The sequence below is a fragment of the Thermodesulforhabdaceae bacterium genome (genome assembly GCA_037482015.1).
In the GTDB taxonomy this organism is placed as follows: domain Bacteria; phylum Desulfobacterota; class Syntrophobacteria; order Syntrophobacterales; family Thermodesulforhabdaceae; genus JAOACS01.
This window is the reverse complement of record JBBFKT010000001.1, coordinates 459,525-517,195: the sequence shown is the minus strand read 5'-3', so window position 1 is coordinate 517,195 and position 57,671 is coordinate 459,525. Positions and strand designations below refer to the sequence as shown.

Annotated in this window: 51 protein-coding genes (3 of these 51 running past the window's edge); 25 read left to right on the top strand and 26 right to left on the bottom strand. The window is 43.9% G+C overall.

Annotated features, from left to right (window positions below):
- The 3 genes in view from WHS38_02330 to ftsH are tightly spaced (each overlapping or abutting the next) and all read right to left on the bottom strand, a layout consistent with a single transcriptional unit that may run on beyond the window.
- On the bottom strand, nucleotides 1–2,151 hold the 5' portion of the coding sequence (locus WHS38_02330) for an efflux RND transporter permease subunit (GenBank protein MEJ5299807.1). The gene continues 1,119 nt to the left of window position 1, outside the view; the window shows 2,151 of its 3,270 coding nt (coding positions 1–2,151); it begins with the start codon at nucleotides 2,149–2,151; its stop codon lies beyond the left edge, outside the window.
- Nucleotides 2,148–3,344 (bottom strand): efflux RND transporter periplasmic adaptor subunit, encoded by a 1,197-nt coding sequence (locus WHS38_02325; GenBank protein ID MEJ5299806.1) that lies wholly within the window; start codon nucleotides 3,342–3,344, stop codon nucleotides 2,148–2,150. Before WHS38_02325 ends, WHS38_02330 begins: the two co-directional genes overlap by 4 nt.
- On the bottom strand, nucleotides 3,319–5,283 hold the full coding sequence (gene ftsH, locus WHS38_02320) for an ATP-dependent zinc metalloprotease FtsH (GenBank protein MEJ5299805.1): 1,965 nt from the start codon (nucleotides 5,281–5,283) through the stop codon (nucleotides 3,319–3,321). The genes WHS38_02325 and ftsH overlap by 26 nt, the downstream gene beginning before the upstream one ends.
- 95 nt (nucleotides 5,284–5,378) lie before the next feature.
- On the opposite strand from ftsH, the gene WHS38_02315 reads away from it, so the two are divergent.
- On the top strand, nucleotides 5,379–6,131 hold the full coding sequence (locus tag WHS38_02315; protein ID MEJ5299804.1) for a VacJ family lipoprotein: 753 nt from the start codon (nucleotides 5,379–5,381) through the stop codon (nucleotides 6,129–6,131).
- Between the two features lie 37 nt (nucleotides 6,132–6,168).
- Here WHS38_02315 and cobA read toward each other — a convergent pair whose 3' ends face one another.
- The 8 genes from cobA to WHS38_02275 form a co-directional block, all read right to left on the bottom strand.
- Nucleotides 6,169–7,698 (bottom strand): uroporphyrinogen-III C-methyltransferase, encoded by a 1,530-nt coding sequence (gene cobA, locus WHS38_02310; GenBank protein MEJ5299803.1) that lies wholly within the window; start codon nucleotides 7,696–7,698, stop codon nucleotides 6,169–6,171.
- Nucleotides 7,695–8,633 (bottom strand): hydroxymethylbilane synthase, encoded by a 939-nt coding sequence (gene hemC, locus WHS38_02305; GenBank protein ID MEJ5299802.1) that lies wholly within the window; start codon nucleotides 8,631–8,633, stop codon nucleotides 7,695–7,697. The genes cobA and hemC overlap by 4 nt, the downstream gene beginning before the upstream one ends.
- A 10-nt stretch (nucleotides 8,634–8,643) precedes the next feature.
- Complete coding sequence (locus WHS38_02300) at nucleotides 8,644–8,880, bottom strand: zinc ribbon domain-containing protein (protein MEJ5299801.1); 237 nt, start codon at nucleotides 8,878–8,880, stop codon at nucleotides 8,644–8,646.
- 89 nt (nucleotides 8,881–8,969) lie between these two features.
- Nucleotides 8,970–9,350: a cyclophilin-like fold protein gene (locus tag WHS38_02295; protein ID MEJ5299800.1), complete on the bottom strand. Its 381-nt coding sequence runs from the start codon at nucleotides 9,348–9,350 to the stop codon at nucleotides 8,970–8,972.
- 12 nt (nucleotides 9,351–9,362) lie between these two features.
- Complete coding sequence (locus tag WHS38_02290; protein ID MEJ5299799.1) at nucleotides 9,363–10,313, bottom strand: hypothetical protein; 951 nt, start codon at nucleotides 10,311–10,313, stop codon at nucleotides 9,363–9,365.
- Between the two features lie 2 nt (nucleotides 10,314–10,315).
- On the bottom strand, nucleotides 10,316–10,906 hold the full coding sequence (locus WHS38_02285; GenBank protein ID MEJ5299798.1) for an SIS domain-containing protein: 591 nt from the start codon (nucleotides 10,904–10,906) through the stop codon (nucleotides 10,316–10,318).
- 21 nt (nucleotides 10,907–10,927) lie between these two features.
- Nucleotides 10,928–11,914: an aminotransferase class IV gene (locus WHS38_02280; GenBank protein MEJ5299797.1), complete on the bottom strand. Its 987-nt coding sequence runs from the start codon at nucleotides 11,912–11,914 to the stop codon at nucleotides 10,928–10,930.
- Nucleotides 11,915–12,073: 159 nt separating this feature from the next.
- Complete coding sequence (locus WHS38_02275) at nucleotides 12,074–12,643, bottom strand: hypothetical protein (GenBank protein MEJ5299796.1); 570 nt, start codon at nucleotides 12,641–12,643, stop codon at nucleotides 12,074–12,076.
- Between the two features lie 710 nt (nucleotides 12,644–13,353).
- Here WHS38_02275 and WHS38_02270 point away from each other — a divergent pair.
- From WHS38_02270 to WHS38_02255, 4 genes are all read left to right on the top strand, one after another.
- A complete protein-coding gene (locus tag WHS38_02270; protein MEJ5299795.1) occupies nucleotides 13,354–15,069 on the top strand; it encodes a hydantoinase/oxoprolinase family protein in 1,716 nt (571 codons plus the stop codon).
- Between the two features lie 3 nt (nucleotides 15,070–15,072).
- Nucleotides 15,073–16,395, top strand: a complete 1,323-nt coding sequence (locus tag WHS38_02265) for a histone deacetylase (protein MEJ5299794.1) — start codon at nucleotides 15,073–15,075, stop codon at nucleotides 16,393–16,395.
- 27 nt (nucleotides 16,396–16,422) lie between these two features.
- Complete coding sequence (locus WHS38_02260) at nucleotides 16,423–16,692, top strand: TMEM165/GDT1 family protein (GenBank protein ID MEJ5299793.1); 270 nt, start codon at nucleotides 16,423–16,425, stop codon at nucleotides 16,690–16,692.
- Nucleotides 16,693–17,068: 376 nt separating this feature from the next.
- Complete coding sequence (locus WHS38_02255; protein MEJ5299792.1) at nucleotides 17,069–18,439, top strand: permease; 1,371 nt, start codon at nucleotides 17,069–17,071, stop codon at nucleotides 18,437–18,439.
- Between the two features lie 98 nt (nucleotides 18,440–18,537).
- Here the strand turns inward: WHS38_02255 and glyS are convergent, their stop codons facing one another.
- A complete protein-coding gene (gene glyS, locus WHS38_02250; protein ID MEJ5299791.1) occupies nucleotides 18,538–20,628 on the bottom strand; it encodes a glycine--tRNA ligase subunit beta in 2,091 nt (696 codons plus the stop codon).
- A 183-nt stretch (nucleotides 20,629–20,811) separates the two neighbouring features.
- Entirely contained in the window at nucleotides 20,812–21,684 is an 873-nt protein-coding gene (gene glyQ, locus WHS38_02245; protein ID MEJ5299790.1) for a glycine--tRNA ligase subunit alpha, read from the bottom strand.
- 335 nt (nucleotides 21,685–22,019) lie between these two features.
- On the opposite strand from glyQ, the gene WHS38_02240 reads away from it, so the two are divergent.
- From WHS38_02240 to rsmI, 3 genes are read left to right on the top strand one after another with little or no spacing between them, the layout of a single operon-like run.
- Nucleotides 22,020–23,312: a HEAT repeat domain-containing protein gene (locus WHS38_02240; GenBank protein ID MEJ5299789.1), complete on the top strand. Its 1,293-nt coding sequence runs from the start codon at nucleotides 22,020–22,022 to the stop codon at nucleotides 23,310–23,312.
- Nucleotides 23,305–23,685 (top strand): YraN family protein, encoded by a 381-nt coding sequence (locus WHS38_02235; protein MEJ5299788.1) that lies wholly within the window; start codon nucleotides 23,305–23,307, stop codon nucleotides 23,683–23,685. The genes WHS38_02240 and WHS38_02235 overlap by 8 nt, the downstream gene beginning before the upstream one ends.
- Complete coding sequence (gene rsmI / locus WHS38_02230; GenBank protein ID MEJ5299787.1) at nucleotides 23,682–24,608, top strand: 16S rRNA (cytidine(1402)-2'-O)-methyltransferase; 927 nt, start codon at nucleotides 23,682–23,684, stop codon at nucleotides 24,606–24,608. The genes WHS38_02235 and rsmI overlap by 4 nt, the downstream gene beginning before the upstream one ends.
- A 412-nt stretch (nucleotides 24,609–25,020) precedes the next feature.
- Here the strand turns inward: rsmI and pyrE are convergent, their stop codons facing one another.
- Genes pyrE through WHS38_02205 form a run of 5 tightly spaced genes read right to left on the bottom strand, consistent with a single transcriptional unit; the run spans nucleotide 25,021 to nucleotide 29,683 of the window.
- On the bottom strand, nucleotides 25,021–25,602 hold the full coding sequence (pyrE, locus tag WHS38_02225) for an orotate phosphoribosyltransferase (protein MEJ5299786.1): 582 nt from the start codon (nucleotides 25,600–25,602) through the stop codon (nucleotides 25,021–25,023).
- Between the two features lie 10 nt (nucleotides 25,603–25,612).
- Nucleotides 25,613–26,218, bottom strand: a complete 606-nt coding sequence (locus WHS38_02220; protein ID MEJ5299785.1) for a hypothetical protein — start codon at nucleotides 26,216–26,218, stop codon at nucleotides 25,613–25,615.
- Complete coding sequence (locus WHS38_02215; protein MEJ5299784.1) at nucleotides 26,196–27,674, bottom strand: sigma-54 dependent transcriptional regulator; 1,479 nt, start codon at nucleotides 27,672–27,674, stop codon at nucleotides 26,196–26,198. Before WHS38_02215 ends, WHS38_02220 begins: the two co-directional genes overlap by 23 nt.
- 12 nt (nucleotides 27,675–27,686) lie before the next feature.
- Nucleotides 27,687–29,177, bottom strand: coding sequence for an ATP-binding protein (locus tag WHS38_02210; protein ID MEJ5299783.1), 1,491 nt, complete (start codon nucleotides 29,175–29,177; stop codon nucleotides 27,687–27,689).
- Nucleotides 29,174–29,683, bottom strand: coding sequence for a hypothetical protein (locus WHS38_02205; GenBank protein ID MEJ5299782.1), 510 nt, complete (start codon nucleotides 29,681–29,683; stop codon nucleotides 29,174–29,176). The genes WHS38_02210 and WHS38_02205 overlap by 4 nt, the downstream gene beginning before the upstream one ends.
- A gap of 357 nt (nucleotides 29,684–30,040) precedes the next feature.
- On the opposite strand from WHS38_02205, the gene WHS38_02200 reads away from it, so the two are divergent.
- Nucleotides 30,041–31,177, top strand: coding sequence for a radical SAM protein (locus WHS38_02200; protein MEJ5299781.1), 1,137 nt, complete (start codon nucleotides 30,041–30,043; stop codon nucleotides 31,175–31,177).
- Between the two features lie 75 nt (nucleotides 31,178–31,252).
- Here WHS38_02200 and queF read toward each other — a convergent pair whose 3' ends face one another.
- The 6 genes from queF to WHS38_02170 form a co-directional block, all read right to left on the bottom strand.
- Nucleotides 31,253–31,711 (bottom strand): preQ(1) synthase, encoded by a 459-nt coding sequence (queF, locus tag WHS38_02195; GenBank protein MEJ5299780.1) that lies wholly within the window; start codon nucleotides 31,709–31,711, stop codon nucleotides 31,253–31,255.
- Nucleotides 31,712–32,610: 899 nt separating this feature from the next.
- Complete coding sequence (locus WHS38_02190) at nucleotides 32,611–33,222, bottom strand: class I SAM-dependent methyltransferase (GenBank protein MEJ5299779.1); 612 nt, start codon at nucleotides 33,220–33,222, stop codon at nucleotides 32,611–32,613.
- Nucleotides 33,223–33,247: 25 nt separating this feature from the next.
- The gene (locus WHS38_02185) at nucleotides 33,248–35,206 is read right to left on the bottom strand and encodes a TonB-dependent receptor plug domain-containing protein (GenBank protein ID MEJ5299778.1); all 1,959 of its coding nucleotides are present in this window, start codon (nucleotides 35,204–35,206) and stop codon (nucleotides 33,248–33,250) included.
- A gap of 210 nt (nucleotides 35,207–35,416) precedes the next feature.
- Nucleotides 35,417–37,486 carry an ATP-binding protein gene (locus WHS38_02180; GenBank protein MEJ5299777.1) on the bottom strand — a complete coding sequence of 690 codons (2,070 nt, stop codon included), beginning with the start codon at nucleotides 37,484–37,486 and terminating at the stop codon, nucleotides 35,417–35,419.
- Between the two features lie 107 nt (nucleotides 37,487–37,593).
- On the bottom strand, nucleotides 37,594–38,052 hold the full coding sequence (locus WHS38_02175) for a hypothetical protein (GenBank protein ID MEJ5299776.1): 459 nt from the start codon (nucleotides 38,050–38,052) through the stop codon (nucleotides 37,594–37,596).
- Entirely contained in the window at nucleotides 38,040–39,215 is a 1,176-nt protein-coding gene (locus tag WHS38_02170; protein ID MEJ5299775.1) for an ABC transporter substrate-binding protein, read from the bottom strand. Before WHS38_02170 ends, WHS38_02175 begins: the two co-directional genes overlap by 13 nt.
- A gap of 191 nt (nucleotides 39,216–39,406) precedes the next feature.
- Between WHS38_02170 and htpX the strand changes: the two genes are divergently transcribed.
- Nucleotides 39,407–40,261 carry a zinc metalloprotease HtpX gene (htpX, locus tag WHS38_02165; protein MEJ5299774.1) on the top strand — a complete coding sequence of 285 codons (855 nt, stop codon included), beginning with the start codon at nucleotides 39,407–39,409 and terminating at the stop codon, nucleotides 40,259–40,261.
- A 657-nt stretch (nucleotides 40,262–40,918) separates the two neighbouring features.
- Complete coding sequence (locus WHS38_02160; protein MEJ5299773.1) at nucleotides 40,919–42,124, top strand: hypothetical protein; 1,206 nt, start codon at nucleotides 40,919–40,921, stop codon at nucleotides 42,122–42,124.
- A gap of 83 nt (nucleotides 42,125–42,207) precedes the next feature.
- Here WHS38_02160 and WHS38_02155 read toward each other — a convergent pair whose 3' ends face one another.
- The gene (locus WHS38_02155) at nucleotides 42,208–42,375 is read right to left on the bottom strand and encodes a hypothetical protein (GenBank protein MEJ5299772.1); all 168 of its coding nucleotides are present in this window, start codon (nucleotides 42,373–42,375) and stop codon (nucleotides 42,208–42,210) included.
- A gap of 174 nt (nucleotides 42,376–42,549) precedes the next feature.
- Between WHS38_02155 and WHS38_02150 the strand changes: the two genes are divergently transcribed.
- The 7 genes from WHS38_02150 (at nucleotide 42,550) to WHS38_02120 (ending at nucleotide 48,505) form a co-directional block, all read left to right on the top strand.
- Entirely contained in the window at nucleotides 42,550–43,851 is a 1,302-nt protein-coding gene (locus tag WHS38_02150; GenBank protein ID MEJ5299771.1) for an adenylosuccinate synthase, read from the top strand.
- Between the two features lie 11 nt (nucleotides 43,852–43,862).
- The gene (locus WHS38_02145) at nucleotides 43,863–45,749 is read left to right on the top strand and encodes a GNAT family N-acetyltransferase (protein MEJ5299770.1); all 1,887 of its coding nucleotides are present in this window, start codon (nucleotides 43,863–43,865) and stop codon (nucleotides 45,747–45,749) included.
- Nucleotides 45,697–46,377 (top strand): hypothetical protein, encoded by a 681-nt coding sequence (locus WHS38_02140; GenBank protein ID MEJ5299769.1) that lies wholly within the window; start codon nucleotides 45,697–45,699, stop codon nucleotides 46,375–46,377. The genes WHS38_02145 and WHS38_02140 overlap by 53 nt, the downstream gene beginning before the upstream one ends.
- Nucleotides 46,378–46,446: 69 nt before the next feature.
- Nucleotides 46,447–47,115: a septum site-determining protein MinC gene (locus WHS38_02135; GenBank protein ID MEJ5299768.1), complete on the top strand. Its 669-nt coding sequence runs from the start codon at nucleotides 46,447–46,449 to the stop codon at nucleotides 47,113–47,115.
- Nucleotides 47,116–47,134: 19 nt separating this feature from the next.
- Nucleotides 47,135–47,932, top strand: a complete 798-nt coding sequence (gene minD / locus WHS38_02130; protein MEJ5299767.1) for a septum site-determining protein MinD — start codon at nucleotides 47,135–47,137, stop codon at nucleotides 47,930–47,932.
- 36 nt (nucleotides 47,933–47,968) lie between these two features.
- Nucleotides 47,969–48,253, top strand: a complete 285-nt coding sequence (gene minE, locus WHS38_02125; protein MEJ5299766.1) for a cell division topological specificity factor MinE — start codon at nucleotides 47,969–47,971, stop codon at nucleotides 48,251–48,253.
- A 12-nt stretch (nucleotides 48,254–48,265) separates the two neighbouring features.
- Nucleotides 48,266–48,505 (top strand): MoaD/ThiS family protein, encoded by a 240-nt coding sequence (locus tag WHS38_02120; GenBank protein MEJ5299765.1) that lies wholly within the window; start codon nucleotides 48,266–48,268, stop codon nucleotides 48,503–48,505.
- On the opposite strand, the gene WHS38_02115 is transcribed toward WHS38_02120, so the two are convergent.
- Nucleotides 48,502–49,347, bottom strand: coding sequence for a hypothetical protein (locus WHS38_02115; GenBank protein MEJ5299764.1), 846 nt, complete (start codon nucleotides 49,345–49,347; stop codon nucleotides 48,502–48,504). The genes WHS38_02120 and WHS38_02115 overlap by 4 nt on opposite strands.
- A 433-nt stretch (nucleotides 49,348–49,780) precedes the next feature.
- Between WHS38_02115 and lysS the strand changes: the two genes are divergently transcribed.
- On the top strand, nucleotides 49,781–51,274 hold the full coding sequence (lysS, locus tag WHS38_02110; protein ID MEJ5299763.1) for a lysine--tRNA ligase: 1,494 nt from the start codon (nucleotides 49,781–49,783) through the stop codon (nucleotides 51,272–51,274).
- Nucleotides 51,275–51,278: 4 nt separating this feature from the next.
- Nucleotides 51,279–52,535, top strand: coding sequence for a lipoprotein-releasing ABC transporter permease subunit (locus WHS38_02105; GenBank protein ID MEJ5299762.1), 1,257 nt, complete (start codon nucleotides 51,279–51,281; stop codon nucleotides 52,533–52,535).
- Complete coding sequence (locus WHS38_02100) at nucleotides 52,528–53,226, top strand: ABC transporter ATP-binding protein (protein ID MEJ5299761.1); 699 nt, start codon at nucleotides 52,528–52,530, stop codon at nucleotides 53,224–53,226. Before WHS38_02105 ends, WHS38_02100 begins: the two co-directional genes overlap by 8 nt.
- Before the next feature lie 64 nt (nucleotides 53,227–53,290).
- Nucleotides 53,291–55,927 (top strand): outer membrane protein assembly factor BamA, encoded by a 2,637-nt coding sequence (gene bamA, locus WHS38_02095; GenBank protein ID MEJ5299760.1) that lies wholly within the window; start codon nucleotides 53,291–53,293, stop codon nucleotides 55,925–55,927.
- A 96-nt stretch (nucleotides 55,928–56,023) separates the two neighbouring features.
- Nucleotides 56,024–56,602, top strand: a complete 579-nt coding sequence (locus WHS38_02090; protein ID MEJ5299759.1) for an OmpH family outer membrane protein — start codon at nucleotides 56,024–56,026, stop codon at nucleotides 56,600–56,602.
- 4 nt (nucleotides 56,603–56,606) lie between these two features.
- Nucleotides 56,607–57,671 carry the 5' portion of a UDP-3-O-(3-hydroxymyristoyl)glucosamine N-acyltransferase gene (lpxD, locus tag WHS38_02085; protein MEJ5299758.1) on the top strand. 9 nt of this gene lie beyond the right edge of the window, so only the first 1,065 of its 1,074 coding nucleotides appear in the window; its start codon is at nucleotides 56,607–56,609; its stop codon lies beyond the right edge, outside the window.
- On the top strand, nucleotides 57,664–57,671 hold the beginning of the coding sequence (fabZ, locus tag WHS38_02080) for a 3-hydroxyacyl-ACP dehydratase FabZ (GenBank protein ID MEJ5299757.1). It continues 439 nt past the right edge of the window; only the first 8 of its 447 coding nucleotides appear in the window; the start codon lies at nucleotides 57,664–57,666; its stop codon lies beyond the right edge, outside the window. The genes lpxD and fabZ overlap by 17 nt, the downstream gene beginning before the upstream one ends.

The following is a 57,671-nucleotide window of genomic DNA, read 5'->3' as shown; positions in this document are numbered from 1 at the left end:
GGCTATCACCGGAGGTCCCGGGGGCACTTCAACAATCTTTATATTAGCTCCGTAGCGCCTGGCAATTTCTGTAAGGTTATTTCGAATCCGAAGAGCGATAGCGTGACTTTGTTGAGCACGTCTCTTCTTTCCCACAAAGTTTACTCTTATGTCCGCCACATTTGACCCTTCGCGCAGGTAGTAATGCCTTACAAGACCGTTAAAATCTATCGGACTCGCAGTTCCAACATACCAGGTAACATCGGTCACTTCCTTAAGGCTCAGCAAATACCTGGAAAGTTCATAAGTTACAGCTTCAGTTCTTTCAAGAGAGGTTCCTTCAGGCATATCAACCACAACTTGGAGTTCGTTTTTATTGTCAAAGGGGAGCATCTTGAGAGGAACTCGTTTGCTCACAACAAGCCATCCACAAAAGGCAAACAGCAACAGAATAACACCTATAACAGCCATGCGAATCCTGGAATTTTCGATAACAGGGGTCATTACTCGATTATAAATCCGAAAAATAAGAGTTTCTTCTAGCACGAAGGGTTTTTCATGATGAACAGGGCGATCATAGACCTTTCCCAGCACATGAAGAGAAAGCCATGGGGTTATCGTAAAAGAGACCACAAGACTCATGAACATAGCCACAGGAACATTCACCGCCATAGGCGCCATATAAGGACCCATCATGCCCGTTATGAAAAACATGGGAAGAAAGGACATAATGACCGCAAAGGTTGCCCAGATGATTGGAGGCCTTACTTCAGAAACCGCCGTAATAACCGCCTGAAACGGCGGTTCCTTGCGGAGGACAAAATGGCGGTGAATATTTTCAACATCCACAATTGGATCGTCCACGACAAGTCCCAGGGAAAGTATGAGAGCAAAGAGCGTTACTCGATTTATGGTATAACCAAGAAACATGTTAATTAGAAGCGTAAGGCTGAAGGTTATGGGAACTGCAAAAGCTATAATCAATCCTTCACGCCACCCAATACTGTAAGCAAGTAGAAGAATCACGATAGCAATTGCAACCACAAGAGCTTCAACAAGCTCGTTAACCTTCTCATCTGCAGTTTTCCCGTAATTTCTCGTGATCCTTAGATGGACTCCCTCTGGAAAAACCTCCTTGGCGAACTTCTCCGCTTCCCTGATAATCTCTCTGGCTACGGTGACAGCATTAGTCCCCTTATGCTTTGCTACCGCCACGGTCACGGCTGGATAGTCAGTAAATCTTTCGACTCCTTCAGGTTCTCTCCGTTCCTTTACTTCCGATGCGGGATCTATCTTTGAGAATGCACTGGGACCGAAGGCAATCCTGGTGTAGATCTTTGGCTCATCAGGACCGTCTCTTATTTCGGCAACATTTTTCAGATAAACGGGCTTTCCATCGTGAACACCTACTATAAGATTCCCGACATCATCGGCAGAAGTGAGGAATTTTCCAGCCTCTACGTAGAAAGCTTCGTTTCCGATGGTTAATTCGCCCGAAGGCAAGACACCATTTGCAGCAGCTATAGCCGTTCGAATATCTTGAAGACATATGCCGTGGGCAGCCATTTTATAAGGATCAAGCGAAATCAGGATGCGGCGCGGGGATCCTCCGACAATGTAAGTTTTTCCTGCATTCTTTACTCCCTGTAGCCTTATCTCCAGCTCTTCTGCGAGCCGCCTCAGTTCATAATCGCTGTAGCGATCGCTATAGATAGTAAGATTCACAATGGGAACATCATCTATTTCCACGGGCTTTACCACCCAGCCTGTAACCCCTGGCGGTATTTGATCAATATTGGCGTAGATTTTATTGTAAAGCTTAACCCAGCTACGCTCCCGATCCTCCCCCACGTAAAAACGCACAGTAATCACAGCTCTAGAAGGAAAGCTCATAGAATAGACATACTCAACACCGTCTATTTGATAGAGCAGTTTTTCCAGCCGTGTGGAAACCTGCCTTTCAACCTCCGCCGCTGATGCGCCGGGCATATTTACGAACACATCCGCAATGGGCACAACAATCTGGGGATCTTCTTCACGAGGGGTAAAACTCAGAGCAATAAAACCGGCAACGAAACTTACTATAATCAACAAAACGGAAAGATTGCCTCGGAGAAAAGCTTCAACAATGCTGTTCATCCAGTGATGATGGTGGGAGCCGTTTTGAGTCATTGCACTACTACCTCTTCTCCGGCGATAAGCCCTGTAAGCACCTCTATAAAATCACCATGAATTCGTCCAACAGTTACAAATCTCCTTGATACAGAGCCATCCGGCTTCAATACGTGGACTATCCTGATCTGCCCAACTTCTTTTATAGCCTTTTTAGGAATCACTAAAGTCGAATAAGAACCGTAAGAAATGGTAAATCTTCCAAACAAGCCGTTAACAAGATCTTTTTCCGGCGGGAGGGCAATTTTAACAAGCACTGTTCTGGTCGATGACTCAGACTGGGGCACGATTTCCCGAACAACTCCCGGGATTGTCTTCTTGAGAGCGTCAATAGTCACGTCGAAGCGACTTCCCACAGAAACAAAAGGAAGAAGAGATTCCGCCACCCAGGCATGAAGTTCTGGCTGAGAAGGACTTTCGATGTAAAAAAGGGGCTGTCCAGGGGAAACCATTGTGCCCACCTCGACCATCTTTTTAACAACTTTGCCGCTGAAGGGAGCTCGAATAACGGCATAATCAAGCATGGTTCTCGCTTCGGCAAGACCGGCTTCCGCCTGCGATACCTGGGCTTCCATACGGGAAAGGTCTGCTTGAGCCGATTGCACTTGATTGAAAGCCCCAGAATATTGGGATTCAGCCGTAATAAACTGAGCTCTCATGTGTTCCAGCTGCTGAGCAGTGGCTGCTCCCTGTTTGTAAAGCTCTTGATATCTTCGGTAGTCAGCAGAGACGCGCTCTTTTTGAGCTTTTGCCGAAGACAGGTTTGCCTTTGCTGCTTCAAGCTGAGCCTTAGCCATCTCTACAGCTCTTTTAGCCGCTTGAAGATTTGATTCAGCCTGCTGAACCTTTGCTCTAAGGTCACGATCGTCGAGACGAGCAAGAACGGTAGGGGCGCCCGTTTCAATTCCCCGGACAGATGCTCCTTCCGAAACGAGGATTTCCTTAACCTGAGCCATGATGCGACTTGAAACCCAAGTATCCGCTTTAGTTCTTATCGTTCCAACCTGTTCGGCTTCGAAGGGATAAGCCACTTCCCTAACAGGCACCGTTTCCTGTGGCTTTGCTGCCGGCTCGGTAATTTTCGCCTCTCCGGGCTTTACCTTGCTAACGAAGGCACCAGAAAGCCACGCCATCATCAGGAGAAGCAGCGCCAGACTTCCAACGCCCTTAAACACTTCCTTCCTTTTGTTCATTGAGCTTCTCCTCGGTTTCCACCGTTTGCCAGAATGCTTTGAATTCCTGCGCAAATCGTTCTAAATCTTCCCCTTCCAAAACTTCTTTTTCTAGCAATTCGCGAGCCATACGATCGAGCCAACTGCGAGACTTTTGTAAAATATTTCGAGTTCGAGCGTGAATCTTCTCAATCAGTTCTTTCATTTCCTCGTCTATCATTTCAGCCGTGCGTTCGCTGAAGTCGCGTTCGGTAAGGAAAGGCGGAGCAGACTCCGTTTGAAGGAAAGGTGATCTTGCTTCGCGGCGAAAAGTAAGAGGTCCCAGTCGCTCACTCATTCCGTATTCAGTGATCATACGCTTTACAATGTCTGTTGCGCGCTGAAGATCATTCATCGCCCCTGTTGAGACGTCACCGAAGACCAGTTCCTCCGCCACACGTCCTCCGAGAAGGACGCTTATTCGGTCAATGAGTTCCTGTCGAGTCAGAAGGTATCGATCTTCGGTGGGCATCTGTTGAGTGTATCCAAGGGCTCCGATCCCTCTGGGAATGATAGAAACTTTATTCACCGGATCAGCATTAGGCACTGCCATTGCCACCAGAGCGTGCCCAGCTTCGTGGTAAGCTACTATCTCTTTTTCTCTCGGGTTAATTGCCCGGTTTTTCTTTTCAAGTCCGGCGATTATGCGATCGAGAGCTTCCTGAAAATCCTTCATATTCACGCAATCGGCGTCTCTTCTTGCAGCCATAAGAGCCGCTTCATTAACAAGATTCGCCAGATCTGCTCCGACAAATCCCGGGGTCATGGCAGCGATCTTTTTCAGATCAACATCATCGCAAAGCTTTATTTTTTTCGTATGAATGTTAAGAATTGCTTCTCGCCCCTTGATATCCGGACGATCTATTGCAATATGACGGTCGAAACGGCCGGGTCTCAAAAGAGCCGGATCGAGAATTTCAGGACGATTGGTGGCAGCCATGATAATGACACCCGATGAAGAATCAAATCCATCCATTTCTACGAGCAACTGGTTAAGGGTCTGTTCTCGTTCGTCATGACTTCCCAGAGGATTGATACCGCGGGCTTTCCCAAGAGCGTCCAGCTCATCGATAAAAATAATACAGGGGGCGTTGGCTTTCGCCTGAGCGAACAGATCGCGGACTCGAGCGGCTCCCACACCCACAAACATTTCCACAAAATCGGACCCACTCATACTGAAAAATGGCACGCTGGCTTCCCCCGCCACTGCTCGAGCAAGTAAAGTTTTTCCTGTTCCTGGAGCTCCAACCAACAAAACACCCTTTGGAATTTTAGCTCCAAGCCGCACAAATTTCTCCGGGTTCTTGAGATACTCAACTATTTCCTGCAGTTCTCTCTTGGCTTCATCTATACCAGCAACATCGTCAAAGGTAACTCCAACATCTTTTTCGGCGTAGATTTTGGCTCGAGCTTTCCCAAAGGAAAGAACTCCCTGAGGTCCCCCCATTCGCCTGAGGACGTAGCTCCACACAATTATAAATATTACCAGGGGCACAACCCACGAAAGTATGGCATTAAGTAACTTATTCTGCTTTTCTCCCGAATAGGTTACGCCATAACGATCCAGAAAGGATATTAGATCCGAATCTTGAAGTTTTACTGTAGAAAAATATTTCTTGCCATCTTCAGAAGACTTGAAGACACCGGATATAGTATCTTCCCCGATAACAACTCGTTCCACCTTACCTTCGCTCACCATGGTCTTAAAGGTTGAATAAGGCAAGTTTGCAACATTCTGCTTGAAGATCCACAGATCATGAAGCCAGGAAAGGAAAAGGAACACCAGTATGAAATACCAGATAGAAAAATGCATTTTCTTAGACATATCATGGCGATCAGGCGGATGAGGTGGTTGCCCTCCACTAGTTAATTGTTCCTTGATTGAGTCGAGAGGATTGCTCTTGATGTTAGAATCATTCATGCTCGATCTCCTCTTTTTATTGATTCAACTTAATTGCTTCTATATATTTTTCTCTTGTCAGGCAAAGATGGTGTTTCTTACCTAAGGAGGCTTAAATGATGAATTCTTTTATTAAACCAACGCTTACGATTGGCTTAGGACTAATGCTCCTTTTGATTGTAAGTGTGGGGCATTCTACAATGGTATATGGAAAAACAAACAATAATGGGGAAACATCCTTTGAGGAATTTGGGGAGGAAATAGCATTTTCGGATCCCCTGGAACCGGGAAACAGGGTTGTGGGCACATTTAACGACCGATTATATTTCTGGGTCTTAAAACCAGTCGCCATCGTATATAAAACCTTCCTTCCCACGGGAATTCGTCAAGGGATTGCCAATGCATTCGACAATATAAGAACACCAATTCGCTTTTTCAACAATATCTTTCAGGGGAAACCTGAATATGCAGTTCAGGAACTAGAACGATTTGTCATTAACTCCTCTCTTGGGATAGGGGGATTTTTTGATATTGCCGAACGTCATTTTGGCATATCCAAAAAAGATGAAGACTTTGGACAGACTCTTGCCTTTTACGGTGTAAAAAGCGGTCCCTATCTAGTCTGGCCATTTCTTGGACCATCTACGGTAAGAGATTCTTTTGGAATGGCGGTGGATTTTTTTCTAGATCCTCTAAATTACATTATTCCTGATTTCATTATTAAAGCGGAAGTAAAGGGTGGCGAAGTAACCAACTACACTTCGATGCACATTGGAGAATATGAAGATCTCAAGAAATCAGCTCTTGATCCCTATATCGCAGTCCGCGATGCTTATATTCAAAACAGGCAGAAGAAAATTAGAGAATAACAAAATGGGGCTGGGGCAACTTTATACCAGGTTGCCCCTATCTGGCTGAAAAGAAATCTACAATTGACTCCACGAGTCCTTCTATAGTGTAGCTGCTAGCCACAACATTAACTGAAAGTCCAAGTTCTTGCGCTGTCTGAGCTGTGACTGGTCCTATACAGGCAACAACGGATTTGTTGAGATCCTCTATGTTCAAAAACGGTCCGATCATCTTCACAAAATTCCGCACGGTGGAAGAAGAAGTAAAGGTCAGGCAGTCAACGATGCCATCCTTTATTGCCTGGGCAAGTTTTTCGGAAGATTCGTTAGACGGCATAACCGTTCGGTATGCCGACACTACAGCAACGTAAGCTCCTCTATCTTCAAGAATCTGAGGCAATATCTCTCTAGCTTCCATAGCTCTGGGTATAAGCACTCTTTTACCTCTAATTACACTCTCAGGAAACCCTTCCGCCAGGTCTTCAGCCCTATAACTCTTCGGGACAAAATCAACCCGTATGCCTCGGTTCTCAACCGCTTTTGCTGTCTCAGGTCCAATAGCAGCAACGGATACTCCAGTAAGACTTCTAACATCCCCGCCTCGCTCCCAGACTCTAGCAAAAAAGTTCTCAACACCGTTTACGCTCGTAAAAATGACCCAATCATACCGGCTCAGTTCATCAATGGCTCTGTCCAGATCATCCCAGGAAGGGGGTGGTTCAATGGCAATGGTAGGAAACTCAATACAGGAAGCGCCGTATTCTGATAGGAGTTCTACCAGTCGGCTTGCTTGAGTTCTAGTTCTTGTAACCACAACGGTTTTGCCAAAAAGAGGTTTTTTCTCGAACCAGTTTAATTCTTCTCTAAGCTGCACCACATCTCCAACCACGATGATAGCAGGAGGCGTTATGTTTTCTTCAGCTACCCGGGATGCAATATTACCAAGAACCCCACATACGGTTTTTTGTTGAGGGGTTGTACCCCAACGGATTACAGCGGCAGGAGTTTGAGGCGACAAGCCGTTATCAATCAATCGAGAAGCGATAAGAGAGATATTTTTGACTCCCATGAAAAACACAAGAGTTCCGCCAAGCTTTGCCAGAGCCTCCCAATTTATCTTGGAATCTTCCTGCCCTTCCTTTTCATGACCAGTAACAAAGGTCATTGAAGCAGTGATATCTCTATGAGAAAGGGGAATACCAGCGTAGGCAGGCACTGCAACCGCTGCTGTGACTCCAGGCACAACTTCGTAGGGAATGCCGGCAGAAGCAAGGGCTTGAGCTTCCTCGCCGCCACGGCCAAACACAAAAGGATCTCCCCCTTTAAGTCGCACAACAACAGAGTTACGCCCCTTATCGATCAAAAGCTGGTTTATTTCTGCTTGGGACAGAGTGTGAGCACCCGCTTTTTTCCCTACATAAATTTTTTCTGCTTCAGGTTTTGCTAGGCTAAGCAGCGATTCATTAGCCAGATAATCATAGACAATCACATCGGCTTTAGCGATGAGATTTTGAGCTTTGACGGTTATAAGCCCCGGATCTCCAGGTCCAGCTCCTACGAGATAGACTTTTCCCTTTACAACATTCATTTTTCTACCTTCCCGTAAATCGACCGAAGAATTTCTTCACCGCCCTTGAGGCGTAATTCCTGAGCGAGTTTTTCTCCCAGCATCTCGGCTTCTTCCAGTCTGCCTCTTATTTCACTTTTAAGAGCCACAGTTCCATCAAGGGATGCGATCATTCCCACAAGCCTAGCGTTGCCATCTTCAACAAAGCAGTGACAACCAATTGGCACCTGACATCCACCTTCTAACTCTCTAAGAAAGCTTCGTTCTGCCTTGACCGAAAGAGCCGTAGTCTTATCGTGGATTTTTGATATGATTTCTGCTACTTCATCATCATCTTTTCGAATTTCAATTCCCAGAGCGCCCTGCCCCACTGCTGGAAGAAAATCGTTAGGGTCGAGATACTCTGTTATAACATCCTGCCACCCCATACGATGAATACCGGCGGCGGCAAGAATAACAGCGTCAAAAAGTCCCTCTTTGAGTTTTCTAAGACGAGTATCAAGATTTCCACGAAGAGTCTCAACTCTCAGGTCTGGCCTGAGCATTCTAAGCTGAACGGTTCTTCTCAAACTGCTGGTGCCTACGATGGCACCTTCGGGAAGATTCATAAGCCTTGAAAAAGAAACAGAAACCAGCGCGTCGCGAGGATCCTCTCTTTTAGGAATAGCTCCTATGGTAAGTCCTGGAGGCAATTCGGCGGGCACATCCTTCATACTGTGAACAGCAATATCGACGCTTCCGGCAATAAGAGCATCTTCAATTTCTTTAACAAAGAGCCCCTTGCCTCCAACTTTAGCAAGGGGCACATCGGTAATTTTATCGCCTGTGGTTTTGATAATAGAAAGTTCGATTTCTAACCCTTCCCAAAGACTTTCAAGCAATTCTTTTACTGTAAGACTCTGACGAAGGGCTAGCTTGCTTCCACGAGTCCCAATCACTAAGCGGCGCTTATTCATAGGATTTTCTTTAATGACAGGAGGAACAGGACGAAGCTGTGCAACCTGCGCAACTGGATGCTGTTGATGATCCTACTCTACTGCTTACCGCTCCCTTATCTCCACCACTTTTGAAGCCAAAAAGGGACATTTTTTTGTTTACTTCTGAGGAACCACATTCAGGGCAGTTTACCGCTTCATCCTGCCGAAAAACCAGAACCTCAAAATCTTTCCCGCATTTTCCGCAACGATACTCAAAAATAGGCATAATTAACCCCCCTTTTGATTATGGCGCTCACAATCCAATAGTCAGATTGCTTTTATCAAAGCTTCCATATTTTGTCTTCCAAAAGCAACTTATTTACTGATCAGCTCGATCTTTATCTCATCCCCATCCTTTGCTTCTTTAAGCAGCCTTGCGTCTCCCTTAACACGTCCCACAATATTTACAGCACTTGCTGGAACTATCTCATCTCCTTTACTGATTGGAGTTGGCCCAAAGAATATGCAAAAAGCCTTTCCTCTAGGCCAGTAACCAATGTCTCCCAGAGATACGATAGACTTAGCATCTTGCTCAAGGGGCATTGATACTGGAATGGGAAAATAGACTTCATCCCCCCAGGTTTGAACTATTGCAGTAATCGGTAGCGCCTGGACAATCGCCTGAGCTGTTGGAGAATCGTTAAGTTCGGCTTCAAGTTCAATCTTTCCTGTGCGAATTTTTATTTCTGCTGGCATCCCCAGCCCCCTTTATTCTTGTAACATCTCCATAACCAAAGCCATAAAAAGCGGGACCATTATTTCATGATGTCCCGTAAAATGGAAGCCTTTACCCAGAGGTTTTACGGGTCGTTCGACCACATTTTTCATCGGTCGATACTGTTGTTGAAAATCCATGTTTATTGTGGTGAAGGAATCCAGAACAAACCCAAGGTTTTTTACAACGCTTACAGCTTTGAGAAAAACTTCTGGAAGTATAACCGCCGAACCGATGTTAATATAAACACCTTCGCGAAGGTTGCTTACGAGACGACAAAATAGTCTAAAATCTCTGTAGGAAAGTTCTCCAGTGGATGATCCATCCATAAGAGGATGTATGTGTATAATATCAGTCCCAATGGCCACATGGACGGTTAGAGGTTTTTCAAGGCGATAAGCACTTCCCAGGACACTGATGTGAGAAAAAGGCAACCCTTCTTCTATTATTTTACGCCCTACGGCCCATCCTAAACCTCGAGACGAGTATTTATCCACAGTTTCTCGAATAGCTTCGTGAATAAAGCGAGCCGTTTCTTCAACAGCACCAAAGTATCCTTTCTGAAGATGATCTTCGACATCTTCGGAGGTTTTACCAGCAAGAGCAACCTCCACATCGTGTATAACGAAAGCTCCGTTAACAGCTATACCGCTGAGGATATGTTTTTCGAGCGCCTGAATAATTACCGGACTAAGCCCAACCTTAACAACGTGAGCTCCCATACCGGAAAGAACTAGCCTGGAGTTTTTCAAAGCCGCAACCGTTAACCTGATCGCTTCTGAAAAATTCGATCCAGCAAGGATGTTAGGGATTACATTAAGAAAATCCAGAAGGCGGCCTCCAATTCGCCATTCCTTCGCAAAATCTTTATAGGAAACCTTACTGGGACGATCAAAAAGAGAAACAGTTTTAAGACTATCAAAAGACAGCAATTCCCAAGGCATTTCTATTGATTCCCTTTTTCCATGATTTTCTCCACCAGCCCGCATAAAAGATGCCCCATAAGGATATGACATTCTTGAATCCTGGGTGTTTTTAGTGAGGGAACATGAATAGCCACATCGCAGTAGACATCCATTTCTGTAATCGCCTGTCCCATGAACCCCACCGTGTGAAGGCCATTCTCTTTAGCCCACTTAAGAGCCAGAATAACGTTTGACGATGCACCGCTGGTGCTGATCCCTAGAGCCATATCGCCTGGTTCGGCCATAGCCTTAAGCTGCTGCAAGAAAATCTCGCTAAAGCTTCTATCATTGGCAACGCTTGTCAGGATCGAAGTATCGGTAGTAAGAGCGATGGCTGGCAAAGCGGGTCGATCAAGCTCAAAGCGGTTTACAAATTCAGCAGCTATGTGTTGAGCGTCGGCAGCGCTACCCCCGTTTCCAAAAATAAAAAGCCGATGGCGGGATCTAAAAACGGTTGCAAGCATATGAGCAACGTTCACAAGCTTTGTTTCTATCAAGGGAAGGAGGGTCCCCAAGAGGTTTATAAGCTCCTCCACCCCCTCTTTAACATGGTTTTCTTCCCAGTTGCTCATAAGATTCTGGAATCTCCTCAGCTATTCAAAAACCGGAGTGCAAACATCTGGGTTTTTTTCTATGTCTTCTCTCAGGAGTTTAAGAAACTTCTTATAAAATGGACCTGGTTGCCCTGGTCCGATCTTCTTATCATCGAACTTCACAACAGGAAGAACATCAAAGGTGGTTCCGAACATCATGACTTCATGAGCCCGGTAAACTTCCTCAATGGGGATACACTCTTCGGCAATTCTGGATAAAACCTTTGATTTTACAAGGTCTTTAGCCAGCTCCATAGCTCTTGATATGGTAGTTCCCCGCAAAACTCTTCCAAACTTAGGCACTAAGAATTCATAATTGCTTGTGATTATACCAATATTTTCCGTAGGACCTTCACCAAGACATCCGTCTTCATCAACAGAAACGGCAAAATCTACCTTTTCCACTCGAGCTTCGAGACTCATAAGGACACTGTGGAGGTAGTTGCAGGTTTTTATGTGTGCCATGTGGTATGGTTTCATCGGAACTTTACTTCTCTTAACTGTTACCCCCTTATCATACTGTTCTTGAGGCGGAATTAAGGGTTTTGTGACAACTACATACAACTGGGAACCCACGGATTCAGCAGGATCCGCCGAAAAGCTCCCGGGACCACGGGATACAAAAATCCGCACTACTGCGTCTCTCGCTCCACTTGCTCGCACTGTCTCAACAACAATGTTTTTTAGTTCTTCAGGACTAACCGGAAAATCAAGCTTTATTGCCTTAGCCGAATAAAACAATCTATCAATATGGCGATCAAAAAGATAGAGTTTTCCATTGGCACATTTAATAGCTTCAAACACTCCATCGCCTCTATGAACCATGTGATCGTCAATGGGTATCATCATAAAGGCAGGATTTTTTATTATGCCCCCAAACCAACTCGAATACATGGCAAAATAAGCTCCAAAATGAGCATGAGACATCCTTGACAAACTTCCAACCAACTCTTCTTGAGCCAGCACTTTCAATTTTTTTTCACTCATAAGCTTTCCCTCTGTGCTTTTCAATAAGCCATTCTCCCCAAACCAATAGCGTTAGAAAAAAAATTGCAGGAATAATTCATTTGTTTATTTAGTCTTCCAAGCCATGGATATCTTTATAAAATATCATCTGTGTTACTCTATGCGATTTGATTCTCTGTCTTACTTAGCATATATTTTTAATATTGTCATAGCAGCCGTCATTAAGGCAAACCCTATACCAATGAACCATTGAGTAAATGCTAGTCTCTTTTCAAGAGATTCAAACCTTATGCTCATCTCCCTCTGAATAGTCTCAAAGCGCTTTTCTATTACTTCAAACCTCTTATCAGAAGCTTCGAACATGGCTGTCATTTCTTTTTGTATAGTTTCAAACCTTGAGTTCATCTCTCTTTGCAAGGCTTCAAACCTTGAGTTCGTCTCTCTTTGCAAGGTTTCAAACCTTGAGTTCGTCTCTCTTTGCAAGGTTTCAAATCTTAAGTTCATCTCTACTTGCAAGCTTTCAAATCTCGAGCTTGTCTCTCTTTGCAAGCCTTCAAATCTTGAGTTCATTTCTCTTTGCAAAGCCTCGAATCGTTTCTCAGAAGCTTCAAATCGCTTATCCATAGCATCGAACCTGGCTGCCATTTCTCTTTGAAGAGCCTCGAATTTCTTTTCAGAAGCCTCAAATCTTGCCAATTCTATCTCTCTTAAAGCTTTTAACTCTTCTTCCACCCTTACAATTCTTTCCATCAGCGAAAACTCTTTTGCCCTATGCTCATTTCTGCGAACAAATTCCTCCACCGCCGCTTCAAGGCTCTTCTGAACTATAGATCTTACGAGTTCTTCTATCTCATTTCTGGAAATAGTTTCTTGCATATGTTCGAACCCCTCTTTCAAAGGTTCCATAGATTTGGCTAAGCCGGTTGGAACCTGGTGTTACAACCTAGACCTTGGCATTATAATCTTATATGGTTAGTCTTCTCAAGGTTCTATTGAGTATATTCGAAAATTCCCTTACTGATGAAATTACAAGAATCCATTTTTTATTTGGAAAACCTTTCCGGGAGCAGGAGAATAGTAAACGACCTAAGTAATGACTCACCAAAGAGACACAGAGAGCACAGAGATAAAATGATTAGATCAACCAAATCGCTTTTGAATCTCTATGTCCAACCCCTGTGTCATCTGTGTCTCTGTAGCTAAATGAATTCAACGTATCGATAAAATTTCTCAAACAATTTCATGTTTTATTGGGAAAAATCAGAAAATTTTTCGGACCAGGGAAAATTTCGACGATCATTATCAGGATATATGGGTAAAAAATTCAATTTATGCTATCAGGGCGAAGCATGTTGACACTTGTTACTCTTTTCGCTAGCATCCAAGCTTTGAAAATGGATGAAAGGCTTTAGGAAGAGCTTTTCACACTGTAGCCTCTTTTTAGAGCGAGGACAGACAACATGATTATAGGCCTTGATGTAGGTGGCACCCACACAGATGCCGTGCTGATCGGCAAAAAAGAAGGTCTGATCAGTCAAGCAAAGGTCCCCACCGATAAATCCCAGCTTTTCGAAACGATTATTGCGGGCTTGGAGTTAGTAACTAAAGGCGTTCGAGTAGAAAATATCGAAAGAGTAGTGTTAAGCACCACACTAACCACGAACGCCATTTTAGAAGGCAAGACAGAACCTGCTGGTATGATTGTCGCAAGTGGTCCTGGATTAAATCCAGAATTGTTTCGGGTCGGCAATTATTACTATCCCGTATCCGGTTATATCGACCATCGAGGGCGGGAAGTTCAGCCTATTAATCCCTTCGAAATAGAAACTGTGGCTTCCAAGCTAAGATCGGATGGAATAAAGTCGGTCGGCGTTGTAGGAAAATTCTCCGTTAGAAACCCTGCTCACGAAAACCAAATCATAAAAAAGCTTAACAACGGTTTCGATTACATACTTGCTGGACACAGAATTTCCGGAAATCTTAACTTTCCCAGGCGTATCGCTACCGTTTTTCTTAATGTATCCGTTCAAAGCATTTATAAACTATTCTTTCAGGCAATACAAAAGTCGATAGCTAAAATGGGGATCAAAGCACCCATTTATGTACTTAAAGCCGACGGCGGAACAATGTCTTTAGAAGCGTCTATGGAATTTCCAGGTCAAACAATTTTTTCTGGTCCTGCAGCCAGTATAATGGGTGCTCTTTCATATGTCCAACCCAAGGTTGAAACGCTCGTCCTGGACATAGGCGGCACAACAACCGACATGGGGATACTGATAGATCAGGTGCCTCTGTTAGAACCGCTGGGAATAGAGATTGGCGGACTAAAGACTCTTGTAAGATCTCTTAACACCGAATCAATCGCCCTTGGCGGAGACAGTGCGGTGCGAGTAAGATCCGGGCACATTTTTATTGGACCCGATCGCGAAGGTCCCGCTATGGCTTTTGGAGGACCAACTCCCACGCCTACAGATGCTCTCATAGTTCTGGGCATTATGAAAGAAGGCAACCCTGCCCAGGCAGAAAAAGCTATGACGTTAGTTGGGGAAGCTTTAGGATGCGATGCCAAGTCGGCAGCTCAAGAAGTTTATTCTGCCTTCTGCCACATTCTTCTTGGGGCTGCCCGAGCGATGATTGAAAGAATCAACCAGAGACCGGTTTACACAATTCGGGAATTTCTAGATGCATACCGAGTGGAGCCTCAAGAAATTTTCGTTATAGGTGGTCCTGCACCATATTTTGCTCCTAAACTTTCGGAAATGTCCGGACTTTCCGCTCGAGTTGTTCCCTATCACGAAGTTGTAAATGCTATCGGTGCGGCTCTATCCCGCACAACCTGCGAACTCACACTGTTTGTAGATACAGAGCGAGGCATCGCTTCAGCTCCTGAAGAAGACTTTTACAAGCCCGTTGGAAACAACTTCACCATTGACGAGGCGAAAAATCTCGCCCTGTCGCTACTTTCCGACAAAGCTCAGCGTGAAGGAGCATCGCCAGAACATATTGAAACCGAAGTTATCGAAGAACAACAGTTCAACATGGTAAGAGGTTTTTATACTACGGGGAAAAATATCCGAGTAAAAGTGCAGGTCAAACCTGGGCTTATTGAAGGTTATCAGGTTGATTCTAGAGAAAAGAAAGCTGCTACTTACATGCAGATTCCCCAAGGGAGATAAGAAATGATTAAGGCTGTTCATAAAACAGGGCTTGTCTTTTTTCCAGCCTTTGACTGGGCTATATCTCCAACCCATCCTGAAAGAGAAGAACGGCTCCTTTATACTCAGGATCAGGTGCTTGAAGAGGGGCTTCTGGATATAGAAGGCATCGTTGAATTCAAGCCGGACATGATCACAAGGGATGATATACGGAGAGTGCATTTCTGTGTGCCTGATGAATGGAGCGTCATAACGGATTCTCATCTAATAAGTGGTGGAGGCGCAAAGACTATAGCCACGATGGTTGTAAATAAAGTTGTAGAGCGAGGATTTGCTCTTGTGCGTCCCCCTGGTCATCATGCCATGAGAGTAGTTCACGGGGCTAGAGGCTTCTGCAACATAAACATAGAAGCCATAATGATTGAATACCTTAGGGATGCCTATGGTATTGAAAAAATCGCTATTGTTGATACGGACTGCCACCATGGCGATGGGACTCAGGACATCTACTGGCACGATCCCGACACCCTTTTTATCTCCACCCATCAAGATGGACGCACTCTCTACCCCGGCTCTGGGTTCCCTCATGAACTAGGTGGTCCTACCGCTTTTGGGACAACCATAAACATTCCTCTTCCTCCCCTAACATCCGAAGAAGGTTTTCTTTATGTAACAGACAATGTGATTCTCCCAATTCTGGAATCTTTTCAACCTGAACTCATCATTAATTCAGCAGGACAGGATAACCACTACACAGATCCAATAACCAACATGAGATTTTCTGCCCAGGGATATGCTCAACTCACGACAAAACTTAGACCTCACATTGCAGTGCTGGAAGGCGGATACTCAATTGAAGGCGCTCTCCCCTATGTAAACGTTGGTATTATACTCGCTCTGGCAGGACTTGATTTTTCCCACGTTAAAGAACCAGATTACGATCCAGAAAAGTTGCGCCAAACACCAGATGTTACTCAGCATATAAAGAAAGTAGCCGATCGAGTCATGGAATACTGGCATCAGGTTCCAGAGATTAAAGAAAAGCTCCTAAACCAGGGAGGGATTAAAGAGCGAGAAAGGACGATCTATTACGACACCGACAACATTCTTGAAAATCAGCGAGAAAAAATTCGAGTGTGTACGGATTGTAGCGGTGTATGGGCAATTGAGTCCTGGACAGACCGAGGAAGACGCATATACGCTGTTCACGTTCCCAGGAAGGCCTGCAGTACTTGTGAAAATCTAGGTTACGAATGGTATGAGAACGCATCCCTTAAGCTTTTTGACTGCGTTTTTATTCAGGATCGAAAAAATCGTCGTTTTCTCACCAGGAGACATCCTGACTAACAAAATAGGAAAATAAAGAGCGAAACAATGGATTGGAGACTTTTTTTAAGCACTTTCTTTGCAATATTTGTCGCAGAACTTGGAGATAAAACTCAGCTTGCGACCTTTTGTTTTGCTTCCGATGCAAAATCCAGATTGACGGTTTTTTTAGCTGCATCTACAGCTCTTGTTTCAACATCGGCTATTGCCGTGCTCTGTGCTGATATGCTGCGTCGTTTTGTTTCTCCTGATCTGATTCGATGGATTGCAGGCATTCTTTTTATCGCTATAGGTATTTGGATGATACTGAAGAAGTGAACGTTTCATAGATGCCCTTTCCTGGATTACCCTGGATAGCCTGGGATGAAATTTTTTAGCAGGTTAGAATTGCTCTGAGGTTCTTCGCGGACTTCTTCTATGGGGAGTTAAAGTAAGCGAGAAATACAGAGATGAAATCTAACCTGAAAGACACTTCCAGGTGCGAGTAGCCAGGAGACAGCTCAATATGTGATTTACCAAGTAACTGTAGGGGTGACGCATGCGTCGCCCACATAAACCTGTGAGTCTATTGCCAGCACAACCCTGCAAGGAAAAATTTTTCGAACACTCTTAGATTGTTCTTGACCTTTTTATTCCGTATTGCTAAATAGAAATATGTAGATAACAAATCAACACCACATGGAGGGGTTAAGTCATGAAAACTTCAACCGTTTCTCAGGAACAAATCATGGAAGAAGAACTGGAACAAGAAGAAAAAATTATCGCCTGGGGCACTATCTGGAAACCTCTGTTGGTAATGATAGGCGCCTTTCTTCTCTGTTTCTTCTTGCCCATAGAGTCTCAACGTTTTCAAAACGCCGTTTATGAAAGCCTTGCCCTCGTAAAATGGTATGCTCAAGAGCATGTAATCCTCTGCCTTGTAACTGCATTTTTCATTGCGGGAGCTATAAGCTGTTTCGTTTCACAGGCCGCCGTCATGAAATACCTAGGTCCTTTAGCTCCAAAAGCTCTAGCTTACGGGGTCGCTTCTGTTTCAGGATCAATCCTTGCCGTATGCTCCTGCACAGTGCTACCACTCTTTGCCGGTATCTGGAAGCGAGGCGCAGGATTAGGTCCAGCTATAGCATTTTTATATTCAGGACCAGCAATTAATATACTGGCTATAGTCCTTACCGCAAGAATACTTGGGCTTGATATTGGTATCGCCAGAGCCGTGGGAGCTATAGGCTTCAGCATCATCATTGGTATTATGATGCATTTGATATTCAGAAAGGAAGAACAGGCAAAAGCTGAAGCCGCAATACACCTACCACCTGTAGAAGGGGGAAGACCTCTGTGGCAAACCGTTATCTACTTCGCCACCATGGTTGGTGTGTTAATCTTCGCCAACTGGGGTAAATCCCCCCAGGAAGTGGGAATCTGGAACGCCATCTACCATATTAAATGGTGGCTAACGGCAGTTTGTGCTCTGGCTTTAGGATTGGTTCTTATCTTTTGGTATCGAGTTAAGATTTATAAAGTGGTTATCAGCGCTCTGGCTGTAGCTATAGCCGTCTTCGTTGCTCCTCACGAACCCCTAATACCCTTTTCCGTCGGAATCGTAGCGATCACAGCCACTATTACAACTTCAAGAAAAGAAATGCAGGAATGGTTTCTCAAAACCTGGGAATTTGCCTATCAGATAACTCCACTTCTGCTTTTTGGAGTGCTCATCGCTGGCTTGTTGCTTGGAAGACCAGGCTACGAAGGCATTATTCCGTCTCAATGGGTAAAGGCGCTCGTTGGCGGCAACTCCCTCTGGGCAAATTTCTTCAGCGCTATAGTTGGAGCATTTATGTATTTTGCCACTCTGACGGAAGTTCCCATAGTTCAGGGACTTTTAGGTGCAGGAATGGGCAAGGGACCGGCTCTAGCTTTGCTCCTAGCAGGACCAGCTCTCAGTCTTCCAAATATGCTTGTAATTCGAAGCGTTATGGGCACAAAGAAAACCGCCATTTACGTAACACTTGTTGTAATCTTTTCCACTATAGTTGGAATGATTTTTGGTCACTTCTTCGGAAATTAACGACAACAACTTCTGATCTGAATTTAGGTGGGTCAACTGTGGGGCACATCGGCATGCCCCACAGTTTTTTAATTCTCAGTGCAATTACTGATGGCTCTCTAGAGAAGTCTAAAATCACCTATTTCTTCAAAAAGTTCTTTAATGGATCGAAGCAGAGCAAGCCGATTCTGGCGAATAGCTTCATCCTTAGCCATAACCAGAACAGAATCGAAGAAGGCATCTATAGGGGATTTCAGTTCAGCGAGAACACCAAGAGCCTCTGCGTATTTTCCTTCCCTGGACAAAGATCCGACCTGGTTCTTAGCCACAGTAAAGGCTTCCCACAAAGCTTTTTCCTGAGTTTCCTGGAAAAGATCGGGTTTTACTTCCGCCTTTTCAGTTTCGAGTTCATCCTTAATGATATTTACGACACGCTTAAAAGCTGTTGCAAGAACTTCAAAGTCAGGCTTTCGAACAAATTCTGACAGAGCTTCAATTCGCCTCATGTCATCGGGAATTACATCAAGCCGCACTGCAAGAGCAGATTTCACTGCAGATAGCACATAAGGGGAATCGGGTGCTGATGTTAACAGGTGTTCCAGACGTCCTTTGAAGAAGTTCATGACCCCAGAAAAGACATCCTGTTCGGGTTCCGTTGCCCATCTTTTTAGGAGAGATATAGCTACTCTAACAAGAGCCACTAAAGACAGTGGCAAGTTTTTCTCCGAGATGATTCTTATGATTCCCAGAGTTTGACGTCTTAGAGCAAAGGGGTCGGCTGTTCCGGTGGGAATCATTCCCACACTGAAGCATCCCACGATGGTGTCCAGTTTGTCAGCAATACTGAGTATAGCTCCAATGATGCCCTGTGGAACAGCACCGCCAGCTTTGGTTGGAAGGTAATGTTCGTAGATAGCTTGAGCGACTTCAGGATCCTCCCCCTGCTTTAAGGCATAATCTCTCCCCATAATGCCCTGAAGTTCTGGAAACTCGCCCACCATGCCGGTTACAAGATCAGCTTTACAAAGAAGCGCCGCTCTAAGTAGCTTTTCCTTGTCGGCTGAAGCCAGTTTCAATGCGTCCGCAATGGTTTTCGCAATCTCCGTAAACCGTTCGACTTTTTCCCAGCTCGTGCCAAGCTTAGAATGAAACACCACCGTCTTGAGCTGTTCAACTCGCCTGCTAAGAGGCACTTTCTTGTCTTCCTCGTAGTAAAACCTAGCATCCTCAAGGCGAGCCCTTATTACTCGTTCGTTTCCCTGAACCACCACTTCAGGGTTTCTTGCTACAGTGTTAGCCACTGTTATGAAACAGGGCATAAGTTTTCCATCCCGATCAATAACTGCAAAATAACGCTGATGTTCTTTCATGACGGTTATTGGGACTTCGGGAGGAAGTTCAAGATATTTTTCTTCGAAACGTCCCATAAGCGGATATGGATATTCAACCAAGTGAGTGACCTCAGCTAAAAGATCTTCATCATCAACAACCTCTCCTCCTACCTTTGATGCTAATTCCTTCACGCCAGAACGAATAAGTTCCCGTCGTTCTTCTCTGTCAACGATAACTAAAGCATTTCGAAGTTCCTCTCTATAATGGTTGTAATCCGCCACAACAGGGATCGGATCAGGTTTCATAAAACGATGACCATAGGTAAAACGTCCACTTTCGATGTCGCCGTAGCGAAATGGGATCAGTTCATCACCGAGAAGCGCTACGATCCAGCGCATAGGACGGGCGAAAGTGACTGTTTCGCTTCCCCAGCGCATAGATTTCGGAAAAGGAATATGAGCGATAAAATCAGGAAGTTTATCGGCTAACAGGTTTTTTGTCGGAAGCCCTTCTTCCATCCTAACTACATAAAGGTATTTTCCCTTCGGGGTTTCTTTTATCTGTAAGTCTTCAACTCTTACGTTCTGACTTTTTGCAAATCCTTCAGCGGCTTTTGTTGGAGTTCCGTCGGGATTAAAAGCTACCTGATATGGCGGCCCAATAATTTCTTGGGATGTGCTTTCCTGCTGAAGGGCTACATCGGGGATGAAAAGCACAAGTCGGCGGGGAGTTCCGGTTATGAAGGGCGTTCCGTGAGCGATACGATAATCGTCCATAAACTTGACAATCTGTTCTTTCATAGCTTCCAGAGCCGGATCAATGTAGCCGGCTGGTATCTCTTCTGAGCCTATTTCAAGAAAAAAAGGTGCTTTTTCCATAGCTTTACCACCTATTTTCCAAAACTGCCGGTTTTTAACAAATCATCCTTGCCGTTTACTATATTTCCACCCACATTACACAATCGCCAGATGTCACGTTACTAGATTTTACTGAAACTCGTCAATTATCTGCGCCGCCTGATGAAAGCGCGGAATTTGACTCATCTCCGTAGAATGCAATTGCTACCATCTATTCATCAGTGGGAATCCCATCTCTTCACGCTGTTTTACGTATGCGTGAGCCACAAGGCGCGCAAGATTTCTTACTCTGGCGATATACTGAGTGCGCTCAGCAACGCTGATAGCCCCTCTGGCATCAAGCAGGTTAAATACATGGGAACACTTCAGGCAGTAATCATAAGCTGGGAGCACAAGAGACTTTTCGTGCATCCGAAGAGACTCGGCCTCATACATATCGAAAAGCTTAAATAGCATCTCAACATTCGCTTCTTCAAAATTGTAATAGGACCATTCCACTTCACCCTTGTGATGAACATCACCGTAGGTGATAGAATCATTCCACTTGAGTTCAAAAACGTTATCTTTTCCCTGTAAATACATGGCTATTCGTTCCAGCCCGTAGGTAAGTTCTACACTTACGGGGTGAAGCTGTATGCCACCAACCTGCTGAAAATAAGTAAACTGAGTAATTTCCATTCCATCAAGCCAGACTTCCCATCCAAGACCTGATGCGCCAAGAGTGGGCGACTCCCAGTCGTCCTCTACGAATCGAATATCGTGATCAAGCGGGTCAATTCCGAGGCTCTTAAGGCTTTCAAGATAAAGCCCCTGGGAATCGGGAGGAGACGGTTTAATGATGACCTGATACTGATAGTAATGTTGAAGACGGTTAGGATTTTCCCCGTAGCGCCCATCTGTTGGGCGTCTGGATGGCTCTACATAAGCCACTTTCCATGGCTCAGGTCCCAAAGATCTAAGAAAAGTAGCAGGATTAAAGGTTCCTGCGCCCACCTCCAGATCGTAAGGCTGCTGAATTATACAGCCCTGCTTAGCCCAAAAGTGATCAAGTGCAAGGATTACTTCCTGAAAATTCATAGATCTACTCTCCCTCCTTATTCTTAACGTATTTAACGTTGCTACGTCGTTTTAGGAGATAATGACTAGCTGCTTGGGCATATTTTTAGCCCATCCCCAAAACAATGGGTTAACCACAGCCAAGGGCAAGCTCCATAGGCTACCCAAACAAACTCTACTATAAATATCATATTACACGCAAAGAAATTTCGGAATAGCTCTTTTATAAAAAGAGCTTACCACTACATACCGGTAGATTTAAAACGGCAACCGTCTTAAACAAAGGAATATCTTTGGAAGTTTTATCTCTTTGTGTTAAAAATTGCTCCTACTTGGAAGAAAGGAGAAAAAGCGCTATGAACCCAGAAAAACCTATCTCTCATCCCTTCGAACCGGTCCTTGAAGTGCTTAAAGGCAATCCACCAGACCAGGTCTGCAAAGATTTTGGCATAAGTCTAGAAGAATTAAATCGTCGGACTATTGAATATCAGGAATTATGCCGTCGTGCAGCTCTTCAGGATTCATTGCCATCGGATAAAATTTCTCGCAACGATCTCTGTCCCTGCGGATCTGGCAAAAAATACAAAAAATGCTGCATGCCGCTACACGAAGAGATAAGAAAAACCATACCAAAGGATGACTTGCTCAGGAGAGAACAGCAAGCTCGAGAGAAAAAGCGTCTTGAACAAGAAATTCAGAGAGGCTTTGATTTTCTCTTCCATGAAGACTTTGCAAAAGCTCGAAAACACGCTGAAACTCTTTTAGAACACTACCCGGAAGACGACCGACTGCACGACATTTTATTTACCGCCTGTATCGTCTTAGGCGATTATGAAAGGGCTTTCTATACTGCTAGGGACCGCTGGCAGGTAGCTCTTGAAGAAAAAGATGTCTTCCAGGAAAGTGGTTCCCACAGGAGAGAACAAAAAGGGCATCTTGTGCATTTTTATTCCCCCACAACCTGGCTCGAAAAATTCTGGATTGCCCAAAGAGCTCGCCACTACCGAGATCATTTCCCTATGAAACCTAGCACAAGGCTTATGGAGCTTGTGGCGGAACTTAAAACAGCGAACGACATGAAGAAATTTCATCAACGAGATCAAGAAGGATACCAGGTCAGACGACAGGCTTTAAGTCCAACCATTGACGAACTTAAAGCCGTTGGTTCAGATGCAATCCCCTACATACTGCCCCTTACCTATTATTTCTCGTGGGCAACACTATTTGTGCCGGAAATTCTTCAAGCCATTGCAACTGACGAAGCTCTTAAGCTCTTGGCGGAACTTTCCATGTTCCGCTATCCTTTCTTCGCTCAGATGTGTCTCACAGCGCTTGAATCTTTCGGGGAACGTTCAGTGCCGATTATTCGAGAAACCATTGAACAGCATAAAGCCTTTGATGAACTCAAAGTGGGTATAATCATGGTGCTCGGGAAAATCCCAACCCCTGAAAGCTTCGAGATACTGACTAAACTTACGGAACATGAAAATCCCTACGTGGTAAACTGGGTTGCTCAGGCGCTGGGCAATCATCAAAACCCTGAAGCTCTGCCATATCTTGAACGAGCGAAGGAGCGACTGGGGGAACTTAGCAAGATCGCCGGAGCTATCAAGGATCTTGCAAGGCTCAGACAAAAAGGTCATGAATGAAGATCGTAGAGAGACCGGACAGAAAGCCGAAAATGTGGCGGAAGCTTTTTTGGAGTCCAAGGGTATTAAGGTTATTGATCGTAACGTCTCGTGCCGCTGGGGTGAGATAGACATAGTGGCACGGGACGGTAAGTATGTTGTTTTCGTGGAAGTCCGTTCAGCTTCGGAAGGATTTCTGGTTCATCCCTTTGAATCCGTAACGAAGAAAAAACAGCTAAGCATAATAAAAGCCGCTAGCTGGTATTTAAAACGTAACAGGATGGCTAATGCTTCTGTGAGGTTCGATGTTGTGGGAATTATCTGGCGTAAGGAAAGAGAACCTGAGCTTAAGTGGATAAAAAACGCCTTTGATGCCAGCAAATCAAGATCATGAACATCCCAAAGGGCATTCTTTTTATCGTAGGAACCCCGATTGGAAACCTTAAGGACATTACCTTGAGAGCCCTTGAAGTGCTTTCGACCGTGGATTTTATAGCCGCAGAAGATACTCGCCGAACTCGCAAACTTCTTTCCTATCACAATATCCACAAGCCGTTAATAAGTTATCACGAGCACAGTCCAGTAACTCGGGACGAAGAAATAATTTCCAGACTTAAAACCGGCGAAAATGGGGCTCTTGTAACCGACGCAGGAATGCCTGGTTTTTCCGACCCTGGATTCAGGCTAATACGGCGGGTTATCGAAAAAGGCCTTACGGTAACAGCAATTCCAGGACCATCGGCTATTCTTGCTGCCCTCGTTATCTCTGGCTTTCCCCCAACGCCTTTTGCTTTTTTGGGCTTTCCGCCAGCTAAAAGCAGTTCCCGAAAGAGTTTTTTTGCTCGCTACAGGGATTTAAACATGACTCGAGTGATTTTCGAATCACCCGTAAGATTGATTAAAACTCTTGAAGAAATCGCATCCCAGTGGGGGAATCCCATGGTTTGCGTTGCAAGGGAACTGACCAAAATCTTTGAAGAAGCCCTTCGAGGCTCTGCTCTAGAAGTAATCAGTGCATTGCATGAAAGAAGTAATGAAATCAAAGGTGAGATAACCATAGTGGTGGAAGGGGCACAAATCGCCGAAAGGAAAGCTCGTATCGATTTTGTAGATTATGGTGCCAACACAGAATCACACGATCTTGAGATTTTACAAAAAGCATCTATTGACGACACCATCCAGAAATTGCTTGACGAAAATCCTACCAAATCAACCAGGGAACTGGCTCATGAAATAGCCAACCGTTTTGGTATCTCCCGCCGTAGTGTTTACAAGAAAATAGTTGAGTTAAGAGAAAATTCTAAAAGCCAGCCTTAAAACGCTCCCAGCGATGAACATCGGGGGGACGATGTAGGGGCGCACGGCCGTCCGCCCTTACGTCACCGACGATTGTTTCCCCGGTGTCCACAATCCACACAATGCCGTGAATATGGTTGGGCATGACGACTAACTCATCATGGCGCAATTTGATTTCTGTCCGGATGTCCGCTGAGCGGAACCATTCTTCGCACACGATTCTCCCGAATACGTTCAATATCATTTTCCCATCCACCACACGACTGAACAGATGCGCCCATTTGTGCGTGCACAGGGTGATAAAATGCGAACCCGGTTGGGTATAATCGTAGTTCTTCAAATGTATGGATCGGCGATGGTGGCATTCAGGATCGTAGCGAGTCATATGATGGATTTTCTATCGTTAGGGCGAAAAATTTTTAGCCCCTACGTTCTAACGTTGACGGCAAACTTCATAGAGTTCCATTATTTCGCTCCGTGTCACCAGAGCTTCCACATCCGGCACAAGCCGCTCGATGTTAGCTCTACCGCTCATTTCTTCCCGATCCACCAGAACAACTACTTTACAGACTTCCATCCCAGCCGCTCGACATACTTCTATAGCCTTTATTGTTGATCCACCGGTTGTAATCACATCGTCAACAACGACAACTCGATCCCCCGGGGACAGGTTGCCCTCTATTTGGGTCATCGCACCGTGTCCTTTAGGCTCTTTTCGCACAACGAAGGCGCTGATAGGCATTCCTTTAAGCCACGAGGTATAGGAAACAGCCATAGCAATGGGATCAGCCCCCAGAGTCAACCCGCCTATAGCCTTAGGCTTAAGATGCTTTATTAGCTCAAAAATAAGTTGACCGATAAGGAACTGTCCTTCTGGATCGAGAGTAACCTTTTTACAGTTAAAGTAGAAATTGCTCATGCCACCGTGAACGAGCTTAAAAATCGGTGTTTCAGAATATTGAAAAGAGCGTTCCAAAATCATTTTTTTGAGCCGATCAAGCATGGTTTTGTCCATTTTCAAACCTCTAATCCCAGGTAAGCATTTTTACAAGACGACCCCAAAACCCTTCTTCTCTGCTCTGATGAGAAGTTTCACCCGGCAAAAGGTAGTTCCCGAAATGTTCATCTCTAGATTGGCTTAAAGAAAGCTTCCGTTCGAGAGTCTTAATTTGATTTTCAAGAGTTTCTTTTTCTTCTGCAAAGATTTTTCTTAGAGCTTCATCTTTTTCCGCGAGCTTCTCCATAAAATCAGCTCTGATCTTTTCAATTTCCGCATCCTTAGCCTTAAGAGCAGTCTCAAGTTCCAGTATCTTTTTCGTTAATTCTTCATTCTGTTTAATAAGTTCCAGGATTATTTTCTCCTGCTGAGTCTGTTCCAGGATTAACTCAATTCGGCAAAGGATAGCTTCCAGCACTCTATCTTTTGAAGCCAGATCATCTGGTTGTCGCCCTTCCAGTTTATCCAATACCTTGCGCATCCTAAGGAAGGATCTAATACCCCAGTCTGGAATACGCCATTCGTCATTTTCAAGCTTGGCCGGGAGTAAGCCTTCTCTTATAGCATCAAAGACTTCTTTTTCTGATATAGCCAGCATTTCGGCAGCTTCTTTAATTCCGTATTGTTCCGCCATGGTTTTGCTCACTACGCTTGTATTGTTCAATCTGGATACCGTATCGTTTAAGTATGTATTGCAAGGCTTGACGTTCAAGTCCGCAGAGCCTTGCAGCCTGAGAAATATTACCATTTGTTATGGAAAGCAAGCGACCAAAAAAACGTTCGTGAAATTCTTTTAGGTTTTTCTCTTTTGCATCCTTATAAGAAAGTTCCATATCGCCAGAGTTTTCGAAATTTTTCGAAAAATCAGGAAACAGTTCAAAGGAACGCTCTATTGTTCGCCCTTCTACAGAAGCCCCCAAATCTTTCAAAAGCAGTTCTTCGCCTTGAGCAAAAAGCACACCTCTCATGATAGTATTTTCCAGTTCCCGCACATTGCCTTTCCATTCCTGATTCATGAGCCATCTCATAAGTTCTGGTGATATTTGGCGAACAAATTTTTTGAACTTATCAGAATATTTTTTCAAAAAATGCTCAACCAACAGCGGAATATCCTCCCGGCGGTCTCTAAGAGACGGCACGAAGATCGGCACAACATTCAACCGATAGAAAAGGTCCTCTCGGAAGCTTCCTTCTGCAATTTTACGTTCAAGATCCTGATTTGTGGATGCGATAACTCGAACATCCACCTTTATTGTGTGAGCATCCCCCAGGGGTTTTATTTCTTTTTCTTGGAGAACTCTCAAGAGCTTCGTTTGTATGTTCATGGGAATATCGCCAATTTCATCCAAAAAGATGGTGCCCCCCTGAGCCTCCTGAAAAAGTCCCTTTCTGTTATGAACGGCGTGAGTAAAGGCACCCTTTTTGTATCCAAAGAGCTCACTTTCCAGGATGTGTTCAGGAACAGCAGGACAATTTACCGGAACAAAAGGACCCGATCGACGATCACTGAGTTCATGGATGGCTCTTGCCACCAATTCTTTACCTGTGCCTGATTCTCCCCGTATAAGGACTGTCACATCTGTTGGAGCTACCATCCGAATTGAATCGAACACTTTGCGCATTGCCGGGCTAGATCCAACAATATTTTGAAAGACTTCGTAATGTTTAACGCTTTCTCTAAGTCGGAGATTTTCTCGAAGAAGCTTTGCTCGTTCTATGGCTTTTCTTAGCGTAAGAATAAACACATCCTGCTCCAGGGGCTTGGTTATAAAGTCGTAAGCTCCTTCTTTAATTGCTCGCACAGCCACTTCAATACATCCGTAAGCAGTTATCATTATAACCGTTATAAGAGGATAATGATCCCTTATATAACTAAGGAGTTCGAATCCATCCATATCTGGCATTTTTATGTCGAGACAGGCGACATCTACATCATGAATATTAAGTAATTCCAGAGCCTTATTCGCTGACTCAGCAAAAAGAACCTCGCACTCCGGAAGTTCAAGCCGGACGATACGCCCCAAAAGTCTCAAAAAATCTGGCTCATCATCAACAATCAGTATGCTCGCATTTATCTTGCCGTATTCCATACCGCCCACTCACTAATGTCGAAGGGGCAAAACAATGGTAAAAATGGCCCCTTTGCTTTCGGTACTTTCGACCATGATGTCTCCCCCATGCTCCGCCACAATACCATAGCTTACAGCCAGCCCCAAACCAGTGCCTTTGCCGGGCGGTTTGGTGGTAAAAAAAGGTTCAAAAATCTTACCAAGATGCTCTGGAGGAATTCCACAACCGTTATCTTCAATTTGTATCAATACAGAATCCTGACTTTGTTGTCTTTTAGTTCTAATAAATATTTGCCCTCCCTTCTTATCGCCTATGGCATCACGAGCATTTATAAGGATGTTTATGAAAACTTGTTTCATTTTGGACACATCCAGAGAAAATTCGGGTATCGATCTGTCAAAATCTTTTTCAACCACAATGTTGGATCTTTCAAACTGGTGGTGAAGCATAGCAAGAACTTCCTCTATGACAGAGTGAATGTCAGTAAGTTGCCTTTCTGTCGGGGTCATTCTTGAAAATTTGAGAAGATCTCCCACAATGTTTTTACACATCCTTACATGTTTTTCTATGGTTTTAAGATCTTCGTAACGTTCCGAATCAGGTGGTTCAGAACGGAGGAGAAGTTGAGTATAGCCAAGGATAATGCCAAGGGGATTGTTGATCTCGTGAGCAATACCGGCGGCAAGCCTACCAATGGATGACAGCTTATCGGCATTAAGAAGTTGACGTTCCAGAATTTTCCTTTGAGAAATGTCTCTAAGCCAAAGCACATATCGTTCACCATACTCCTCTCTGGAACCGCTTATAAGCACAACTAGTTTTTCACCGTTTCGAGGCTTTTGAAGAACGCATTCCCAGTTCGTCACATATCCATCCTGTTTGATTTTTTCCAAGAAACGCTGAAATTCTTCTGAACTTTGAAATAGGTCCTCTAGCCTTATTTCTCCGATAATATCCTTCCGTTCATGCCCGAAGAGTCTCAGCCCGGCAGTGTTAATGTCCACAATATTTCCTTCTGGGGAGGCAATAATTATAGCTTCTTGAGCATCTTCAAAGAGGCGCCGATATTTGCGCTCTGATGCGATAAGCTCTCGAGTCCTTTCTCTGACTAGTTCATCCAGATGTCGGTTAATGAAGATTAATTTGTCATGAGCATCTCTAAGGGATTCCTGATCTCTCATAATTCTATGATAAATCCCCCATATGCGTTCAAAAAAGAGAGTGACTGCACCACCTACGACAAAAGCCAGAGTATTAAGGGAACCACTATAAGGACGTAACATCTCCCATGTGTGTTTATACCCTGTGGCTATAAGGATATGCTGCACTATATGTCCAATTGATCGTGATAAGGCAAAAAAAGAAAGAGCCATAGAAAGCCACAAAAGATAAGCCCATATAACATTGTCAGGATCCATTCTGCGAAGAGAAAAAGCCTTAATAACGCAAAGAAGTCCGAAAAGAACCATCAAAAGAGAACCGAGCACATCAACAAACCAAAAGGGGAAAAAGGGAAAGATCATGATTCTTGCCTTTGGCGAAGTGTTTTAACTGAATCGGTATAAAGTTCTCTTAATCCTAAGAATATGCTTGCAATGGCTGGAACGCAAAGCAGATGGTCTAGTTTTAAGAGATAATAAAGCACAGCCATATTTTCGCTAAGAGATGGAAACTCTATTGTGCCGCTCCAGTGGTTTCCCTTGACGATCATATTAACCCCATTTGTTCCCTCAATCCAGTGACCTACAAAAGCATCAATATTCCACAGGATTAAAAAGGTAGCACCTAATCCAATGAAGCGCCATCCACGCTGAAACAGGAGTTTCATACGAAAAAGCCAGTAAATAAGTATCGTCATGGAAATAACAAAGAAAAAGTGGGCTATTTGATGCACATAAAGCCCTTCGGGATCTCCATGGAGCTGTAAGGAGAAAGCAAGGTTGGGACATCCGATATTCCAAAGCAAGCAAAGACCAGACCATATAGAGGTTTTTAAGACAGCATCGATAAAAAGCTTGGCTTTGCTCATATACAATAAGCCTCCATATCCGAATTGAACCGATACTTTGAAATGATACAATCACCCTGCTCCATTATCAATAAGATGCGACAGATGATTCCGAAAGACTGTTCGGAAATTATCCTTTATTTGGAATCTTTTTAAGTTCTTACGTTTTGATCACGCTGGAATAAGATCGTTGGTTGGAATAGCGCCCCATATGTAGGGGCATGGCATGCCATGCCCCTACGATACAGCAACCTCGGGTTATCGTTGCGATTTTTTTCGAACACCCTCCTCTGCTTCTTGTCTTTCCGGAATCCGAGGAAAATAATTAAGTTTAACGTAACGCGAAAATCCAACAGGAAAGGGGGAGGTAACCAGGGTATGAAAACTGTAGCATGGCAGGAATTTATTAAGCCAATGACAGGCAGGCTACCCAAAAAAGGGCGATCCTACTATGTCCAGAACTTTGTTCGAGCTTTTAGTTCATGGCTGATTCCTTACATCAAATCGCGCATAGCATATGATAGCTTTAAACCCGTGTTGGCTTATCTTTACACCGACCTTGATTGTAACATGTCGTGCCGCTACTGTTACAGCCGAGGTAAACACATACCAGGAATGACCTTTGAAACAGCCATTAAGGCTGTAGATTGGCTGGATTCCATCGGTTGCCGGGTGTTAGCTTACATGGGAGGTGAACCTCTTATAAGAAAGGACTTTATTATTGAACTCACAGAATATGCTACAAGAAAAGGCTTTTTTGTTTATCTTCCCACAAACGGCATCTTGCTGGACGAAGATTTTATAAACGCCATAGGCAAAGCCGGTGTTGCAACTATAAATCTGGCGGTTGATGTGGTGGAACCTAAAGATGGTCTTCCGAAAGCTCTAAGCAGGATACGAGATCAACTCGAATACCTTATAGCTAAAGAACCAGAATACGGCTACATTACTTTTCTGAACATTAACATCACTCGCTACAACATTGAAGATGCAAAAGAACTTACCGAAATAGCCAACAAACTTGGCATAGCAACGGACTATCACATCAACGAACCTCCTCCAATAACTTACGAAAATTTCCATCACCACGACGATGGATGGTGGATTACACCAAACGAATTTGAAGCTGTTGACAAGCTGGTAGATTGGTTAATTGAAAAAAACAAAGCCGGTTACACAATGGTAAACTCTATAGAGCATCTTGCAGCAATAAAGGATTTCATCAGAGGGAGACTTAAACCCTGGAACTGCCGTGCTGGAGAGCTAACAATGGTAATACGCCTCGATGGTAGCTTCTCACCCTGTTTTGAATTATACGGAGCCGATGAAGACTGGGGAAATCTTTTCGAAGGTCCCAAGTTCGATCGAAGTGCTCTCTCCGAAATGAAGAAAAATTGTTCTAAACACTGCCTTAGCACTTGTAATTTCCAAACGTATCACTATTCAAAATCCTTTATTTATTCATTACAGTGGATCGTAAAGCACGCATATTCGGACTTATTAGGCATCTCATAAAAAGCATAAAAGGTGCGGCACATCATATACGGTGTCGCACCCGGGTAGTGAATTAGCCTACAACGGCCTCTGTTGTTACTCTATAACAACCTTCCTGGATGGAATCGGGAGAAGCTGGCAATTAGGGGGAAGGACTCCAGTTTCTACACACACATCTATACTTATACCTCCGCGAGCATTCCATAAGCCTATGACTCGAATATACTTTGGATCCATGGCTTCCTTCAGGCGATCATGAATATAAACCGTGCCCTGCTCCTGAAATGTGCCGTAATTTCTGAAGCTAACGATAAAAAGCTTAAATGATTTGCTTTCCACGAGCCACATATCTGGAACGTAATCCACAATGATTGTAGCAAAGTCGGGCTGGCTGGTTATGGGGCAAAGGCTTGTAAATTCAGGGGCTGTAAGCCTGACCACATAATTTCTCCCGGGATAGGGATTCTGAAAAGTTTCAAGAACTGCTTCCTCAGGGGATGATGGAGTAGCCGTTGGTTTTCCAAGCTGAGTTATAATTCTTCGATATTTTTCCATAATAATTTTCCCTCTCTTCTAAATTATAATTTCCTGCAAAAATTAGGCAGTCTGTCCCCAGTGTCACTAGTAAAAACCCATTCTAAGTGGTAAAGCACCAGAGTTAATTATACTCAAGCCAATTAAGATTCCACTTTTTTATTTCCATAACACAGCCGTAACTATAGGGCAAACAGGCTATTAACCACCGTGCCGCATCAAATTAGACCAAACGCCACTTGTAGGACCAACGCATGCGTCGCCCCTACATTTAGTGCGCCCGGCATGGACATGCTCTTGGATGTGAGAACCCTCCCGTGAGTTGATCACAGCGAGCTAAGTGAAGCGCAACTACACGAGGGTGACCTAGTGTGGATAGGAAGCTTGGAACGAAACTGCGAGCCGATGGACAAGAACCGGACCCCTCCCCAGCCCTCCCCGTCAACGGGGAGGGAGTGTGTAGCAGGGCGAGCGGGACTGAGCCCGCGAAGCTCTCTTGATTAAGGCGAAATGACGTAAATTCAGCGGTTGTGCAGTAGGGGCGAAAAATTTTTCGCCCCTACATTGGGTGCGCCCGGCATGGACGTGCTCTTGGAGGTGAGAGTCCTCCCGTGAGTTGATCACAGCGAGCTAAGTGAAGCGCAACTACACGAGGGTGACCGAGTGTGGGGAGAAAGCTTGGAACGAAACTGCGAGCCGATGAACAAGAACCGGACACATCCCCGGCTATCCCCGTCAACGGGGAGGGAGTTTGTAGCAGGGCGAGCGGGACTGAGTCCGCGAAGCTCTCGTGATCAAGGCGAAATGGCGTAAATTCAGCGGTTGTGCATCTCACGTAGGGGCGACCCATGCGTCGCCCCTACATTTAGTGCGTCCAGCACAGGCAAACAATCGTGCACACCATCCCTTACAACATGCATCTAATATCTTTTTCGAGCTCTTAAGACAAATCGACCAGGTCGGTCATCGATTTTTTCTATCTGCAACCCAACCGCTTCTGCAAGGCGGTGGAATGTCTCGTCATTGGGCAACAGATCATCGGAAACTTCGTTCCTAGATGCATGATGTCGAGCAAGTTCTTCACGGCTTAATAAATGGGCAATTACAAGCCGTCCCCCTCTTTTTGTTACTCGCGACATCTCTTCCATTGCCCTTTTAGGATCATCAAAATGGGGAAAAGCCGCAAAGCATATAACTTGATCAAAAATTTCTGATCGAAAAGGCAAGTGATGAATATCAGCACAAAGCACTCCATCTTGACTTCTCGATAATTTTCGTTTTGCTTCTCTCACCATAGGAAAGGAAAGATCAAGGGAACAGATTAGCCCAAGAGAGCCAAGAAACTTCACAAGATAAGGAATAAGAATTCCTGTCCCTGTTCCAACATCAAGCACATAAGTGCCCGGGGCAATAAAAAATTCCGACTTGATAAGATCTTCCAGTCTTTGCCTTACTTCTGAGGGATAATGTTTCTCCTCCCAGACGAGGGCTTCTTTGTCAAAAAACTCTTTTTTGCTCCTATTTCCTTTCATATAACTAGGCGCCTCCGCATTCTTTTTAGAAAGTCACTTTTCCTCCTATCATCCAGGTTGTGCCGGGCATGGGATAACCTGGATAATATTCATAATTTGTGTCAGTAAGATTTTCGATAGCAAGGAAAACTTCCCCCTGCACCCGTTTAGTTGGAAGAGGCAGTTGATAACTAAGTTTTCCGTTAAGTAAAAAGTAGCTGTCGATGTTTGCCGTGTTTACAGCTCCCAGGCGTCTGGCTTTAGTGTCCACATACATTTTGTCCACATACTGGCAGTCCACGCTTAGCTTGAAGTTATCTAAAAACCGCCAGTTAACACCGGCACTAAGAGTTATATCGGGAGCATAAGGGGTAGATTCTGGATCTTTGTCCAGAAAAGTAACTCCTACGAAAGTCGAAATGTTATTCGTAGGATTAGCCGTTATGGATACTTCAACACCCTTTGTTCTGTATTCTCCAATGTTAGCATATTGAGGTGGGGGTGGAGGCGGAGGAACGATAATGTATCGGTTTTTACCATCGTTGTAAAACCAGGTCACGTCTAGATCCAAACGTTTATCAAAAAAGGACTGTTTAAGCCCAACTTCCAGATGATCCATCTTTTCCGGATTGAGATCCTGCCAGCTTGTCTTCAAGGCAGGATTAACTTTTTCTGAAACAACCACTACGTCAAGCCCCGGATACAGTATCCCTTTGGAGTATCCCACATGAACGATGGTATCCTTATAACCGGCGACAATTCCAGCGTGGGGAGCTACTTCCGATCCAAAATCGGAGTGGTCGTAATATCTAAAGCCCGCAGACGGTATTAAGTAAAAACCATCTTTTTTCCCGAACTGGTGGCTAATAGCTACGTAGGGCGAAATAATATCGTAATCGTGCCCATTCCATACATCGATAGTCCCATCAGTGAAGGTTTTGTTGTAGTTACCGTCGGTGTAGTCCCAATCAAACCCTGTAACTATTTCTCCACCTTCCCAAAGGTGGAAGGTTTCGCGAGCCTTCACGCCATAAAACAGGAAATTGTTATAAAGATTTTCCTTGAGACCAGCTTTGGAACTCGATGGCTGGTCGAGCCAATCCCCATCGCCACTATTTCGATAAAGTTTTAGATAGCCTTCGGCCACAGGATATTTGTTTTCGATCGTGGCTATACCGAGCCAGGCCTTAGTCCTGTATCTTCCCAATCTGGTGGACGGTTTACCTTCCACACCAGGGTCATCGGCGTAATTGTCGGTTCGAAAGCCAAAAAGAGAAACTCGCCATTCGTCGCTTAGCTGATATCCAATCCTTCCGTAGAAATCCTTGAGTTCGCCGTCCGAGTTTTCCCGATGCCCATCTGAAGTCTTATATCCACCGCCGAGATAGTAATCAAACTGTCCTACCTTGCCCCCCTGTTCGCCCTTCGCAATATAGGTTTCGTGAGCCCCTCCAGAAAAGGAAAGCTTAGTAGCGAAGCCCTCTGTTGTCTTTACTCTGGGCACAATATTTACCACAGCAAGGGCGTTTCCAAACATATATGGCTGAGGGCTTTTGTAAACTTCGATGGACTCAGCAGGATCGATAGACATAAGATCGAGAAGGGGATGATTCCAGACGCTCATAAACATGGGCACTCCATCTATAAAAGTCTTTATCTCTGCCCCTGGTCTACTTGCCCCCATGCCCCGGATAAAAATACCTCCTCCTGTTGCTCCCCCAAAAGCTCCAATCATGTTGTATCTAGAAATGTTAACCCCGGGGGTACGCCTCAGGGCAGTGCTGAGATCCTGAGCATTCAGGTCTTCCATTTGCTCTTCACTGACAATGGTTTTCTCACTACCATACCGATCTCGCTCATTGCCTTCAATTATGGGCGTTGCGGTGACCAGAATGGTGGTAAGTTCCCCAGCATCATTTTCGTAAGCCAGGCATGGACAAAAGTATGAAGAGACAGCGTAAAAACAAACTAAAAACAAAACCAGCACAAAGTTTTCCTTCTGCATGATTCACCTCCTCAATGCATAAAAAGCCTTTAACTTCATCTTGAGCCTTCTTGACTCGGAGTTTCTTCAAACATGAAAAATTAAGGAATTTTAAGGAAAAACGCTGATATAAAATTATGCTGCCTTCGTGGCAGAGCTTGAGAAAAGCAAAAATGTTTTTAATTTACCCAACCTAAAAAAGCAACACGAAAACAAAACCAGTTAACCTACCTAGCTGATTCCCCTCTGTTTTTCCTCAACCTTCTTGATCGCTTCTTTAAGAGCCAATATGGTAAAGGGCTTAGTTAGAGAGAGCACCACTCCATAACGTTCGAGATTTTCAAGAACTTTACCATGTAAATACCCACTTGCAACTATTATTGGCACTTTTATCCCTTTTGACTTTATTTCTTTCAGCAAACCTTCGCCTCCAATGCCTGGAAGTCCAAGATCGGTTATGATCAGGTCGTAGGAAGAACTTTCAATGAATTTAAGAGCCTCCTCCGGATCTGAGGCTTTATCCACATCGTAACCTTCTTTACGAAGAAACTCTGCCATAAGATCTCTCACAGCAGGTTCATCTTCAACAAACAGGATTCTTAACGGTCTAAAAGACTTTTTATCTTCCCTGATTCTTTCAAGCTTTTCTTCATCTACCTTTTCCAGCTCTACCCTTGCTGATTCTTTCCTTCGATAAACTGGTAAAAACAAAGTAAACCTGGTGCCCTTGCCTAGCTGACTCTCGCAGGAAATGCCTCCACCGAGCTGTTTAACAACGCCGTAAACGACCGAAAGACCTAAACCACTACCTTTACCCACAGGTTTAGTAGTAAAAAAGGGATCAAAAATTCTTTCTATCGTCTCTGGCCCCATCCCAATACCGTTGTCTCTCACAGTTATCTTTGCATATCTTCCCACAACCAAATCAGATCCATCAGAGATATCATCAATGTTTGTAGGTTCGATTATGATTTCGATAACTCCAAAGCCTTCTTCTTTAGCTTCAATAGCGTCTTTCGCGTTGTTCAGCAGGTTAAGAAAAATTTGTTCTAGTTGACCTTCCTCAGCAATAACGGTGAAATCATCTCCTTCAAACCTAACTTTAACTTCTATAGATCGCGGGAATACCTGACGACTCAATCTCACCACTCTGTCTATTTCCTTTTTGAGCGAAAACTCTTTTTTCTCTCCTCGCTGTGATCTGGCAAATGCAAGAAGTTCTCTAACAATATTTCCTGCTCTGTGCTGAAGAACGGTTACATCTTTAATATGCCTCCGCCAGAAATCGTTTTCTCCAAGAAGTTCTGCTAACTTCGAAGACAAATGTTCGATATTTAGAGCTATTGCCTGCAATATGTTGTTAAACTCATGAGAAATACCAGCCACGAGAGTTCCTAAAGATTCAAGCCGCTGGGTTCTTTCAAGCTGGGCTTCCAAATGCCTTTTTTCTTCTTCCGCCTTTTTGAAAGGCGTTACATCCGCCATTACGATAATACCGGCTGGTTTTCCTCTGAATAAGATAGAACTAACAGAAACCCTTACAAATTTTTCTTCGCCGTTTTTTGTCTTTGTTGGGAACTCATAACTGACAACATCTTTGAGAATCCCCTTTTGTCTTTTTGTGGCGTTATAGGCTACCACATCACGATATTCCTCTTTTACAAGTTTCCAGAAGGGCACGATGTTAAATAATTCATCCTCGGAATACCCCAATATGGCAGACCCAAACTTGTTTGCATAAACGAGACGGTCATCTTGGAATATAAAAATACCAATTGGTGCAGTTTCTGCAATTAGCCGAAATTTTTCTTCACTTTCTCTGAGAGCTTTCTGGTATTCGTAGTTTTCTATAAAAGCCTGACTGAAACTTTCCTCCAGAATTTCCCCTTCGCGGAAGGGGAAAAACCCTTTGATCATCACAGAATCTCTATTTTTACTGCTGATTTCTCCCTTCACATAGCTGGAAAACAGATCAAGAGGCATTATAAAGTGCTTAGTTATCCAGCTTTTAGTCGATTTTTGGAAAACAATCACCATACACATTCCAAAAATCGCTAAACAACTGATTGCATATAAAGTTGGTCTTATAATGCCCCAGAATGGAGTAAGCACTATAGACCATATACCAACTGTGGGATTGTAATAACCTGCTATGAAAAAAAGGGAATTTTCGTAATATCCTATGGTAAAGTAAGAAATTAACTTTTTGTTTTCAAACCATCTGTAGCCACTGATGTTTTCCTGTCTATAAACCTTGGCGTAATCTGTGTGGGCTAGGTAATTGCCGAACCCGTCAACCAAAAACAGCTGATCGGGAAATCTTACGGATGATTGGACAAAATTCCACAACCTTTCGAGGTCGATTTCACCAATGATAGCGTGATCCGGATGATTATCATATCGAATCCCTAGAGTGATCGTTTTGGAAACGGGGGAGTAATAAGGCGGAATAATGTTAATGTTTCCAAGTTTTGATGGTGGAAAGGAAGAATGAAAAAAAAACGACCTTTAACTGCGCCAAGCGGCGAAACAAGTTCCAAGACATCGTGACTGCTTTTGTTCACAGCAAACATATGGTGAAAATAGCGACTTACCATGAAGTACTCTATGGAAAATGAACTCGGTTCCCGAACATTTAAACTGGTGGAATAAACTCGAATTAGCCTGAAAGCATCATCAAAATAATCCTGAACCACTGCTGAAGATATTTTAGCTTTGTGAGTCATTTGATCTTTAAGGATTTGAATTTGAGGAAAAATCATCAGAACTATAGTAATACTAAGGATCACACTTGGAATAGCTATATTCCACCAAAATATATATTTTTTAACAATGCTGGAAAGAGAAGGCTTTTTCACTTCTGCCATTGTGGAAGAACCTCCCTGACAAATTTAGGCCCATCCTTTTCCAATTTGTAAATCCACCATGGATGATAACAATCCCCAAATTCGTCAACAAAAATTTTCCCTGAAATACAATCACAATTTATACCGGAAGAGAGGGTCTCTTTCAGTTTCTCGACCTTCCCACCATTTTCCTTGAGCGCCTTGGCAAGAATCCTAACAGCATTGTAGGCATACAATGCAGGGAAAGCCATCTTCTTGCCATATCGTTTGTTGAACCGATCCTCAAAACTTTGAATTTCTCTAATATTCTCAGGAGGTGCGACATGTTCAGCAAAAACATTGACAGTATTTCGATGAAATATATATGGAAGGTGGGATATCAATTCCGGGGTCATCGCCCAGGCTCCAGCAAAAACAGGAATATCCGGGAAATTATCTGCAAGCCAACCGATTATTTGAGAAGCATCTATGGCTGATACAGCTAACACTATGACATCTGGCTTGACTACTTCAATAGACTTAAAGACTTCTTCTGGAATCAGTTCTTTTTTTGATAGGTAAGCAACACGGTATGCTGTAAGGTCTCCTTGAACTTCAACGGTAGTCACAAAATTTTCTATAAAATCAGATGTATATTCCCAATTGCCTATATCGTAAACGAGACACCAGAGTCTCGGTGGGTTAGGAGGTTCTGGCAAGGTTTCAATGGCAAACTGAGCAAGCCCCCGAGCCCGCGTTTTGTTATCGTTCATTACCCGAAAGAAATAATCCTTCAATCCAGAAAGCCTTGACGTTGAAACAGTAGGACTTACAGCTACTAACCGGGCATCGTCAATCAAAGGTTTTAGGGTGACAGCATTTGTGCTGAGCATAGGCCCAACAATTGCCACAACTCCAGCATCCCGTAACTTTTGAAAAACCTCCTTTGTGCCTTCCGGAGTGCCCTTATCGTCCTCTGGTATAAGCACTAAAAGGTGCCCATTAATACCACCTTCAGCATTGACATCCTCCACAGCAAGCATTGCACCATTTCTGCCTAAAACACCCAGATCAGAGTATTTTCCGGTAAGGGGACCCATAAATCCAATAACTATGGGAGGTTTTTTCCTGTGAAATAGCCACAGGAAACCAACTGACACCAGGATAAAAAAAACTAACACATAAAACACATTCCTTTTTCTCATCTTGGATAGCCTTTTCTTATGGTTTGGACAAGGCAAAGTCGTTTAAAATATATACTGTTAACGACTATCCGAAAAGCCTTTTTAAGAAGGGTTCTTGTAAGACCGATTATGCTTGACAGATTTGAAAGTTTTACTTTCTTATAAATTGTGAGAGTAATAAATACCTATATCAACCTGGGGAGGTTGTAACTATGGGAAATCAACTCAGAACGTTTTTACTCCTAGGTCTCCTTACCATACTGATTGTGCTTATAGGTAAAGCGATTGGGGGATCGAAGGGAATGATCTTTGCCTTTGCTATAGCGGCCATTATGAATCTCGGAAGCTACTGGTTTTCGGACAAGATTGTGCTTTCTATGTATGGAGCTCAGGAAGTGAGAGAGGACGAAGCACCAGAGCTTTACGCTATGGTGAGAGAACTTGCTTATAGGGCAGGACTGCCTATGCCAAGGGTTTGCATTATTCCCAGTGAAAGCCCCAATGCTTTCGCTACCGGTAGAAACCCAGAACACGCTGTCGTTGCCGTAACTGAGGGGATTCTGAAAATCCTGAAGCCCCATGAACTCAAGGGGGTTCTTGCTCATGAGATAGCTCACATCAAAGATCGCGATATTCTTATTGGTTCCATTGCTGCCACCTTCGCAGGTGCTATTATGGTTCTTGCTGACATGGCTAGATGGGCAGCAATTTTTGGTGGAGGTCGTTCAGACGAAGAGGAAGGCGGTGGTTTAGGAATCATAGGAGTTATTGTAATGTCGATAATTGCTCCTCTCGCAGCGATCCTTATCCAGATGGCAATTTCAAGATCAAGAGAATATCTCGCTGATGAAGAGGGAGCAAAACTTTCTGGAAATCCCGAATTTCTTGCGAGCGCTCTTGAGAAACTCGCCTACACTACGGAAAGAATTCCAATGGAAGAAGCAAAACCTGCGACAGCTCACATGTTCATTGTAAATCCTCTTACTGGGGGTGGTATCCTAAGCCTTTTCAGCACTCATCCCCCCATCGAAGAACGTATCAGGCGACTAAGAGCAATGGCTTTTTAGAAAAAGCGTTCTATTGGGATAGAGGCGGTTAGTTTACCTAACTGAGTCCCTCCCACACCGCCCGGCATGCAGGTCCGCATCGGGTGGTTCGAGAAGTGTAGGGGCGACCTCTTGTGGTTGCCTCTGGAGGCAGCTACTACGGCATCTGCTGACTTCTCGCTCCGGTTCTCCACCGTCACCTTTTAATGCGCATGTAGGGGCGACGCATGCGTCGCCCATTTAAACGGACGGCGAGGACACCGTTTCCCCGAAAACGGTGTCAAAATATTGGGAGGGTCGCCGTCCTCGGCGACCGATTCATTGCTGGGTTCAAATCTGCCGTTACCAGTCACACCAACCAATATCGCGGGACACCCAGCGTGCTAATCTGGCAACGCAATTATTACGAACACATTATCCGCACTGAACAGGTGATGAACGCCATCCGCCAATACATCCACAACAACCCCTTGATTTTTACACAAAGGAAATAACACTTTGAGCTTAATCAACCGTTTCTTATGATATGATTAAAATATAAAGTCCAGGTTTTCAGTCTAAATTTTTATTTAACGTCCTCACTAGCTGGTTGACAAATCCTTTGCTTTTTGTTTGTTTTGGAAAGAGATTGAGGAGGTAGGGGATTTGCTTTATTCACTCGCATGAAAGGGGTAACCTATGAAAATTTACAAAATCAATAACAAACATTTTGGTCTGATGTGTATAGGAGTTTTGGTTTTATTTGCTATGCTCGCCTGCGGGCATAAATCGGTAGAAACTATATCACCTACTGTTCAGCAATCTCCATTCGGCGGGGATAATAAAGTAGTGATCCTCCCCTTTGCCGATTATACTTCTGGAGGCACTCCATATGAGTATTGGCGCAGAAACATTCTTGTTATGGAAGCTTTACAGGACGAATTCAAAAAATACGGTTTTGGCATTGCCATAGAAGAAGATGTGATTAAATACCTCCTTGACAAAGGCATTATTCAGGAAGCCCCAGCCAACCACCCAGTTCATCCGGAAGTGGCAGCCCTACAGGAAGAACTTTCTTCCAGCTGGAGCGATGTGATGAAGCAAGAGATCGCTCTTTCTATTTACCGTAACATCAGCCAGTCCAGAACTTCTGAAGAAAAATTCTGGAATCAACAGCGCCTTATATCGCTTAACAAAGAAACTCTTAACCAGCTTGGACAGCAGTTTAATGCCAGATTCATAGTGCGTGGGCGTGTTATTGACATATCCACGGGGCAAGATGATAGTTTCAATCCAGTCCAGACAGGTATCCTTCCATTCTTCTTCAAAGTAGGATCAAGAACGGTCTTTGGAATAGCTCAGTCTGATACTTACGAAATGATCGACAAGATGGCGCTTGGAGGTCTAATGGGGCTTACGCTGGGTAGCAATCGAGTGCCCATTGAGCCGACCGAATCGGTGGAGGGACATCCACGATTTGGCGGTGGTATTGTGGAATCTAACAAATGGAGTGCGGCAAATGTGGCTATCTGGGGACTGGTCGGCTCTGGAGCCGCTTATCTTGCTCATAAGGGCGGACGAGTGGATAAAGCTATCGTGCAAATAAGAGTCATCGTACAGGATGCTGATACAGGCGAGATTGTTTGGGCAAATCGGGCTGAAGTAAAGACAACTCCTCGGTCTGTCTATGGAGAACACGACCCGGATGTCCTACTTGCTCGAGCCATTCAGGATGCGGCGGCAAGTCTGGTGAAAAACTTTGTGCTTTCCCAAGTTGAAGGCAAATATGTTATTTATGATAAGTATGGAACTTTGATGGTTATGCCTAAAAGCTCCGTAGACAAGTATAAAACGTTTATGGTTGCGCCCAAAAGTACCGCAGAACCCGCGGGTGAGGCTAAGTAAGTGAAGAATACTTAGAGCCACAATAGGGTTCAATTTGAAGTGGGTGGGAAAAATTTGAAGGTTAGCCTGGGCCTATGCGAAAATTATCCCTTACCTGGGATCATTTTAACCCACTGCTTTTTGAGGACGTTTGGAGCAAGATCGCTGGAGTAGTGCACCATAAGTAGGGGCATGGCATGCCATGCCTCTACGATAGGGTAACCGTGAGAGTTGTCAGCGGGCTCTTTTCCTAACATTGTCAGGTTAGCCATGACTAAGCCTTCTAAAAAATCGTGATGTGTATTGTAAGGCAAATGACACAATAAAAATTGTGGCAAATAACAAGTTTTTGCTTTATCCTAGCCCTGGACATTCCCTTAAAAAGGATGCCCAGGGTTTTTTATGGGCAAGGCACAAAAAGAACTCAGAAAGGAGTCTGAAGGTTCATGACAACGGTCGCTATCATAGGAACGCAATGGGGTGACGAAGGAAAAGGCAAAATTATCGACCTTCTTGCTGAAAAAGCTCAAATAGTGGTTCGCTTTCAGGGTGGCAATAATGCAGGTCATACGCTTGTAGTAAACGGTAAAAAACACATTTTTCATCTCATCCCCTCCGGTATTCTCCACGAATCAACCGTGTGCATGATTGGAAATGGAGTGGTAATAGATCCGGCGGTTCTTCTTGAAGAAATCCGGAAGCTCAAAGAAAACGGAATACCCATTCATAAAGAAAAGCTTGTAATTAGCCCTCGAGCTCACGTCATAATGCCTTATCATAAGGCTCTGGACATTGCACGGGAAGCCAAGAAAGGAAATAGCAAAATAGGCACTACAGGAAGAGGTATCGGTCCATGCTACGAAGACAAAGTCGCTAGGAACGGAATCAGAATAGAAGACCTTCTAAACGAAACGGTTCTGCTGGAAAAGTTAAAAACGGTTCTGGAAGAAAAAAACTTCCTGTTTGAACACTATTATCGTCAGGAACCCTTTTCTCCTGAGGCAATCGCTGAAGAATACTTTGCTTACGGACAACAACTAGCCTCTTTTGTGGAAGATGTGTCGATCAAGCTAGAAAAAGCCTTCAAAGAAAATAAAAACATTCTGTTTGAAGGCGCTCAAGGAACCCATCTTGATATAGATCACGGAACCTATCCTTACGTAACATCTTCGAATACTATTTCCGGGAATGTCTGTTGTGGTTCAGGTGTAAGCCCGCTTGCAATTGACCAAATAGTGGGAGTTGCAAAGGCTTACACTACCCGAGTCGGTGGAGGGCCATTTCCTACCGAACTTAAAGATGCCCTGGGCGGGCTACTGCGAGACAGAGGCGGGGAATATGGATCTACAACAGGACGGCCCAGGCGATGCGGATGGTTTGATGCTACAATGGTGCGCGTCGCAAGACGGATAAACGGTTTAACATCCCTAGCTATAACGAAGCTGGATGTCCTTACTGGGTTAAAAAATATAATGATCTCAAAAGGATATGCTCACAATGGGCAGATGATATTTGAAGAAATGCCATCCCAGATGAAAGTCTTTGAAGAATGTAAGCCGGAGTATGTGGAATTACCTGGATGGGACGAAGATATTCGCTCAGCCAGACGCTACAGTGATTTACCGCCAGAGGTGAAGAAATACATCGAAACGATTGAAGAAATGGTTGGAATTCCTGTATCAATAATTTCTGTCGGGCCTGGGAGAGAAGAAACGATAATACTAAGAAAGATCTTTGACAATCAATGAGGACGATTTCCATGTTGTGGAAAACATATTACCGAGAGCGCACCGTCGATGCTGAGACAGCCTTAAGATCAGTTTTGTCAGACGGATGCCGGGTATATATTGCACCAGGCTGTGGTGAACCTTGCTTCCTGGTTAAAGCTCTATTCAGCGTTATTCACCATTACACAGAGGTAGAACTTATTCAGAATCTTTCCTTGGGGGAGATGCCGGAGGATTGGATCCCGTGGCAAAAACACTGCCGACTTAAAACTTTCTTTTTGGGACCCAGATCACGTCAGGCTGTTAACTGGGGTCTTGCTGACTATGTCCCGGCATATTTTTCTTCTATTCCTAATATGTTCAAACCCGGGGGTCACTTGCCTTTAGATGTATGCTTGATTCATGTGACTCCACCAGATGAACATGGTTTTTGCTCACTTGGTATTTCTGTTGAAATAACCAAAACGGCGGCTCAACACGCTCGATTTGTCGTCGCTCAAGTAAACGAAAAAATGCCCCGAACCATGGGGGACACATTCCTTCATGTGACTCAAATTTCCTACTTCGTTGAACATACCGAACCCCTTCTGGAGGTTGCTCAACAACCTAAAAGCGCCATCTATGATCGTATAGGACAATATGTAGAGCGTCTTGTGGAAGATTCTTCAACCATTCAGACTGGAATCGGTCGCATCACTGATGCGGCAACACGTTACCTGGCATCCAAAAAGGATTTAGGGCTTCATTCCGACATGATTACCGACACTCATATGGCGCTTATGGAAAAAGGGGTTATTACGGGACGACATAAAACTCTTCATCCTCACAAAGCCGTTGCAACTTTTTGCCTGGGCACAGAAAGACTCTACCGATTTGTTCATAATAACCCCCAGGTGGAGCTATATCCAACGGAGTATGTAAATAACAGTATGGTCATAAGCCAAAACCATAAGATGGTGGCAATCAATGCGGCTCTGGAAATAGACATCACCGGGCAGGTGTGTGCCGATTCCATCGGGCATAAGATATACAGCGGCGTTGGTGGTTACATCGATTTTATGGTTGGAGCGTCAAAAGCAGAAGATGGCAAAACGATCATCCTTGTGCCTTCAACAAGTCCTGACGGCAGAAAATCCCGCATAGTGACTCATCTTTCAAGTGGAGCAGGCGTTGTAAGTCCTCGCAGTACGGTCTGGTATGTGGTTAATGAATTCGGGATCGCCAATCTTTTCGGAAAAGCCATACGAGAAAGAGCTTTAGCTCTGATCAATATAGCTCATCCCAAATTTAGAGAACGACTCCTTGCCGAAGCAAAACGCATTCGGTATGTTTACCAGGACCAGATCCTACCACCAATTTACGAACCCCTTTACCCCGGTCAATGGGAAGTTTATCAAGTATTCCCGGATAATCTACAGATTTTCTTTAGACCCATAAAACCCACAGATGAAAGAGCTCTTCAAGAATTTTTCTACTCACTGCCGGATCAGGATATTTATTACCGTTTTCTATCGGCAATGAGAGTTTTCCCACATAGAGACATCCAGGCAATGTGCAATATTGACTACGAACACGAAATGGCAATTGTCGGAATAGTGGGAGAAATCAACAAAAAGGAAACCATCATCGCCATGGGACGTTATATTCTTGATCAGCGTTCCAATATGGCTGAAGTGGATTTTGCAGTAAGAGCTGAATATCAACGGCGAGGAATAGGCACATTTTTATTACATTATTTGTCTGAAATCGCTAAAAGTAAGGGAATAAGCGGTTTTTGTGCTTATGTGCTCGCATCAAACCGAAAGATGCTGAGCGTATTCCATAAGGTGGGATATGTTATTCACAGCCACCTGGAGGAAGGTGTCTATGAAATATGGTTCCGCTTCGACGAACCAGCTCAAGTATGCATCACTGACTGAGTCGCCAGAAGAAAAAGTTGATCGTGTTTCCGCATTTCCCTGGGAAATAGCTTTTGATATTGATGGAGTTGTAGCCGACACAATGGCTGTTTTCGTTGATCTGGTTAGAGAAAAACTTGGCATAAAAGATTTTTCAAAAGAGCACATCTGCGAATATGAACTTCATAAGTGTCTTCCTGGAATCAGCAAAGATATTCTTAATGAACTGATATGCGTTGTTCTGAGTGATGAATACACACTCAGAGTGCCACCCTGTCCCGGTGCTCCAGAATTTCTTAGAAAACTGAGCCAATATTCACCTTTAAGGTTTGTAACAGCTAGAATATGGCCTGAATCTATTACCAGGTGGATTCACAACATTTTGCCGGATGTTCCCCAAGAAGCCATCAAGGTGGTAGCTACAGGTGATCCCGATAGAAAACAAGCTATTCTCAGAGAAATGAACATCAAAGTCTTTGTTGAAGATCGCTGGGATACCTGTGTAAAATTGCGAGCCGAAGGATTTGGGATTATAGTCTATGATCAACCGTGGAATAGAAAGGGAACTGACTTTCCACGGATTTCACACTGGCGGGATTTGGAAAGATTTGTCATCTGGCCAGAGAAGGTTGTTAAGCAAAATCGATAAGTTGAAAAAAGTCAGGTGCTTACTCCCAGGCTAAATATAGCGCTCCCGGAATTAGTAAGGGGAGGAAGAATGAACAAGGAATTTTCCCACGCTGTTCAAATAAGGGCTCAAAGGGATGGGCAGTTCGTATTTATCCTGGATCCATCCCTTCCCTTTCAGATGATACTTAGATATTTGGAAAAGCGGTGGGAGGAATCAAATAGATTTTTCAAGTCAGCAAAAATTGTAATCGATCTTGGGCTCCGCCCCTTTCGATTCGATGAAATCATAGCCCTGAGGGATCTTCTTAAAAATCAGTGGCATGCTAATGTTACAGAACTCAGACTTGGACACAGGTTTGACTCGTTTTTTGAATGGGCTTCAAAGCAAATCGGTATTCCAATCCATCAGATTCCCTTTCAGGAAAAAGAACCAGAACCTGTGATTATAAAGCAGACCTGTCGCTCAGGCACAAGAATCGAAACGCCCCAAGATTGTGTGGTGCTTGGAGATGTTAACCCTGGGGCGGAAATAATTGCAGGTAGAGACATTATTGTGTTTGGAGTCTTACGGGGCATTGCACATGCTGGAGCCTATGGAAACAGAGACTCCAAGATATGGGCTCTATCGATCGAACCTAGCCAACTCAGAATTGCTGATCTTGTTGCTATGCCGCCCCGGGAGGACAAACCGCCGCAGACCAAACGCTATGAAATAGCTGAAATAAAAGACGATCGGATACAGGTTACGAGTTTTTAACAAAAGGAGAGTTACAAAAATGCCAGGGATAACCATTGTGATTACCTCCGGAAAAGGGGGCGTGGGAAAAACAACAACGGTAGCCAACCTTGGCACCGCTCTTGCTATGAGAGGAAGATCGGTGGTCCTTGTGGACGCCGATATAGGTTTACGTAACCTTGACGTGGTAATGGGACTTGAAAACAGAATAGTTTATCATCTGGTTGACATCGTCGAAGGAAGATGTCGCATAGAACAGGCGATGATTCGCGATCGTAAAATCAATTCTCTTTATCTTATTCCCGCAGCTCAAACTCGCGACAAAGACTCCGTCAGACCTGAAGACATGAAAAAGCTTTGTGAGAATCTCATCGAAACCTTTGACTACGTGCTAGTGGACTGCCCTGCAGGTATTGAGCAAGGATTTAGAAACGCCATCGCAGGTGCTCAAAAAGCCCTTGTTGTCACAACCCCTGAAGTGTCTGCCATACGGGATGCAGATAGAGTCATCGGACTTCTGGAAGCTAATATGCTGAAAGACATTCACTTGATAATCAACCGAGTAAACCAAAAAATGATCCGGCGGGGAGATATGATGTCCACTGAGGACATCTGTTCTCTTCTGTCCATACCACTTATAGGAGTTATCCCCGAAAGCGAAGAAGTTGTTATATCTACTAACCGTGGAATTCCGCTGGTGCACGAAAAGAAAAGCAATACAGCAGCAGCTTTTAAGCGAATCGCAGGAAGGCTAGAAGGAGAAAACATTCCAATTCCTTCCGATAATCATGAAGGTGGCTTGCTGGGAATAGTGAAAAAACTCCTGTGGAATGCTTGATAGCGGTTAACTCTAATTGAACAAGGAGCTAAAGCAATGCTCGATGCAATAAAGAGATTTTTTACCGACAGAAAAAGTGGCAAAATAGCAAGGGACAGAATGCAGATTGTGCTTCTTCATGATAGGTTGAGCATCGAACCGGAAGTGATGGAAAAAATTAAAAATGATATTATAGCCGTACTTTCAAAGTATATGGAAATTGACCATCAGACGATCAATGTGCGAGTAGAGCAAGGGAAGGATTACGCAGCTCTTGTGTCTAATGTTCATGTAAAAAGAGTTTTTCGCCACGGGCAACATCAACCAACAAACGCCAAATAGGAGAAGCTTTTTATGCCTCTGCAAGTACTTCTTGCCGCTACTCTAAGGCGTTTTATTCCTGATTACGATCCGGAAAAGGGAATTTCCGTGTCTGTCGAACCCGGTGCGTCCGTAAATAGAGTTATCGAGATACTGGGCATTCCAAAAGAAGAAGTTAAAATAGTCATGGTTGATGGAATCCATTCTTCACTGGATCATAAGCTAAAGGGATCCGAAAGAGTTGCTTTCTTTCCTCCGGTAGGGGGCGGTTAATCGCCAGGTAAAGATGACAACCATTCTCTTACAGTTTCATTTAGAAGCTGATAATAAACGGCGTCTCCACCAAGCCCTTTGCGACCGAAAAAGTAGTTTACTTCCAGAAGAAGGGGATTTTTCCCTTCCAGGTCTTCTTTATGGAAAATAACATCAATCCCGGCAAGGTTGATGCCTGTGAGTTTTCGCAAGGTATCCCCTAACAAAATGCCAGCCTGGATTTTCTTTTCATCTGACTTTAGATCTAATGTAGCCCCTTTGGAAATATTGTGCAGGAATTCTCCTTCCGAAGCAACACGCCAATATGCATAAAGCCTTTTACCCATGATAATAACTCGAAGATCTTTACCGTTATTGGGAACGTAATCCTGAATAAGAAACCCAAAAACCCCTGATCGTTCTAAAAGCCTTATTCGCTCAAGAACATCATTCATAGTTTTTCGATCAGGCACAAAAAAGATATTCTCCCCTTCCCCACCAACAGCGCTTTTTACGACAACCGGATAAGAAAGAGAATCCAGCATAGAGTAGCAAAAAATACTGACGGAACCAAAAAGCATGGTTCTAGGATGAGGAATCCCAAAAGCTCTAAACATCCTGATCTGACCAGTTTTTCCTGGGTAAAGGAAACGGCAGTGGTAGTCAGGAAAGACATTAGGGCAGCAGCGCACTGCTGCCCAGTAAAGTTCAGAGGAACATCCCTGAGGCAAAATAATTGCTCGAGCCCGTTTCATGAGTGAAATGTCTTTTTCGTTCAAAGCCCTCCCAGCACAGATCCGGTATTTTACAGATTCGATTACAGGGTTAAAAGAAAGAACATAGCTTCTGTTCAGATTAGCCATGAAAAATCGCGCCTTCCTTTTCGTTTGTTCTCTCCTTTGACTTTTTCATTTATCACACGTAAAAAAGCACAACAAGCTAAGCAAGGAAAGATTAATAAAAAGGATAATTCGTCATGAGATGGGGATTATTAATTATAGAAAAAGCTATTTAATGAGAGGAAAGCAAACTAATGAGTACCGGGACACGCATACTTTGCCTTATTGGGGGAATAGGTGTTTTGATTTCTGGTATTGTAAGAATCGTTTCCCAAGATGAGTGGACCCTTGCCATTATAGGGCTTCTAATCATAGGATTTACAATCTCGGGATTTTTTAAGAGGTCAGGATCATGAACCGCTTGACTGAATAGAAGCTTTCATCTAGCGTTTCGAAACCGCGTGGTAAAAGTGCTAAAAATCATGCTAATAATCAAGTGATGAAGGGATGGTGAAAGATGGAAGATCTGAATATCGTAATGAAAGAGCGATTTAAAAAGGCAGAAACATTCGAGCGGGAAGGTATACCGCTTTATCCAAATCATTACAGAGTAACCCACAAGCTTTCTGATGTTGTCGAAAAGCTCATGAACAAAACGAGTGAGGAACTCGAAGAATCCCAAGATCGATTCTGCATCGCAGGGCGGATCATGGCGATACGCTCCTTTGGTAAGTCTATTTTCATGCATCTTCAAGACGATCGAGCACGTCTTCAGATTTACCTTCAGAAAAACCGCATGCCGGAAGACCAGTTTGCCTTTGCAAAAAAAATAGATATTGGGGACATCGTTAGAGTCCAAGGACCAGCTTTCCGCACAAAAACAGGAGAACTAACCATTCTGGTGGAAGACTTCGTGCTTCTCACTAAAAACCTCAGACCCCTTCCGGAAAAATTCCATGGGCTAAAGGACGTCGAAATCCGCTACCGTCAAAGATATGTAGATCTCATTATGAACGACTTCGTTCGTGAAGTTTTCCGGAAGAGAACAAAGATTATCCAAACTATACGCCAATTTCTTACAGACAGAGGTTTTATGGAAGTAGAAACCCCTATGATGCAACCTATTCCTGGGGGAGCAACAGCAAAGCCTTTCAAAACCCATCACAATGCTTTGGGAATAGATCTATATCTCAGAATTGCCCCCGAACTTTATCTCAAAAGACTTCTTGTAGGTGGATTTGAACGAGTCTTTGAACTTAACCGAAACTTCAGAAATGAAGGCATATCGACTCAGCACAATCCTGAATTTACGATGCTTGAATTTTATCAGGCTTATGCAACCTATGAAGACTTAATAAAACTTACGGAAGAACTTTTTGTGACGCTTTGCGATGCTGTAAACGGCGGTAATCAGCAAATTACTTATCAAGGACAACTTATCGATCTTTCGCCCCCCTGGAAAGTTTACAAGTTTATGGAAAGTCTTTCCGTAATTGGTGGACTCCCTGAAGAAAAGCTAGTTTCATTTGAAGGAACCGCCGAACTCGCAAGATCTCTTGGCATCCCCGTAGAACGATACGAAGGACACGGAAAGTTACTCACAAAGCTATTTGACCTTACCGTTGAACCAAAACTCATTCAGCCAACCTTTATCATTCACTACCCGCTTGAAGTTTCACCGCTTTCAAGAAAAAACGATGAAAATCCGGAGTTTGTTGATAGATTTGAGCTCTTTATTGCAGGAAGGGAAATGGCTAATGCCTTTTCGGAACTCAACGATCCTCGCGACCAAAAAGAACGGTTTATAAAACAGATCGAAGCAAAGCGAGCCGGGGATGAGGAGGCTCACGAAATGGATGAAGACTACATTCGCGCTCTTGAGTATGGCATGCCTCCTGCGGCAGGAGAAGGAATTGGTATTGACAGAGTAGTGATGCTTTTTACAGACATGCCATCCATAAGAGATGTTATACTCTTTCCACAACTTAAACCAGAAAAGAAGGACGATTAAGGCTGTGTATCTTCAGGAAAGGCTTCCATTTGAGTGGTTTGTGGGGCTTAGATACTTTCGAGCTCGCAAACGACAAGGGCTTCTTTCTCTTATAACCGTTATATCCATAGCCGGGGTCGCAGTAGGGGTTATGGCTCTTATAGTGGTGCTTGCTGTGATGAACGGATTCCAGAGCGATTTAAGGGAGAGAATTCTGGGAGCAACAGCTCATGTGGTTGTAAGAAGTCTTCATGGAAGTATTCCGGACTACGAATCGGTAATTAATGAAATAAATAGCCTGCCGGGAATAAGAATTACATCACCTTTTATATACCTTCAGGGACTGTTAAGTTCCGGAGGAAGGTCAACCGGGGCAGTTATTCGAGGTGTCGATGTTCACAAAGACCGTTCAGAAATGATCGCCAAAAATCTAATCATGGGACGGATCGATGACATCGAAAATACTTCTCTATCAGGAAAAGAGCTAACCACCCCCGGTATTATTCTCGGTGTCGAATTGGCAAAACAATTGAACCTTCACCTCAATGATGTTGTAAATATTCTCGTCCCATCTGGAAGAATTACTCCTATGGGACAAGTTCCGAGAAGCCGAGCCTATCGAGTGGTTGGTTTATTTCAATCGGGAGTATATGATTACGATCAAACATTTGCATTTATAAGTCTTCGTGAGGCTCAACAACTTTCAGGTATGACGGATCGAATAATGGGAATTGAAATTTGGCTTCTAGATGCCGATGATGCATCCAGGGTAGCATCGATGATTCAGGAAAAGCTTGGTTATTCCTACTGGGTCAGAGACTGGATGCAGATGAACAGAAACCTTTTCTCCGCTCTCAAGCTCGAAAAAACTGCCATGTTTATCATCCTTACTCTGATCGTACTTGTAGCAGCTTTTAATATTGTCAGTTCGCTTATAATGTTGGTAATGGACAAATCAAAAGACATCGCAATAATGAAAGCGATGGGGGCGACAGCATCACGCATTCGACGTGTCTTTATGCTTGTGGGGCTATTTATAGGCATTTGCGGAACAATTCTTGGGCTGGTGGGAGGATTTATTCTCTGCGGCATTCTTAAACGATATCATTTTATAGAACTTCCCAAGGATATTTACTACATCTCAAATCTCCCCGTAAAAATAGAATTCTGGGATGTATTTTTCGTCTGTCTGGCTGCTATTATCATCAGTTTTGGTGCAACAATTTATCCTGCGCATCAGGCGGCAAAGCTTGATCCTGTTGAGGCGTTACGGTATGAATGAAAAACGTTCGGAAGCTTCTCTTATTCAAGCAGTGGGGCTTACTAAGGTCTACGGCGAAGGCATTAAACAGGTGGAAGTTTTTAGAGATCTGGATTTGGCGGTGAGAAGCGGAGAAAGAGTAGCAATTACGGGAGCATCTGGAGTTGGCAAATCAACTCTTCTTCACATCTTGGGGCTTTTGGACAGACCAACTGCGGGGCGGGTTTATTACAACGGACAGGATGTGCTAGCTTTTAGCGATGAAAAACGCGCTCACTTTAGAAATACTCACGTCGGATTCGTTTTTCAATTCCACTATCTGTTGCCTGAATTCAATGCTCTGGAAAACGTTATGATGCCGGGGATTATCGCCGGTTGTTCTCGATCTAAACTTAGAGAGAAAGCCGTTAACTGGCTTGAGCGGCTCGGGCTTGGACATTGTCTTTTACGCCGTGTTGGTGAACTTTCTGGCGGGGAACAGCAAAGAGTTGCAATTGCTAGAGCACTTGTCCTATCTCCTCCGGTTCTTCTCGCCGATGAACCCACAGGAAACCTCGACAGCCGCACCAGCCGAACAATTCATAAAATGCTTGTCGAACTTAACGAGGAATTAGGGTTGACAATGGTCGTGGTAACCCACAACATGGAACTAGCGTCCATGATGCATAGATCGCTGAGACTGGTAGATGGGCGGTTGATACAGGAAAAGTAATGATACCGTCCATGGTTTAATGGTTAAATATGTAAGGCGTTAAAACAACAGCCAGGAGTAAGGAATGCAAATCAAATCTATTAAGGTTATCACGTTTGTTATAACGCTTTTAATCTTCAGCGCAGCAATAGCCACGGCTCAGGAAAGAAAAGAAGTGCTGGTGGGCATTTCTTCTCCAATGTTACATGGGGCAAAAGATGGGGAGGCTATACAAAAGGCAATTGTTACTTCGCTAGAAGAGGAACTCCTAAAGCAGGGAATAAAGGTTGCGGTCGAACGAGAGACATTACACTCTGATGATCAAGCAAAGCGCACAGGAATTGCCAGGGGATGGGATTATGCTTTATGGGGCGCAGTAACAGTATTGGGAGATATCATGAGCGTGGATTTGCGACTTGTGCCGGTAAAGACCGGAGGAAGTCCACTATCTGTTTTCTCAGAAGCTAGAGGAACCAAGGACCTTGGAAGATCGATGGCGGAGATCGCCGATAAGGTAGCAGGAAGAGTCTTTCCTCAGCAGATGGTTGCCAGAGTGAAAGTGGAAGGAAACGAGCGCATAGGAGCTGATGCGATAAGATCGGTCATAAAAACTTTGGAAGGCCAGCCTTTTTTACAGGCCAAAATCCAGGAAGACATAAAGGCCATATACAACATGGGGTATTTTGAAGATGTGGGGGTTGAGGCTCGAGACACCCCTGAAGGGAAAGAAGTAATTTTCAAAGTCAAGGAAAACCCCATGGTTGATGTAGTGGAAGTTAAAGGTAACTCCGGCATAGACAAAAAGGATATTCTAGCAGCCGTTCAGATTAAACCTCATACGGTGCTTAAAAGGAAACAACTCGCCGACGACGTGCAAAGCATCCTAAACCTATACCACCAAAAGGCTTACTACGAAGCAAAGGTTGATTACACTATCGAATTCCCCAGGGATCCAAGAAAAGCTCAGGTAACTTTCAGAATCCAGGAAGGTAAAAAGTTCTTTGTCAAAAAAATCACTTTCCAAGGAAACAAGTCATTTTCCGAGAGAAAACTTAGGTCAGTAATGCAGACCAAAGAAAAGAGCATTCTCTTATTCTGGAGCAAAGAAAGGGGTGTTCTACAACGCGATACGCTTGAGGCGGACGTAGATCGTCTTACAGTTTTTTATCACGATAACGGTTTTATGGACGCCAGAGTTGGAACTCCCAAAGTGGAACAGCGAAGTGATGGTTTTTATATTCAAGTGCCTATCGAAGAAGGGCCCCGTTACAAAGTTGGATCTTTTAGAGTCACGGGTGATCCTATAGACACAAAAGAAAACGTGGCGAAGAAGATCCAAACGAAGTCTGGAGAACACTTCAGTCGAGAGAAAGTAAGGAAAGACATCCAGTATCTTACTAGATTATGTCTTGATCAGGGATATGCCCGTGCGGAAGTGGAGCCTCATATTCATAAAGACACAAAAAAGCTTGAAGCTAACATTGAACTTGAAGTCAAAAAGGGCACTAAAGTTTCTATTGGGCGTATCGAAATATCCGGGAACACGAAGACAATGGAAAAGGTTATAAGACGCCAGTTTCAAATAACTGAGGGAGAAACTTTCAGTGCCACAAAAATCGAAAATAGCGAAGCAAAGCTAAAACGTCTGGACTATTTTGAAGAGGTCAAAGTCAATCCGGTAGACACCGAATCCCCTGATGTTATGAACATAAACGTCAACGTTAAGGAAAAACTGACAGGTCATATAGGAGCCGGCGGTGGATACTCATCAGACGAAGGCCCCTTTATAGGCGGGGAAGTAACTCAGAGAAACCTTTTCGGTCGAGGACAAATGCTTTCCTTAAGGGCTCACTTAGGTGGGTCAGTTCAACGATACATGCTGAGCTTCGTTGAACCGAGTGTATTCGATTCATATTACTTTTTCGCTACCGATATTTATGATTGGCTACGTGAATACGATGATTTCACTAAAGACGCCCAGGGATTCCAAGTAAGAACGGGAAGATCCTTTGGAAATTGGAGCAAATTCACAGTTGGATACATCCTTGAAAATACAAGCATAGAGGATGTTTCAGAAGACGCTTCATCCATTATAAAAAGACAAGAAGGCCGACACTTTAAAAGTAGTATTATACTGGCAGCAGAAAGAGACTCAACAGACCACCCCTTTCTACCCACAAAAGGGTCCATAATAAGGGTTTCGGTAGAAGAATCTAGCAGTTACCTTGGAAGTGAAACAGACTTCACCAAATATGAAATAGCCGCCGGGAAATATTTACCACTCTTCTGGAAACTTGTTGGGTTAGTTAAGGGAGAAATGGGTTGGATAATTAAAACTGGAGACAAGGACATCTTGATTTCAGATCGCTTTTTTCTTGGCGGAATTAATTCGGTAAGATCTTACGAATGGGGAGAACTCAGCCCTAAAGATCCTGTCACGGGTGACAAAATCGGAGGCACCAAATACGGACTCTTTAACACCGAACTTATCTTCCCCATATTTGAAGAAATAAACCTGAAGGGGGTCCTTTTCTTTGATGCGGGCAATGCTTTTGCCGAAGGAGAGCAACTAGACATTTCCAAATTCAAAATGGGTGTAGGGGGAGGCTTAAGATGGGCGTCGCCTTTGGGACCCCTTAGAATCGAATGGGCTTACAACCCTGATCCTGGACCTGGAGACTCAAGAAGCACATGGCAGTTTTCAATGGGAGCATTTTTCTAAACTTGTAAAGGAGATACGGCAAAAGCCATAAGGCTAATGCACGTCTTTTCGCTCGGTTACGAGCGTTAATTAAACAAACTATATGTGGAGGTTTCTATGAAATTTGCTAGAAGAATTTCGATGCTAGCATCAGTTTTTGCGGTGGTTTTCATTCTGGGGGTGTCGGTTTCCCAAGCAGAACAAAAGATCGCTTTCTTTGATTTAGACAAGGTTTTATCTACATCCCAGTGGGGAAAATCTGTGCAGGAAAAACTTAAAAAAGAAGAAAGCCAGATTAGATCGCAACTCCAGACAAAACAGGAAGAACTCTCCAGGATGAGAGAAGAAATTCAGTCGAAAGGCAAAATGACCGAAGATTCCAAAAAGCAAAAAATGAAAGAATTTGAAGAAAAACGCCAAGAAGGCGAGAAATTTCTTCTGGAATCTAACAAAAAGTTACAAGATCTCTCTGAACAACTCATGAAACCCCTTATAGACAAAATTATGGAAATAGTAAAAGACGTAGCAAAGAAGGAAAAATATGACATCGTAATTGAAGCTAGAAGAGGTGGTTTAGTCTATGGCGATGATAAATACGATATAACTCAAAAAATCATCCAGGAACTTGATAAACAACCTCAGACCATAGCGCCATCCACGCCATCAACTCCTTCTGGCACAGGAAAGAAAAAATAACCCTATGAACACCTCGGTGCGAGAATACTCTCTTGCCGAGCTTGCCCATCTCTGTGGAGCACTCCTCCACGGAGATGGTTCCACTATTATACGAGGCGTTGCCCCCATCACCAGCGCCGACAAAGAACACATTACATTTGTCGAAAGCAAAAAGTATTTACCAAAAGATCTATCGCTAATAAAAGCTGGAGCGATCGTGGTGCATCCATCCCTTGTGACTGAACTTCAGATGTTTCCACTCATTATCTCGCACTATCCAAAAGCGACCTTTGCTAAGATCGCTCAAATTATTCATGGAATAGGAACATCAACCCCATCAGGGATTCATCCTACAGCGTGGGTGGAACCAGAAACAAAAGTCGGCAACAATGTAGGAATAGGTCCTTTTGTTTACGTAGCTGGCGGAAGTGTCATTGGTGACAACAGTCGTATCATGGCTCATTGCTATATCGGGCAAAATGTAACCATCGGATCGGAATGCTTAATCTACCCGGGAGTCATTATTCTGGACAGATGTAAAATCGGGAACAGGGTCATCATCCACAGTGGAACTGTAATTGGAAGCGATGGTTTCGGCTATGCTCAGGACGAAACAGGCGAACATATAAAAGTTCCCCAGACAGGTATCGTTGTAATAGAAGATGACGTGGAGATAGGGGCAAACTGCACTATAGATCGAGCAACTTTCGGAGAAACTCGCATAAAGCGGGGATCTAAAATAGACAATCTGGTAACAATTGCTCATAATGTAACTATCGGAGAAGAGTGTATTCTAGCGGGACAGGTGGGGGTCGCCGGAAGTTCAAAAATAGGCAACAGAGTAATTATGGGGGGGCAGGTAGGCATTGCTGATCACGTAACCATTGGGGATTTTGTAATGATAGGGGCTAAGAGCGGTGTAGCCTCCGATGTAAAACCTTATATGGAGATCGTGGGAATTCCTGCATCGTCTAAAGAAGAAATATTTAAGACTCATATGAACATAAAAAGACTCGAACGTTTAAGAAAAACCGTTAAAGACCTTGAAGTTACGGTTAAAAAACTTTTGCGGGATTGGGAAAATGACCAA

Excerpts from the sequence above, each read along its gene's own strand:
- WHS38_02325 (MEJ5299806.1), bottom strand. The coding sequence starts at position 3,344 with ATGAACAAAAGGAAGGAAGTGTTTAAGGGCGTTGGAAGTCTGGCGCTG.
- ftsH (MEJ5299805.1), bottom strand. The coding sequence starts at position 5,283 with ATGAATGATTCTAACATCAAGAGCAATCCTCTCGACTCAATCAAGGAA.
- WHS38_02315 (MEJ5299804.1), top strand. The coding sequence starts at position 5,379 with ATGATGAATTCTTTTATTAAACCAACGCTTACGATTGGCTTAGGACTA.
- cobA (MEJ5299803.1), bottom strand. The coding sequence starts at position 7,698 with ATGAATGTTGTAAAGGGAAAAGTCTATCTCGTAGGAGCTGGACCTGGA.
- hemC (MEJ5299802.1), bottom strand. The coding sequence starts at position 8,633 with ATGAATAAGCGCCGCTTAGTGATTGGGACTCGTGGAAGCAAGCTAGCC.
- WHS38_02300 (MEJ5299801.1), bottom strand. The coding sequence starts at position 8,880 with ATGCCTATTTTTGAGTATCGTTGCGGAAAATGCGGGAAAGATTTTGAG.
- WHS38_02295 (MEJ5299800.1), bottom strand. The coding sequence starts at position 9,350 with ATGCCAGCAGAAATAAAAATTCGCACAGGAAAGATTGAACTTGAAGCC.
- WHS38_02290 (MEJ5299799.1), bottom strand. The coding sequence starts at position 10,313 with ATGCCTTGGGAATTGCTGTCTTTTGATAGTCTTAAAACTGTTTCTCTT.
- WHS38_02285 (MEJ5299798.1), bottom strand. The coding sequence starts at position 10,906 with ATGAGCAACTGGGAAGAAAACCATGTTAAAGAGGGGGTGGAGGAGCTT.
- WHS38_02280 (MEJ5299797.1), bottom strand. The coding sequence starts at position 11,914 with ATGAGTGAAAAAAAATTGAAAGTGCTGGCTCAAGAAGAGTTGGTTGGA.
- WHS38_02275 (MEJ5299796.1), bottom strand. The coding sequence starts at position 12,643 with ATGGAAAGAATTGTAAGGGTGGAAGAAGAGTTAAAAGCTTTAAGAGAG.
- WHS38_02270 (MEJ5299795.1), top strand. The coding sequence starts at position 13,354 with ATGATTATAGGCCTTGATGTAGGTGGCACCCACACAGATGCCGTGCTG.
- WHS38_02265 (MEJ5299794.1), top strand. The coding sequence starts at position 15,073 with ATGATTAAGGCTGTTCATAAAACAGGGCTTGTCTTTTTTCCAGCCTTT.
- WHS38_02260 (MEJ5299793.1), top strand. The coding sequence starts at position 16,423 with ATGGATTGGAGACTTTTTTTAAGCACTTTCTTTGCAATATTTGTCGCA.
- WHS38_02255 (MEJ5299792.1), top strand. The coding sequence starts at position 17,069 with ATGAAAACTTCAACCGTTTCTCAGGAACAAATCATGGAAGAAGAACTG.
- glyS (MEJ5299791.1), bottom strand. The coding sequence starts at position 20,628 with ATGGAAAAAGCACCTTTTTTTCTTGAAATAGGCTCAGAAGAGATACCA.
- glyQ (MEJ5299790.1), bottom strand. The coding sequence starts at position 21,684 with ATGAATTTTCAGGAAGTAATCCTTGCACTTGATCACTTTTGGGCTAAG.
- WHS38_02240 (MEJ5299789.1), top strand. The coding sequence starts at position 22,020 with ATGAACCCAGAAAAACCTATCTCTCATCCCTTCGAACCGGTCCTTGAA.
- WHS38_02235 (MEJ5299788.1), top strand. The coding sequence starts at position 23,305 with ATGAATGAAGATCGTAGAGAGACCGGACAGAAAGCCGAAAATGTGGCG.
- rsmI (MEJ5299787.1), top strand. The coding sequence starts at position 23,682 with ATGAACATCCCAAAGGGCATTCTTTTTATCGTAGGAACCCCGATTGGA.
- pyrE (MEJ5299786.1), bottom strand. The coding sequence starts at position 25,602 with ATGGACAAAACCATGCTTGATCGGCTCAAAAAAATGATTTTGGAACGC.
- WHS38_02220 (MEJ5299785.1), bottom strand. The coding sequence starts at position 26,218 with ATGGCGGAACAATACGGAATTAAAGAAGCTGCCGAAATGCTGGCTATA.
- WHS38_02215 (MEJ5299784.1), bottom strand. The coding sequence starts at position 27,674 with ATGGAATACGGCAAGATAAATGCGAGCATACTGATTGTTGATGATGAG.
- WHS38_02210 (MEJ5299783.1), bottom strand. The coding sequence starts at position 29,177 with ATGATCTTTCCCTTTTTCCCCTTTTGGTTTGTTGATGTGCTCGGTTCT.
- WHS38_02205 (MEJ5299782.1), bottom strand. The coding sequence starts at position 29,683 with ATGAGCAAAGCCAAGCTTTTTATCGATGCTGTCTTAAAAACCTCTATA.
- WHS38_02200 (MEJ5299781.1), top strand. The coding sequence starts at position 30,041 with ATGAAAACTGTAGCATGGCAGGAATTTATTAAGCCAATGACAGGCAGG.
- queF (MEJ5299780.1), bottom strand. The coding sequence starts at position 31,711 with ATGGAAAAATATCGAAGAATTATAACTCAGCTTGGAAAACCAACGGCT.
- WHS38_02190 (MEJ5299779.1), bottom strand. The coding sequence starts at position 33,222 with ATGAAAGGAAATAGGAGCAAAAAAGAGTTTTTTGACAAAGAAGCCCTC.
- WHS38_02185 (MEJ5299778.1), bottom strand. The coding sequence starts at position 35,206 with ATGCAGAAGGAAAACTTTGTGCTGGTTTTGTTTTTAGTTTGTTTTTAC.
- WHS38_02175 (MEJ5299776.1), bottom strand. The coding sequence starts at position 38,052 with ATGGCAGAAGTGAAAAAGCCTTCTCTTTCCAGCATTGTTAAAAAATAT.
- WHS38_02170 (MEJ5299775.1), bottom strand. The coding sequence starts at position 39,215 with ATGAGAAAAAGGAATGTGTTTTATGTGTTAGTTTTTTTTATCCTGGTG.
- htpX (MEJ5299774.1), top strand. The coding sequence starts at position 39,407 with ATGGGAAATCAACTCAGAACGTTTTTACTCCTAGGTCTCCTTACCATA.
- WHS38_02160 (MEJ5299773.1), top strand. The coding sequence starts at position 40,919 with ATGAAAATTTACAAAATCAATAACAAACATTTTGGTCTGATGTGTATA.
- WHS38_02155 (MEJ5299772.1), bottom strand. The coding sequence starts at position 42,375 with ATGGCTAACCTGACAATGTTAGGAAAAGAGCCCGCTGACAACTCTCAC.
- WHS38_02150 (MEJ5299771.1), top strand. The coding sequence starts at position 42,550 with ATGACAACGGTCGCTATCATAGGAACGCAATGGGGTGACGAAGGAAAA.
- WHS38_02145 (MEJ5299770.1), top strand. The coding sequence starts at position 43,863 with ATGTTGTGGAAAACATATTACCGAGAGCGCACCGTCGATGCTGAGACA.
- WHS38_02140 (MEJ5299769.1), top strand. The coding sequence starts at position 45,697 with ATGAAATATGGTTCCGCTTCGACGAACCAGCTCAAGTATGCATCACTG.
- WHS38_02135 (MEJ5299768.1), top strand. The coding sequence starts at position 46,447 with ATGAACAAGGAATTTTCCCACGCTGTTCAAATAAGGGCTCAAAGGGAT.
- minD (MEJ5299767.1), top strand. The coding sequence starts at position 47,135 with ATGCCAGGGATAACCATTGTGATTACCTCCGGAAAAGGGGGCGTGGGA.
- minE (MEJ5299766.1), top strand. The coding sequence starts at position 47,969 with ATGCTCGATGCAATAAAGAGATTTTTTACCGACAGAAAAAGTGGCAAA.
- WHS38_02120 (MEJ5299765.1), top strand. The coding sequence starts at position 48,266 with ATGCCTCTGCAAGTACTTCTTGCCGCTACTCTAAGGCGTTTTATTCCT.
- WHS38_02115 (MEJ5299764.1), bottom strand. The coding sequence starts at position 49,347 with ATGGCTAATCTGAACAGAAGCTATGTTCTTTCTTTTAACCCTGTAATC.
- lysS (MEJ5299763.1), top strand. The coding sequence starts at position 49,781 with ATGGAAGATCTGAATATCGTAATGAAAGAGCGATTTAAAAAGGCAGAA.
- WHS38_02100 (MEJ5299761.1), top strand. The coding sequence starts at position 52,528 with ATGAATGAAAAACGTTCGGAAGCTTCTCTTATTCAAGCAGTGGGGCTT.
- bamA (MEJ5299760.1), top strand. The coding sequence starts at position 53,291 with ATGCAAATCAAATCTATTAAGGTTATCACGTTTGTTATAACGCTTTTA.
- WHS38_02090 (MEJ5299759.1), top strand. The coding sequence starts at position 56,024 with ATGAAATTTGCTAGAAGAATTTCGATGCTAGCATCAGTTTTTGCGGTG.